The organism is Enterobacter sp. YSU, assembly GCF_016082135.1.
GTDB lineage: Bacteria > Pseudomonadota > Gammaproteobacteria > Enterobacterales > Enterobacteriaceae > Enterobacter > Enterobacter hormaechei_C.
Window position 1 is genome coordinate 4,422,734 of the sequence record NZ_CP059487.1, and the last position, 55,337, is coordinate 4,478,070.

The following is a 55,337-nucleotide window of genomic DNA, read 5'->3' on the forward strand; positions in this document are numbered from 1 at the left end:
TCGTGAGCGATCTTGACCGTTTCAAACGCATTAACGACTGCTACGGCCATTTGCAGGGGGATAAGGTTTTACAGTTTGTCTCAAACCTGTTGACCGATTCAGTGCGACCGCAGGATATCGCAGCGCGGATCGGCGGCGAAGAATTTGTGCTCATGCTGACAAATACCCCTTCCGATCTTGCGCAACAGGTTGCCGAACGCATACGTCTCAAATTGAGCGGTTTCGACAACGTCAGCAGCGGCGGTTATCTCCCGGAACCGATTACTATCAGTATGGGGGTATTCACCGCCACCTCGCCGGAGACCAGCGCTGAAACCTGTGTGGAAAGCGCGGATAAAGCCATGTACGAGGCAAAAGAGACGGGCCGCAACCGGGTGGTGGTGTTCAGAACATGACAAAGGCCTTGCACCAGCAAGGCCTGTGAATAACGTCAGTCGCGCGACTGTAAATCGTGGATGTTTTGCTCAAGACGGGCGATGAGTCCGATCAGCATCTCCAGCTCAGCGGGGGAAATACCGGCCAGGATCTCCCCTCGCGTTTTACTGATGACGGTCTCCATCTCAGTAATAATCGGGGCCGCTTTTTCCGTCAATTTGATCCGCTTGGCGCGACGATCGCTGGCGCAGGTTTGTCGGGAAATGAGTCCCTTCTCTTCCAGCTGGTCAAGGGTACGCACCAGAGAAGGCTGCTCAATACCAATCGCTTTTGCCAGTTGGATCTGTGACTGATCGGGCGGGAGCTGATGAATGTTATGCAGCGTAACCCAGTGCGTCTGCGTAAGTTCCAGAGGTTTCAGGCGATGGTCAATCAGAGCACGCCAGATGCGTACCAACCTTGCCAGATCAGAACCTAATGGCGATTCCAATTTCATCTCCTTATAATTAGCTTGCTAAGTGATTATAGTGATTTTAGAATAGTTTGCAGTATTTGTATTGCCAAAACAAATGCAATCACGGTATTCATCATTCCTTAAAGGATGATTTACACTGAATGGTAGTGCGCCATCGCATTGAAATCTGCCAATGTGGCCCTCATTCCACCGCAAAGGATCGCTGCTTGTGACGTTGTTTTCCTTCTCCGCAGGGTTGCCCCTCCAGGATTTGATTGTTGGCGCATCGGTCTACTTTCCGCCACTGTTTAAAGCCGTGATGGTCGGTTTTGTAATCTGGCTCATTGCGCATCGTCTGCTGCGCGACTGGATGTATTCCGGTGAAATCTGGCACCCGATGTTAATGGATCTCTCCCTGTTTACCCTCTCCGTCTGTCTTGGCCTTGCCGTGTTAACCGTGTGGTGAGAATAGCATTGAAAACGTTAAAATATTTTTCCACTCTTTTCGTTTTAGCGCTGGCGGTGATGGCCGGCTGGTGGCTCTGGAATTATTACATGCAGTCGCCCTGGACGCGTGACGGTAAGATCCGCGCGGAACAGGTCAGCATCACGCCACAGGTGTCCGGCAGTATCAGCGCGCTGCTGGTGAAGGACAACCAGTACGTTCATGCGGGCGATGTGCTATTCCGTATCGATGAGACCCCTTTCCACATTGCGGTGCTTAATGCCCAGGCGCAGCTCGCAAAAGCTCAATCAGATCTGGCAAAAGCCAATAACGAAGCCGAACGCCGCCGCCATCTGTCGAGAAATTACATCTCTGCGGAAGATCTCGATACCGCCAATATCAATGTAAAAGCCATGCAGGCCAGCCTGAAGGTTGCAGAGGCAACGCTGAAACAGGCCGAGTGGCAACTGACCCAGACCGTGGTCAAAGCCCCGGTGGATGGATGGATCACGAGCCTGTCTACCCGTGTGGGTGATTACGCCACCACAGGCCAGCCGGTCTTCGCCCTGGTCGATAGCCACTCTTTCTATGTTGTAGGTTATTTTGAAGAGACCAAGCTGCGCCATATCCGCGAGGGTGCGCCTGCCCGGATCACGCTTTACAGCGGCGCAGAAACGTTACAGGGTCACGTTAGCAGCATAGGTCGGGCAATATACGATCAGAGCGTGGAAACCGATTCTGGCCTGGTGCCTGACATCAAACCCAACGTCCCGTGGGTGCGCCTGGCTCAGCGGGTGCCTGTTCGCGTCGAGTTTGATCAACTGCCGAAAGACATTACCCTGGTCTCTGGCACAACCTGCACCGTCGCCATCGGATCGCGATGATGAACCTGGGGGCTTTCTCCTGGCGCAATACGCCGTGGATAAAAGCGACACGGCCGCAGTGGCGTTACGCGCTGCGCAACGGCATCGCCATGTGCCTTGCGCTTACGGTTGCCTATTATCTGAATCTGGATGAGCCTTACTGGGCGATGACCTCTGCGGCGGTCGTCAGCTTCCCTACCGTCGGGGGCGTTATCAGTAAAAGCCTCGGGCGCGTGGCGGGTAGCCTGCTGGGGGCAACCGCCGCACTGCTTCTTGCCGGCCATACCCTGAACGATCCCTGGCTCTTTCTGTTAAGCATGTCGGCATGGCTGGGGCTGTGTACCTGGGCCTGCGCCCATTTTACCAATAACGTTGCCTATGCGTTTCAGCTGGCGGGTTACACCGCGGCCATTATCGCCTTTCCGGTCGTCAACGTGCTGGATACCACCGAGCTGTGGGATATCGCCCAGGCACGCGTGTGTGAAGTGATGGTTGGCATTCTGTGCGGGGGCGTCATGATGATGATCCTGCCCAGTACCTCAGATGGCACTACGCTTATCACCGCCCTTAAAACGATGCACGCACGTTTGCTGGAACATGCCAGCCTGCTCTGGCAGCCTGACAGCAGCGATGATATCCGCCTCGCGCACGAAAAGGTCATCGGCCAGATCCTGACCATGAACCTGTTGCGCATCCAGGCTTTCTGGAGCCACTACCGTTTTCGTCGCCAGAACACGCTTCTGAACTATTTACTGCACCAGCAATTGCGGATGACGAGCGCGATCTCGAGCCTTCGCCGGATGTTGCTGAACTGGCCTGCACCGCCAGCCCATACCCGGGAGATTATCGAGGCGCTGCTCGCCGCTCTTGCGCGTCCGGATGCCGATATCTATACCGTGGCCCGCATTATCGCGCCGCTCGCCCCAACGGATGAATATGACTACAGGCACCGTGCCTTCTGGCAGCGTCTGAACTATTTCTGCCGCCTGTATCTGCGCAGCAGCCGCTGGTTAAAAGCCGTCGAAAATGCCACGCCCGTCACCGAATTTTCCGTTCCCGGTAGTCCTGCTCTGGCGCGGCATACCGACGCAATGGAGGCGCTGTGGAGCGGTTTTCGTACGTTTTGCGCGTTGACGGCCGTGGGCGCATGGGCCATCACCACGCAATGGGATGCGGGCAGTGCGGCCCTGACGCTTGCGGCAATCAGCTGCGTGCTCTATTCCGTCGCCGCTTCCCCCTTTAATTCCCTGACGCTTCTGCTGCGTACGCTGGTACTGCTGTCGCTATTCAGCTTCGTGGTGAAATTTGGTTTGATGGTGCAGATAACCGACCTCTGGCAATTTCTGCTGTTTCTCTTCCCGCTATTAACCACCATGCAGTTGCTCAAACTGCAAATGCCTAAACTGGCCGGTCTGTGGGGTCAGTTGATTGTTTTTATGGGCTCATTTATCTCTGTAACGAATCCACCGGTTTACGATTACGCTGATTTTCTCAACGACAACCTGGCGAAGATCCTCGGCGTGGGGCTGGCGTGGCTGGCTTTCGCTGTGCTACGCCCGGGCTCGGACGCGCGTAAAAGCCGCAGGCATATTCGGGAGTTGCGCAGGGGTTTTGTCGATCAGCTGAGCCGCAGGCCGCATCTGCGCGAAAGCGAGTATGAATCGCTGGTTTACCATCATGTCAGCCAGCTGAACAACAGCCAGGATTCACTCTCCCGTCGCTGGCTGCTGCGCTGGGGCGTGGTGCTGTTAAACTGTTCGCACGTGGTGTGGCAACTGCGCGCCTGGGAGACGCGTTCCGATCCGCTGTCGCAGGTCCGTGATAACTGTATTTCCATGCTCCGAGATGTAATGAGCGAGCGCGGGGTGCAGCAGCGCCCCCTGAGCGTCACGCTCGCCGAGCTTCAGCGTATTTGCGACGCGCTGGCGCACCATCATCAGCCTGCGGCCCGCGATCTGGCGTCCATTATCTGGCGGCTGCACTGCTCCCTGTCACAGCTTGAACAGGCGCCGCCACCCGGTACGATTGGCGATCAGATCACCCCGCAGGCATAGCGCGCCCCGCCGCCGCCAAGCGGTTTAGGCTGATCGGACATGTTATCGCCGCCCACGTGGACCATCAGCGCCTTGCCTTTGACCTCGTCAAGCTTTTTGAGTCGTGGCGCCACAACCGGATCGGTGGCTTTACCATCGTTATTTACCACCAGCACCGGCAAATCGCCGAGGTGCCCCATCCCTTCCGGGCCTTCATGCTTACCGGAGTTGTGCGGGTCGAGATGCCCCCCTGCGGCTTCCGCAGCTGTTGGTTTCCCCTCTTTCATCGCGGGTTGACAGCTGCCTTTGGCATGAACGTGAAAACCATGTTCGCCGGGTGGAAGAGCCTTGAGATCGGGAGCAAATTCCAGCCCTTTATCGGTTTCGGTGATTTTCACCGTCCCGATGGACTGGCCTACCCCCTGAGAAGTGACGAGATTCATTTCAACGTCCTCGCTGGCTGCATGCGCACCTGCGCAAACAACCAGCGTGACCATTGCCAGAGCAAAACGCTTCATAAGACCTCCACGGGTTATTTTTTGCACCTTAAGTCTATACCAGCGGCGCAGATTTCACCGGAAAGTCAGGTTCAGGCGTGCTCAGGGTACGTCGTAGCCCAGCGCCGCCTTGCGGATGCGGAACCACTGCTGACGCGTCATATCCAGCTCCTCAGCCACAAGCGCAGCGCGGACGCGCTCAATTTTGCCGGAGCCAATAATTGGCAGCGGTTTAGACGGCAGGCACAGGATCCAGGCGTAAACCACCTGCTCGATACTCTCCGCATTCAGTTCGCGCGCCACCGTTTCAAGCTCGTTACGCAGCGGCTGGAATGCCTCATCGTTAAACAGGCGGCCGCCTCCCAGACAGGACCATGCCATTGGACGGATGCGCAGCTGTTGCAGTTGGTCGAGCGTGCCATCCAGCAGCAGCGGCTGATGAACAGGCGAGATCTCCACCTGATTCGTCGCCAGCGTAAACGGCAGGCGAGACTGCAATAGCGCAAACTGTGCCGGGGTGAAGTTAGACACGCCAAAATGGCGCACTTTGCCGCTCTGGTGCAGCGTCAGGAAGGCTTCCGCGACCTCATCCGCATCCATCAACGGATCGGGTCGGTGGATCAGCAGCAGGTCGATACGATCGGTGGCCAGGTTAATCAGTGACTGCTCGGCGCTTTTAACGATATGCGCGCTGTCAGTGATGTAATGCCCAAGCGCATGCTCCGGTTTTGCTGTGGTGGCAATACCGCATTTGGTCACAATCTCCATACGTTCACGCAGCGCCGGCGCACGCTTCAGCGCTTCGCCAAAGGCAGCCTCGCACTGATAGCCGCCATAAATATCAGCGTGATCGACGGTGGTGATCCCGAGATCGAGATGCTCTTCTATAAAGTCCGCCAGCTGGACCGGAGACATATTCCAGTCCATAAGGCGCCAGTAGCCCATAACAAATCGGGAGAACTCCGGGCCCTGCGGGGCAAGGGTAATACGCTGAACCATAACATTTTCCTCAAGGAAGTCATGTCACCAGTATACGCAATTACCCTGCTAAAACAGTGAAGGTTGCTGAGGTTCTTCGCTTTCAACCGCTTTGTTTGCACGAATTTTACGCAGCAGACGCTGTCGACAGAGCCGTAAGACCTCCTGCTTTTGCGCGTCGCTGAAATTTTGCCAGTTAAAACGTTCATCGCGCGTGCGCATGCAGCCACGACAGTATCCTCGTTCATCTACCTGGCAAATACCCCGGCACGGGCTCTGGACAGGGAAAAACTCCAGTTGCTCTGCCACACCTACCTCCAGAACGTCATTATTCCCTACAGTGAAGACCCTAAATGGCTTGCATGCAAGGATGTCCGCCACAAACAGAGCATTAAGGTTTCGCTAATCTTCCCTTCTTATACTCGCCGCATTGATATAACGAATGGTCTGGTCATCATGTGGTTCACTAAAAAGTTACACTGTAACGATATAAAATTTACTCTGGGCTGTGCACTTTTCTTCACCGTACTGAATGCACTGTTTATCCAGCGCAGCTGGTCAATCATTGCGCCTGCGCATCTGCACGATCTCCTGTTTGCTGCCAGCGTGCCGCTGGTGCTGTTCTGCGGCTGGGTGATTGTCTTCAGCCTGCTGAATATTCCCTTTATTCGCAAGCCGCTCATGATTGTCCTGACCCTGGGATGCGCCGCCGCGACCTGGTTTATGTATACCTATGGCACGGTTATCGATCAGAACATGATTGTGAACGTGTTCGAAACTAATTCCCAGGAAGCGACTGCCCTGGTGACGCCGCAGATGATCCTGTGGCTGGCCGTTGCGGGTCTGGTTCCATCGATTATTTTAGCCCTGACGCGCATTCGCACCGGAAAATGGTGGTATGCCCTCCTGACGCGTGTCGCCGCTATGCTGGGCGCGTTGCTGGTGATCATCCTGGTCGCGGCGGTGTTTTATAAAGACTATGCTTCGCTGTTCCGCAATAACAAAAGCATCGTCAAAATGGTCACCCCGGCGAATTACGTGAGCGCCGTGGTGAAATACAGCAAAATGCGCTGGTTTGCCGGCGACCAGACGCTGGTCCGCATTGGCGAGGATGCTCATAAAGGCGCGCTGATTTCCAGCCAACGCAAGAAAACCGTGCTGATTGTGGTGGTGGGCGAAGCCTCCCGCGCCGCAAACTACTCGTTAAATGGTTACCCGCGTGAAACCAACCCCGAGCTGAAAAAGCAGGATGTCATCAACTTCCCCCAGGCCTCCTCCTGTGGCACGGAAACCGCCGTTTCCGTCCCCTGCATGTTCTCCGGCATGACGCGGAAAAAATATGACGCGGACCTCGCCCATCACCAGGAAGGTCTGCTCGATGTACTTAACCATGCCGGTTTCAACCTGCTGTGGCGCGACAACGACGGCGGGTGTAAAGGCGCCTGCGACCGCGTGCCGCACACGGACATGACCCAGTGGAAACTGGATCAGTTCTGTAAGGACAAATCCTGTATCGACGACGTCAACCTCTACCGTCTGGACAACGTACTGGATGGAATAAAGCAGGATACGGTTCTGGTTATTCATCTGATGGGCAGCCACGGTCCGGCCTACTACAACCGTTATCCGGACAGCTTTCGCAAGTTCACCCCAACCTGCGATACCAATGAAATTCAGGATTGCGATCATCAGTCGCTGATCAATACCTATGACAACTCGATTTTGTATACCGACAGCGTGGTCAGCCGAACCATCGACGCGCTAAAAGCCCGGCAGGCCAACATGAACACGGCGCTCATTTACCTCTCCGATCACGGTGAATCGCTGGGCGAAAGCGGAATTTACCTGCACGGTACGCCGTATATGCTGGCCCCGGAGCAGCAAACGCATATTCCGTTTATGTTCTGGCTCTCCCCGGATTATGCGAAAAACTTCGGCGTAAACACGGATTGCCTGCGTGACCATGCCGCAAAAGAGGCGGTTTCACAGGACAATTTATTCGCCACCGTTCTGGGCATGATGGACGTGAAATCAGCGGTTTATCAACCGCAGCTGGATATTCTGTCGCAATGTCGTCGCTAAGCGGGCTTGCATTAGACCGAACGGTCTATTAGAGTAAGGGCATGAGCAGACACACTGAACACGATACACGAGAACATTTGCTGGCTACCGGCGAGCGCCTTTGCATGCATCGCGGGTTTACCGGTATGGGGCTGAGCGAATTGTTAAAAACCGCTGAAGTACCTAAGGGATCGTTTTATCACTATTTTCGATCCAAAGAGGCGTTTGGCGTTGCCATGCTGGAGCGGCACTACGCCAGCTACCATCAGCGCCTGGCAACCCACTTCGCCAGCGGTGAAGGTGACTACCGGGATCGTGTTCTGAACTACTATCAGGAAACGCTGACGCAGTTCTGTCAGCAGGGCATCATCAGCGGCTGCCTGACGGTAAAACTGTCTGCCGAAGTGTGCGATCTCTCCGAAGATATGCGCACCGCAATGGATAAAGGGGCCAGCGGCGTGATTGCCCTGTTGGCTCAGGCGCTGGAGAGCGGGCGCAATGAAAAAACGCTCTCCTTCTCCGGCGATCCGCTCACGCAGGCACAGGTGCTCTATTCCCTCTGGTTAGGCGCCAACCTGCAAGCAAAAATGTCTCGCAGCGCCGTGCCGCTCGAAAGCGCGCTGGCGCATGTGAAAAACTGTATTACAGCGCCTGGCGTGTAGCCGGCGTTTTTATTTACCCTTTTACTAGTCGACTGGTCTACTCAGGAGCCGTTATGTCCGCTGAAAAGCTGTTTACCCCACTGAAAGTGGGTGCCGTTACTGCCCCAAACCGCGTGTTTATGGCCCCACTTACCCGTCTGCGCAGCATCGAGCCGGGCGATATCCCAACGCCATTGATGGGTGAGTATTACCGCCAGCGCGCCAGCGCGGGCCTGATTATCTCCGAAGCCACGCAGATTTCTGCTCAGGCAAAAGGCTACGCCGGTGCACCGGGTCTGCACAGCCCGGAACAGATCGCCGCATGGAAAAAAATCACCGCAGGCGTGCATGCTGAAGATGGCCGTATTGCGGTTCAGCTGTGGCACACCGGTCGTATCTCACACAGCAGCATCCAGCCTGGCGGTCAGGCGCCGGTTTCTGCCTCTGCCCTGAACGCCAATACCCGCACTTCCCTGCGCGATGAAAACGGTAATGCGATCCGCGTCGACACCACCACGCCACGCGCGCTGGAGCTGGACGAGATCCCGGGTATCGTGAATGATTTCCGTCAGGCCGTCGCCAACGCCCGGGAAGCGGGCTTCGACCTGGTTGAGCTTCACTCTGCGCACGGTTACCTGCTGCATCAGTTCCTGTCCCCGTCTTCCAACCAGCGTACCGACCAGTACGGCGGCAGCGTTGAAAACCGCGCGCGTCTGGTGCTTGAAGTGGTGGATGCTGTCTGTAATGAGTGGAGCGCAGACCGCATTGGTATTCGTGTCTCCCCGATCGGTACTTTCCAGAACGTCGACAACGGTCCGAACGAAGAAGCAGACGCGCTGTATCTGATTGAAGAGCTGGCGAAACGCGGTATCGCCTATCTGCACATGTCCGAGCCGGACTGGGCAGGCGGCAAGCCTTACAGTGAAGCCTTCCGTCAGAAAGTGCGCGAGCGCTTCCACGGCGTGATTATCGGGGCGGGTGCGTATACGGCAGAGAAAGCCGAGGATTTGATCGGTAAAGGCCTGATCGACGCCGTGGCCTTTGGCCGTGACTACATTGCTAACCCGGATCTGGTTGCCCGTTTGCAGAAGAAAGCCGAACTGAACCCGCAGCGTCCTGAAAGCTTCTATGGCGGCGGCGCGGAAGGTTATACCGACTACCCTTCACTGTAATCCCGCTTTGTACATTGATAGCGGCGACCTTTCGCCGCTATACTAAAACATCGTTTCTGTTCAAAAAGATAATCCATTCCACTGGTTAATGAGGAAATTATGCGCCTACTTCACACCATGCTGCGCGTTGGCGACCTGCAACGTTCCATCGATTTCTACACTAACGTTCTGGGCATGAAGCTGCTGCGCACCAGCGAAAATCCGGAATATAAATACTCCCTGGCGTTTGTCGGTTACGGCCCGGAATCTGATGAAGCGGTCATCGAGCTGACCTACAACTGGGGCGTGGACAGCTACGAGCTGGGTACGGCTTACGGCCACATCGCGCTGGAAGTGGATAACGCCGCCGAAGCCTGCGAACGTATCCGCAGCAATGGCGGTAACGTCACCCGTGAAGCCGGTCCGGTTAAAGGCGGTACCACCGTAATTGCGTTTGTGGAAGATCCGGACGGTTATAAAATCGAACTGATCGAAGCCAAAGACGCTGGTCGCGGCCTGGGCAATTGATCCCGCAGGGCGCACTTTGCGCCCGTTGTTTTGCTGCATCCCCTCTCAAAATTTGCCATAATGCGCACTGCTTTTTCCCCCTTGTAAGAGACCCTGATGTCCGATAACGCTCAATTTACCGGTCTGTGCGACCGTTTTCGTGGTTTTTATCCCGTTGTCATTGATGTTGAAACAGCCGGATTTAACGCTAAAACCGATGCGCTGCTTGAGATTGCCGCCATCACGCTGAAGATGGATGAACAGGGCTGGCTTGTACCGGACACCACGCTGCATTTCCACGTTGAACCCTTTGAAGGGGCAAACTTACAGCCAGAGGCGCTGGCCTTTAACGGTATCGATCCGACAAACCCGCTGCGCGGGGCGGTAAGCGAATACGAGGCGCTGCACGCCATTTTCAAAATGGTGCGCAAAGGCATGAAAGAGAATGACTGTAGCCGCGCCATCATGGTGGCCCACAATGCCACCTTTGATCACAGCTTCACTATGGCTGCCGCCGAGCGTGCCTCGCTCAAGCGTAATCCATTCCATCCGTTTGTGACCTTCGACACCGCCGCGCTGAGCGGCCTGGCGCTGGGGCAAACCGTGCTCTCTAAAGCCTGCATCACGGCGGGTATTGCGTTTGACGGCACCCAGGCGCATTCCGCGTTATACGACACCGAGCGTACGGCGGAGCTGTTCTGTGAGATCGTCAACCGCTGGAAACGTCTCGGCGGCTGGCCGCTGCCGATGGGCGACGAGGCCGATCTTCAATCGTAGGTTGGGTAATCAATAGCCCCACAGGACAAAAAAAAGCGACCAACATAATGTGGTCGCTTTTTTATATCCGCAGAAAACTTACTCTGCGTCCGGCTCTTCGGTTTTATACTTCGCCGCAGTCTCTTTGATCAGCTGTTGCAGTTCGCCGCGCTGATACATTTCAATCAGGATGTCGCATCCGCCGACCAGTTCACCATCAACCCACAGCTGTGGGAAGGTCGGCCAGTTGGCGTATTTTGGCAGTTCAGCGCGAATGTCCGGGTTTTGCAGGATATCAACGTAAGCAAAACGCTCACCACAGGCGGACAGTGCCTGAACCGCTTGCGCGGAGAAGCCGCAGCTTGGCAGCTTCGGAGAACCTTTCATGTACAGGAGAATCGGGTTTTCAGCGATCTGGCGCTGAATTTTTTCAATAGTGGTGCTCATGTCTTGCTTCCTTTAACTTCTGTTACGGCATCAGTCTGACATTGTAGCGGGTCAGGCCGACATCGGAAAATAACATTTTTGTCACGTCTAATTATTTTATCGCTTATCGCATAAAGTTGCATTGCTAATGTCGTTTATCCCCAGACGAGGTGCGGTTTTGCTTAAGGAGCGAACAGGAGTGCGACAGAATGGTGAATTTTTTTGCACTTGCTAACGAAACATAATTTTTGAATGAAAAATGCTATTAACTTCTTCTGAATTTATGGATTAGAATCGACAGGTTTTGTAAATCTCACGCGGGTATGCATTGTGGCCTGCATTTATCAGGGGACTGCCCAGTGGCGCGGATAACTAAAATCTCGATGACGCTCTGTGCTTTACTGTTTACCACACTCTCATTTACGCCAGCGGCGAACGCCTCTGAACAGGCGCGGCATTCTGCTGTACAAAAATCGCATCTGGCAAAAACCACAGAACGTAAGAAAAAAACCACCAGTAAAACAGTAAAGAAGAAAACCACCGCTCAGACCAAAAAGACCGCCTCCAGTAAAACTAAAACTCTCCGTTCCGGCACGCACAAAACCACCCGCACGACCGCCAGCCTGATGAATGAAAAATGCACCGTGCGCAAAGGCCATAAAACGAAATGCGCAAAAGTGACGAAACTGGCTGACGTGCATAAAGCGCGTATGCAGAAAGCGCAAAAAACGGCGATGAACAAACTGATGGGGCAAATAGGTAAACCGTATCGCTGGGGTGGCACCTCTCCGCGCACCGGTTTTGACTGTAGTGGGCTGGTTTATTATGCCTATAAAGATCTGGTGAAGTTTCGCATTCCACGCACCGCCAATGAGATGTACCATCTGCGCGACGCCGCGCCTGTAAACCGTGGCGAACTGCAAAATGGCGACCTGGTGTTCTTCCGCACCCAGGGACGCGGTACGGCCGATCACGTTGGGGTGTATGTGGGTAACGGTAAATTTATCCAGTCACCGCGCAGCGGTCAGGACATTCAGATCACCTCTCTCAGCGAAGATTATTGGGTGCGCCACTATGTGGGTGCGCGCCGCGTGATGACGCCAAAAACCATTCGCTAAACCCTGCCCTGCCGCCTCCATGGCAGGGTAAGTTCCTCTTTTGCATACCCTTTCAATTTGCTATTCTGTCCTTGTTGTCTGTAGGGTTATTGGCAACGTATAAAACTATAAGGAGAGAAGCAATGTCGTTCGAATTACCTGCACTACCGTATGCAAAAGACGCCCTGGCCCCGCACATTTCCGCGGAAACCCTGGAGTACCATTACGGCAAGCATCACCAGACCTATGTCACCAACCTGAACAATCTGATCAAGGGCACCGATTTTGAAGGCAAAACGCTGGAAGAGATCGTGCGCAGTTCAGACGGCGGCGTATTCAACAACGCCGCACAGGTGTGGAACCACACCTTCTACTGGCACTGCCTGGCCCCCAATGCAGGCGGAGAACCTACCGGTGAGCTGGCGGCAGCGATTAACGCCGCGTTCGGCAGTTTCGCGGATTTTAAAACGAAGTTTACTGACGCAGCCGTTAAAAACTTTGGCTCCGGCTGGACCTGGCTGGTAAAAGAGGCTGATGGCAAACTGGCTATCGTTTCCACTTCTAATGCGGGTACCCCTCTGACCACCAGCGCCACGCCGCTGATGACCGTGGACGTATGGGAACACGCCTATTACATTGATTACCGTAATGCGCGCCCGAACTACCTGGAACACTTCTGGGCACTGGTTAACTGGGAATTTGTTGCGAAGAACTTCGCCGCGTAAGAGACACGCAGAAGGGGCAGCCCTTCTGCGTTTTTGTTTATTCCGCCGTACACACCGCTTCAGGCTGTTTACGACCAGACATCATCACCAGCAGCAGGCCGAGTGCGGCAATGATCGCCCCCATCACCGGCACAAAGCTGTAACCCAAACCACCTGAGATCACCGCCCCGCCCGCTGCGGCCCCCAGCGCATTGCCCAGGTTAAACGCACCGATATTCACCGACGAAGAGAGCCCCGGCGCTTCGTGCGCAACGCGCATTACGCGCATCTGCAACGGTGGCACCACGGCAAAGGTTGCGGCGCCCCACACCACCATGGCAATCGCGGCACCCACTTCGTTACGCGCCAGCCACGGAATCGCCACCATGATGACAATCAGCAGCGTTAAAAAACCTTTCAGTGTTCCACTGACGGAGCGGTCGGCAAATTTCCCGCCGAGATAGTTGCCAATCGAGAACCCGACACCAATCAGCACCAGCATCGCGGTAACAAAGAGTGGCGTTGCGTGGGTAATGTCGTGCAGCACCGGGGAGATATAGGTGTAGAGCGTAAACATCGCCCCGGCCCCCAGTACCGTGGTAAGCAGCGCGGACAACACCTGAGGACGCATCAGCACCGCCAGCTCTTTACGTACTTCCGGACGTTCTCCCGCACTTCCTTTCGGCAGTGAGAAGAACAGCGCAACCATCGCGACCACGCCCAGTCCGGCGGTTGCGAGGAAAGACATACGCCAGCCGATGGCTTCTCCCAGCCAGGTGGCAGCGGGAACGCCGCCGATATTAGCGATGGTGAGGCCCATGAACATAGTGGCTACCGCGCTGGCCTGCTTATGTTTTGGCACCACGCTGGCGGCAACAACCGAGCCCAGTCCGAAGAAGGCGCCATGGTTGAGGCTGGTCAGAATGCGCGAAAGCATCAGAGTGGTGTAATCGGGCGAAATCGCGGAAAGCACATTTCCGAGGGTGAAAATCGCCATCAGGAAAATCAGCGCATTGCGGCGAGCGCGGTGCGAAAGCAGCAGCGTCATCAGCGGCGCGCCCACCATCACGCCAATCGCGTAGGCGCTAATTAACATACCAGCCGCAGGGATAGAGACATCCACACCCCGGGCGATAACAGGCAATAACCCCATCGGGGAGAATTCAGTGGTGCCAATCCCAAAGGCGCCAATCGCCAGGGCCAGCAGGGGAAAATTGATTTTCATGAAGAGACTCCGGATACCGTGCCATAACCCGGCACAGAACTAAGAAGTCAAAAGCATGACATCAATCACAAAAAATGAGAAGTTAACATTTTGGCAAAAGATTTTTGCCGGAGAGGTAACAATAGCGGCAAGAGAGGGAGAAGGTTCTCCCCCCTCCTGAATCAGTGCAGCGCAGCGGTTAAACCACCCGCAACAATCAGGGCAAGAACAACAATGGTGGTAAACAGCGAAAACTTCAGATCGGTACTCATCAATTTTTCTCCTTTTATTCACCCTACGAAAAGTGAGCTTGCTCATTTTTACACAGTTCAGGTCAAAAATCTTCCAGGATTTAAGCGGATATCCACTTTACCTCTTCCCCTTTTCATCAAGATAGGACAAAATTCCACGCTAAATTTATTAGCGTACCGGCCACTGACCCCCTCCTGACGTCCTGTGTCGTTTTCCCGGCGTGTCGCAACTCATGTTTGCGTGATAAGGGTGAGAGAAGGCAAACGTTTACCTTCAATTTTTTCAGGAGCTTAGGATATGGTCTGGAGTGACATTTAATGGCAACAATTAAAGACGTAGCAAAACGCGCAAACGTTTCCACTACAACCGTATCACATGTTATTAACAAAACGCGTTTCGTCGCTGAAGAGACGCGTAATGCCGTCTGGGCGGCAATCAAAGAACTGCACTACTCGCCAAGTGCCGTCGCCCGCAGCCTGAAGGTTAATCACACCAAATCGATTGGCCTGCTGGCCACCAGCAGTGAAGCGGCCTACTTTGCTGAAATCATCGAAGCCGTTGAAAAAAACTGCTTCCAGAAAGGCTATACCCTGATTCTGGGCAACGCGTGGAACAACATTGAAAAACAGCGCGCTTACCTGTCAATGATGGCGCAAAAGCGCGTCGACGGCCTGCTGGTAATGTGTTCTGAATACCCCGAGTCGGTCCTTTCTATGCTGGAAGAGTATCGCCACATTCCGATGGTGGTCATGGACTGGGGCGAAGCGCGCGCAGACTTTACCGACTCCGTTATTGATAACGCCTTTGAAGGCGGCTACATGGCGGGGCGTTATCTGGTAGAACGCGGTCATCGTGAAATTGGCGTGATCCCGGGTCCGCTGGAGCGTAACACCGGAGCTGGCCGTCTGGCCGGTTTCATGAAAGCGATGGAAGAGGCGCTGATCACCGTGCCGGAAAACTGGATTGTTCAGGGCGACTTCGAGCCGGAGTCGGGCTATCGCGCCATGCAGCAGATCGTCTCCCAGCCGCATCGCCCTACCGCGGTGTTCTGCGGCGGCGACATCATGGCGATGGGCGCGCTCTGCGCGGCGGATGAACTCGGCCTGCGCGTCCCGCAGGATATCTCGGTGATCGGCTATGACAACGTGCGCAACGCCCGCTTCTTTACCCCGGCGCTGACCACCATTCACCAGCCGAAAGATTCGCTGGGTGAAACGGCCTTCAATATGCTGCTGGACAGGATCGTCAACAAGCGTGAACAGTCCCAGTCCATTGAAGTCCACCCGCGCCTGATTGAACGCCGTTCCGTTGCGGACGGTCCGTTCCGCGACTACCGTCGTTAATATCATTACGGGGCCAGCTATGCTGGTTCCCGCAACCACTCCCGGTTCAGCGTTTCGCTGTCGCCCAGATAATCCAGCAGCCAGGCCATGGCGGGCGAGACGTCGTTTTGCTGCCACGTCAGACAGCACGCGGCATCCGGGAAGGGGTTTTCCAGCGTCAAGGCCACCCACTCTCCCGCATCGATGCGCGGGCGCGCAAAATGCACCGGCACCATGCCAACGCACAGCCCCGCGCTCAGACAGGTGGCCGACGACTCCCAGTCCGGCGCGACCACGCGGCGCTGATTATCCAGCAGCCAGGTAATGCGCTTGGGCAGCGAGCGGGAGGTATCTTCCAGCACCAGCGAGGGCCAGTTGCGTAAGGTGTCATCGCTCAGCGGACCTTCCAGCGCCGCCAGGGGGTGATCGCGCGCGACCACGCAGGTCCAGCTCAGCATGCCCATGTCGCGAAACGCGTAGCGCCCCCCAACCGGGATCGCCTGGGTTGCACCAATCGCCATCTCCGCCCTGCCGTCCGCCAGCGCATCCCAGACGCCGTTGAACACTTCCTGCGAAACACGCAGTTCGACGTCGGAAAAATGACGATAGAAATCGACGATCATCTGCCGGGTCCGCTCCGGCTTAACGATGTTATCCACCGCGATAGCGAGATGCCCGCGCCAGCCGTTGGCGATCTGCTGGCACTGCTCACGGGTGATCTGCATTTTTTTGATAACAGACCGCCCTTCCTTCAAAAACCACGCTCCGGCAGGCGTGAGCTCCACGTCGCGATGGCGCCGCTCGAACAGCGGGACCGCCAGCCACGCTTCCAGCTGGCGCACCGTATAGCTGATAGCCGAGGGAACGCGATGCAGCTCCTGGGCGGCACCGGTAAAGCTGCCGTTACGCGCCACGGCATCAACCACTTCAAGGGAATAATCTGACCACATCTTTAGCCTGCAAATTTTTTGAATGCACCCGCCAAATATTAGCGTTTCACAAGCCGCTTTGCACTCCCTACACTCTGCGCCAACGTACACCTGCCTCCTCAGGAGAAAAAAAGTGCAACCCAGGAAAGGATTTTTAGTCTGGCTCGGCGGCTTAAGCGTGCTGGGCTTTTTGGCGACCGATATGTATCTGCCCGCGTTTGCCGCGATGCAGGAAGATTTGCAAACCCCTGCCGCCGCCATCAGCGCCAGTTTAAGTTTGTTCCTCGCTGGCTTTGCTTTTGCGCAATTGCTGTGGGGGCCGCTCTCGGATCGTTTTGGCCGTAAGCCCGTCCTGTTGTTGGGGCTGGCGATTTTTGCCGTAGGCTGTCTGGGCATGCTGTGGGTCCGCGATGCCGCCTGGTTGCTGGCGCTGCGCTTTATTCAGGCGGTCGGTGTCTGCGCCGCAGCGGTGACCTGGCAGGCGCTGGTGACCGATTACTACCCCGCCTCGCGCACTAACCGCATATTCGCCACTATTATGCCGCTGGTCGGCCTGTCGCCGGCGCTTGCCCCGTTACTGGGCAGCTGGATCCTGGCGCATTTCGACTGGCAGGCCATTTTCGCCACGCTCTTTGCTATTACGCTGGTCCTGATGCTGCCTGCTTTCGGGCTTAAACCTGCGCATAAAAAAGAGACGCATCCGGACGCAAAGCCCATCACCTTTACCTCTTTACTGCGGTCGAAAGCCTATCGCGGTAACGTGCTGATTTATGCTGCCTGCTCTGCCAGCTTCTTTGCCTGGCTAACCGGTTCGCCGTTCATTCTGCATGACATGGGCTACAGCCCGGCGGCTATCGGCCTGAGTTATGTACCACAGACCATCGCCTTCCTGGTGGGTGGCTATGGCTGTCGCGCCGCGCTGCAAAAATGGGAAGGCCAACAGATGCTGCCCTGGCTGCTGGTGCTGTATGCGCTAAGCGTGATTGCGACCTGGGCTGTCGGCTTTATTCCCGGCGCCGGGCTTGCAGAAATTTTGATTCCGTTCTGCGTCATGGCGATCGCTAACGGGGCCATCTACCCTATTGTTGTAGCCCAGGCGTTGCGTCCATTTCCGCAGGCGACAGGCCGCGCTGCCGCGCTGCAAAATACCCTGCAACTTGGCCTGTGCTTCCTGGCAAGTCTCGTGGTCTCTGCGTTGATTGCAACCCCGCTGCTCACCACTACCAGCGTGATGCTGGTCACCGTTGCGCTGGCGGGTTTGGGCTATCGCATGCAGTCCTCAGCCCATCGCGAGCAGAGTGAAAACGCGCAGACAGAAACGTCGCACGCCTGATTGCGCGGGAAACTATGTTAAATACCAGTGATTAGGTTGCTAACAATTTTCTGTTGAATCACCAAATTTTGCGGCCTATACTAAATTTGGTTCGATTAAATACGATAAATATTAAGTGTTAACGGGAGCCGGAGCGCTCCCGTTTTACCATGGAAGGCATTTCGGCAAGGGTTATCTCCCTTCCTCTGTTCTACGTCGGATATTAGCCTCGCGGGCATTTACCGTGAGATTTCTCACAAACCAAAAAAGCGTCTACGCTGTTTTAAGGTTCTGATCACAGCAAGGTGATGGAGAAGCTATGAGTTCATCGTGTATAGAAGAAGTCAGCGTTCCGGACGATAACTGGTCCCGGATCGTCAGTGAACTGTTGGGACGTGCGGGCATTACGATTAATGGCTCATCCCCCTCCGATCCCCAGATAAAGCATCCCGATTTTTTCAAACGCGTGTTACAGGAGGGGTCGTTAGGGCTGGGTGAAAGCTATATGGACGGCTGGTGGGAGTGTGAGCGGCTGGATATGTTCTTCTCCAGCGTATTACGCGCCGGTCTTGAAAAACAGCTCCCTCGTCATTTCAAAGATACCTTACGTATCGCCTCCGCCCGCCTGTTCAATCTGCAAAGTAAAAAACGGGCGTGGATCGTCGGTAAAGAGCATTACGATCTTGGCAACGATCTGTTCAGCCGTATGCTCGATCCTTTCATGCAGTACTCCTGCGGATACTGGAAAAAAGCGACGACCCTGGAAGAGGCGCAGCAGGACAAGCTGCAACTGATCTGCGATAAATTGCAGTTACAGCCCGGTATGCGTGTGCTGGACATCGGCTGTGGCTGGGGTGGTCTTGCCTGGTTTATGGCGAAAAATTACGGCGTCAGCGTAGTCGGCGTCACGATTTCCGCTGAACAGCAGAAGATGGCGCAGGAACGCTGTCTGGGTCTGGATGTTGATATTCGGCTTCAGGACTACCGCGACCTGAACGAGCAGTTCGATCGCATTGTTTCCGTAGGTATGTTCGAGCACGTGGGGCCGAAGAACTACAAGACTTACTTCGAGGTCGCCGATCGTAACCTGAAGCCTGAGGGAATTTTCCTGCTACACACCATCGGCTCTAAACGCACCGATAACAATGTGGATCCCTGGATCAACAAATATATCTTCCCGAATGGCTGTTTACCCTCTGTTCGCCAGATTGCGAACGCCAGCGAACCGCATTTTATTGTGGAAGACTGGCATAACTTCGGCGCAGATTACGACACCACCCTGATGGCCTGGCATGAACGTTTCCAGGCTGCATGGCCTGAAATCGCCGACAACTATTCGGAACGATTCAAACGGATGTTTAGCTATTATCTGAATGCCTGTGCGGGCGCGTTCCGTGCGCGGGATATACAGCTGTGGCAGGTGGTGTTTAGTCGTGGGATTGAGCACGGTCTGCGTGTGGCTCGCTGAAAAAATAACCCCGGTTAACCGGGGTTATTTTTTATTCTTCTTCCATGGTTTTAATTATCGCCGCCTCTTTCGCCGCCAGTACGCGCTCAACGGTATCCACGACCGCCTGGGTCTGGGGATCAATTTCGATATTTACGCGCTGCCCCAGTTTTTTTGCGCCAAGCGTAGTACGTTGCAGCGTTTCAGGAATTAAATGCACGCAAAAACGCGTTGGCGTCACTTCACCGACGGTCAGACTAATCCCATCGATGCCAATAAATCCTTTATAAAGGATGTATTTCATTAATGACGGATCCTGCACCTTAAACCAGATTTGACGGTTATTTTCCGAGGTCACGATTTTCGCCACTTCTGCGGTGGTCATAATATGGCCCGACATCAGATGCCCGCCAATCTCATCGCTGAATTTCGCCGCGCGTTCCACGTTGACGATATCTCCCACCACCAGCTCACCCAGGTTAGTGATACGCAGCGTCTCTTTCATTAAATCAAAGCTAATCTGGTTACCGTTAATTTCGGTCACCGTCAGGCAGCAGCCGTTATGCGCTATCGACGCCCCGGTTTCAATGCCGTCGAGCATATATTCAGGCAGCTCAACTACGTGAGTGCGGAAATTCGGTTTTTCATCAATGGACACCACTTTGGCAGTGCCCTGCACAATACCAGTAAACATGCTTACAGCTCCTGTTCATTCCGAACGGCGATGACACCGTATAATCCCACCACAATAACAGTTGAAAAAACAGGTTGCCAGTGATGCGCAATTTCTGGCGATTTTTTCACTAGATAATTAGTTAAACCCCGCTACAATAGCTGGCATCCCTCTGTTTTTTCTTCTTGCTGCCAGTAACGGCGGCCTTTTTAGTCTCTCAAATAACTACAATACAAAGGTGTTCACGTGCAGAAGTATATGATCGAAGCGCGTCAGTTATTGGCACTGGCCATACCGGTGATCGTCGCGCAGGTAGCCCAAACCGCAATGGGATTTGTGGATACGGTAATGGCCGGTGGTTACAGCGCCACCGATATGGCCGCCGTGGCGATCGGAACCTCAATCTGGCTTCCGGCCATTCTTTTTGGTCACGGCCTGCTGCTGGCGCTGACGCCGGTTATCGCGCAGCTTAACGGCTCCGGTCGACGCGACCGCGTAGCGCATCAGGTGCGCCAGGGCTTCTGGCTGGCCGGGGGTGTCTCCGTCCTGATTATGATCGTCCTGTGGAACGCCGGGTATATTATTCGCGCCATGCATAATATCGACCCGGCGCTGGCGGATAAGGCGGTCGGTTATCTGCGCGCCCTGCTCTGGGGCGCCCCCGGCTATCTGTTCTTCCAGGTGGCACGTAACCAGTGTGAAGGGCTGGCAAAAACCAAGCCGGGCATGGTGATGGGCTTTATCGGCTTGCTGGTGAACATTCCCGTGAACTATATCTTCATTTACGGTCATTTTGGCATGCCGGAACTCGGCGGCGTGGGCTGCGGCGTGGCAACGGCTGCGGTGTACTGGGTGATGTTCGGCTGTATGCTCACCTACATTAAACTTGCGCGATCCATGCGTGACATTCGTAACGACACCTCGTTCAGCGCACCTGACTGGACGCTCATGACCCGTCTCATTCAGCTGGGGTTACCCATTGCGCTGGCGCTGTTCTTCGAAGTGACGCTGTTTGCCGTCGTCGCCCTGCTGGTCTCGCCGTTAGGGATTATTGATGTCGCAGGACACCAGATCGCCCTGAACTTCAGCTCTTTGATGTTCGTCCTGCCGATGTCCCTGGCCGCCGCGGTGACGATTCGCGTGGGCTTCCGTCTGGGGCAAGGCTCGACGCTGGACGCGCAAACGGCAGCCCGCACCGGCCTCGGCGTCGGCGTCTGCATGGCAGTCTGTACCGCGCTCTTTACCGTGCTGTTGCGTGAGCAAATTGCCCTGCTCTATAACGACAACCCGGAGGTAGTGACCCTGGCCTCGCATCTGATGCTGCTGGCGGCCATTTATCAGATCTCTGACTCCATCCAGGTGATTGGCAGCGGCGTGCTGCGTGGGTATAAAGATACGCGTTCCATCTTCTTCATCACCTTTATCGCTTACTGGGTGCTGGGTCTGCCGTGCGGGTACATTCTGGCGCTCACGGATCTGGTGGTGGATCGCATGGGGCCAGCCGGATTCTGGATGGGCTTTATCATCGGCTTAACGTCTGCGGCCATTATGATGATGCTGCGTATGCGCTTCCTGCAACGTCAGCCGTCTGCGGTAATTTTGCAGCGCGCTGCACGTTAATGACACAGTAGCCGCCGGCTGGCGGCTACTTTCTCTTCACTTTGCGCGGTAATGAAGCAATCGCGTGAAATCAGAGAGAAAAATGCATTTTCCCTCTTGCCACCTTGGGGCTGTGCCGCTAATATTCGTCCCCGTTGTCACCGACAACACAATGCGTTCATAGCTCAGTTGGTTAGAGCACCACCTTGACATGGTGGGGGTCGTTGGTTCGAGTCCAATTGAACGCACCATCTTGCGTCTGTAGCTCAGTTGGTTAGAGCACCACCTTGACATGGTGGGGGTCGATGGTTCGAGTCCATTCAGACGCACCAATCTTTTTTCCCGCACATTTCATTCCCGTTCAGCCTCATGCAGAGGCAGCAAACCTTTTAAGCACATCGAAAGTGACCTCCAGCCCGCGCGTACCGGGAAAAGCGGAATGGCATAAGCCCCATCAGGTTAGCAAAACGCCCGGCGTTTGCCGGGCGTGAAAACAACGTCAATCAATGATTACGGCTTATGTTCAATCGCCGGGTTGTTGTTGATGGCGATGCGCTGCGGTTTCTCTTCTTCCGGGATATCCTGGTGTAATTCAATCGCCAGCAAGCCGTTTTCCAGCGAAGCGCCGGTTACTTTCACATGCTCCGGCAGACTATAGCTGGCCCGGAAGTCGCTGCGGCTGATACCCCGATGGATCCACCCTTCTTCGCCGTTTTCGGTTTTCTCTTCTTCACGTTTACCGCTGATATTCAGCTGACCGCCAACGGTTTCAATTTCCAGTTCGCTCTCTTTCCAGCCCGGCACGCTCAGCGTCAGTTCATAGCGGTTATCACCCACCCGCCGGATATTGTAAGAAGGCGTGGAGGGCAACGGCGTACTGCCGGTTAGCTGGCTAAAAAGGCGATCGATACGGTTAAAACGGTCCGCAAACAGAGAGTCGGAGAGATCGTTCAACATGGGAAAAGCTCTCAGAGTCATCATGTACCTCCTGAACAGTAAAAAAGAATATTCAAAAAGTTCATGTCTTACGGGCAGGTATTCCTTACCCGCTTTCTATATGAGGTTACCGCACAATATTTCAACCTCAGGAGCCTGCAAAATGTAGCTGGAACCTAAAAAACGCAACGGGCCGTTAAGCCCGTTATTCGTTACATCATCGCAGTTCTATCACTCTCGCCCGCTCAGCCTGCTTTCGGTAGTGGTCATATCGCTCCCGGAACCATGCCTGCTGTTCATTACTCATATTGCCGGTCACGGCATCGATATCAACTGGCTGGCCCAGGGCGTACATACGGGCAAAACTGCGTGCCAGAAAATCAAAATTCTTTAATGCGTTTATATCTTGTCGCTTCATTAGCATATCCCTCCAGTCATTGTGATTACTGTTCAAGGTCATATGCTTTTCTGATCTCAGTATCCGCCTGAAAAAGATCGTTTTTTGAGCGATGCGTGCGCATCCATCTGCCAGTGTTCACATTTCAGGAACGACAAAACTCTTCAGCCCTGGTCATGATTTTCCCTCCCTTTTATCACTCATGCAGAAAGCATAAACGCCAGCCATGCAGTAAGTTCGCCATGTAGCCGGAAGGTGCGAACGGCATGCTTTAATGCCAGACGCTGTTACAGGTCGTCCAGCGCTTGCAGGTGGTTTTCCACCTGCAAGCGTCTTATCAGTGCGAATAACAGACAAAGAACGTTTACACTGGCGGAGGGGGAGGGTTTTACCTGCCGGGGCGGTTCGGAGGCACCATAACCTGAACAGAATCGCTTCGACTGGCTCAGACTTCCGTCATTGCAGACAAAACGACCATCCGATGTACAGTGTGCTATGCCACCTTTTGAGCCCGAGCAGGGCTGTCTTCCACGGGCGGCATCAGCCTGCATGTTAAAAAGTACACTGACCGTAAGATGGAGAATTCTCCTGATAAAATCAGCTGGTTCTCCTCACTGACGCTGTGCAGGTCAAGCCCGCCGGCGAAGTTACCGTACTTTTTAACCCCCATCACATACAGATAATCGTTAAACCTTGGACCAAACAGTCTTTCCTTTCAGAAATCAGGCAGAATCATATCTAATCAGCCAGGGTCAATTGAATTGACCTTCCCATAAGTTCAGGAAGAGGCGCAACATCCCCTCTTCAAAACGTCTTAATTTTTTCCTTCATTGAATGATTTAACCTTTCTCCTGCTACGCTTATTTTATGGTTCAGAAATGCAGGAACGCTTTCGATGAAAAAAATCGCCATTATCGGCTCAGGTCCAACAGGGATTTATACCTTTTACTCACTTCTTAACAACGCAGCACCGCTTTCGATCACCGTGTTCGAAAAGGCAGACCAACCCGGTGTCGGGATGCCCTACAGCGACGAGGATAATTCCCGGCTGATGCTGGCGAACATCGCCAGTATCGAAATCCCGCCCATTTTTATTACCTATCTCGACTGGCTCAAACAGCAGAGTGCGGCCCATCTTGCCCGCTATAACGTCGACAGTGAGAAACTGCACGACCGGCAATTCCTGCCGCGTATTCTGTTGGGTGAATATTTTCACGATCGGTTTCTTGCCGTCGTTGCTGAGGCGAAAAAGTCGGGCTTTCATGTCGAGGTGCACCCCAACGCAGAAGTCACGGATATTAAGGCTGATGCAGACGGCGTGGCCCTTTCAGTGAACGATGCCCCTTTCTCAAGGCGGTTTGATCTTGCGGTAGTCGCCACCGGCCACGTCTGGCCTGATGAAGATGAAACCACCCGCGCATATTTCCCAAGCCCATGGTCAGGGCTGATGGACGCGGAGATCCGAGCCTGTGAGGTGGGGATCATGGGTACTTCCCTCAGCGGCCTGGACGCTGCAATGGCGGTTGTGATGCAGCATGGCCGGTTTAGCGGGGAGCAGTTCGTTGTCAATAAAGGCAGCGAAGGGTTAAATATCACGCTGATGTCCCGCACGGGCGTTCTGCCGGAGGCCGACTTTTACTGCCCTATCCCTTATGAACCGCTGTCCGTGTTAACGGAGTCTGTGGCGGAAAGTGAAATCGCCAAAGGCCCGGACGGGCTGCTTGACCGCATCTTTGCGCTGATGGTGAAAGAGCTCGAGCTGGCCGATCCGCGCTGGTGCCAGGCGATATCGCTCGGTACGCTGAATGCCGACACGCTTCGTGATGTCTGGTTTGAGGATCGTAAAAAGCATGGCCCTTTCACCTGGGCCGAAGCGAATCTGAAAGAAGTGGAGCGCAACAAGCGCGAAAAACGCACCGTTGCCTGGCGCTATACCGTGCTTCGTCTGCATGAAGTGGTTCAGGCCATCGTCCCTTCACTCAGTGAGCATGACAGAGAGCGGTTTAAATCCGGGCTGGAGCGTGTGTTTATCGATAATTATGCCGCCATTCCACCGCAGTCTATCCGCCGTTTACTGGCGCTGCGCGAGGCAGGGATCATTAGCGTGGTCGCACTCGGTGATAATTACGACCTGGATATCGGCAGCGATCAGACCGTCATCACCACGGCAGAAAAGCGTTACCGCTTCGACGTGTTTATTGATGCGCGCGGGCAAAAGCCACTCAGAAACAAGGACATTCCCTTCCCCACCCTGCGTAAACAGCTTGCGGAAACCGGCGATGACGTCCCGGACGTGGGGGAAGACTATACGTTGCTGGCGCCTGCATCACTGCGGGGGCGCATCGCTTTTGGGGCGATCCCCTGGCTGATGCACGATCATCCCTTTGTTCAGGGTTTGTCTGAGTGCGCTGAAATTGGTAAAGCGATGGCGAAAGCGGCTGGAAAACCTGCGTCGGGCGTGCGAAGGAAGTTACCATTCATGGAATTTTAACAGAGCTTCCCTGCCCTGCGGGGTCGGGTTACTCGAAGAAGACGTCCGGGTTTTCCGACAGCGACACGAACGATTTAGTGTTCTTGTCCAGGGCAAGGATTTTGCCGCTTTCGATGTCATATACCCAGCCGTGCAGGCGAATGGCGTTGTTGCGCAGGCCTACCGCCACCGACGGATGGGTCTTGATGTTGCTCAGCTGCGCAAAGACATTCTCCTGCACCATCGCATTCACCTTATCGATTGGCTTATCCCATGTTTTCTTCTCAACCACCGCTTTTGCCGCATCAGAATAGCGCAGCCAGTGGGAAACGGCCGGCATCGGCTCCAGATCGGCATTGTCAGCAATCGCCTTCATTGCGCCGCAGTTGGAGTGGCCGCAAATAACGATATCGGTCACGCCCAGGGCAACAACAGCATATTCGATGGTCGCAGAGACACCGCCAGGCTCCGGCCCGAACGGAGGCACAATGTTGCCCGCGTTTCGAATGACAAAGAGCTGTCCTGGCTCCTGTTGCGTAACCAGTTCCGGAACCAGACGGCTGTCGGAGCAGGAGATGAACAGCGCTTTGGGATTCTGGCTGGACGCTAAACTACGAAAAAGCTCTTTACGTTGCGGGAAAATCTCTTTTTGAAAGCTGAGAAAACCTTCAATGATATGTTGCATAGCCATTTCTCTTTTATCTGTTTTAGTTTAGGTATGATCGCGATCACACTCGTAAAATTTAACCACCGCACCTTAGCGGAGACAAGCAATATATTTCTGGCCCGACCGCTGCACGATCTCATCCGCGTTCGCCGGGATGTTCTGCCCTTCAAAGGCCCCGTACAGGCGCTGGTACGTTTTCCCTGTCAGTCGACCAATCACCGACTCAACGGTGCGGGCAGGCAGCGGCAGCATATTCGGATAACTCCACATAAACGACACGGCGTCCTTACCGGGCGTAACCTGCAAAATATCACCGGCCAGCAGCACGCCGTCGCCTGACTGCCAGTGCAGCACCGTGCCGCCGGCAAAATGCCCGCCCAGCCGCAGCAGAGTCACCAAAGGCATAATCTCCAGGGCGTCCTCCTCCCAGAAGCGTATCGCCGGGCTGTCACGCATCACCCACTGCCGATCGCTGGCGTGCAGGTAGATCGGTGCGTTAAACGCCGCGGCCCACTCCTGCATGGTGGTGTAGTAATGCGGGTGCGAAATCGCGATCGCGCTGATCCCCCCGAGCGCGTCAACTAACGCTCTGGTCGCCGGGTCAAGATTGGCGATGCAGTCCCACAGAACATTGCCCTGTGGCGTACGCAGCAGAAGCGCCCGCTGGTTGATGGCAAAAGAGGGAACAGTTTTGATGCTGAACAGCTGCGGCTCCAGCTGTTGCCATTTGTTGGTGTGCGTGGTCGTAAGGCTGTCGAAGTCCGTCCATGTCTGGCCCGTCACCGGGACATACTGGCGCTCATCGTCGCAAATCGGGCAGTTTTTGGGCTGTTCATCGTAAGCGGTACCGCAGGTTTTACAGAGTGTAATCATCGGCTTTCCTCAGCAATAAATCACTGAGTATGGCAGGGATTATCCATATGTGCTGAGGGGTGCCTGGCCCGCTTTTTTTGACTTATACTATGCCAGTATCAAAAACTGAATAACGCAGGTGGCACATGGAAATTGATCTCGATAACTTAGTCTTTAACGGGCTGGATGAAGCAGAAGAGCGCAACGCGGAACGTCTCGACGATGCGGATAAAAAAGCTCAGGCGATTGTCGCCGATGACGACTGCGGCGATGCCTGCAAGATCTGAAGAAAAAGCACCGGGCTCCCCGGTGCTTTTTTTTTATGAATGCCTTTTGCTACCCGCTATCAGATCTCCGGCGTTTTGCTAAACCCGGTCAGCATCAGGATCAGGCTTTGGGGAGATGACCCCGTCTCAAACTGATAGTGATTTCCCTGACGATCGCCGCCGATATACCACGAAATGTCGGTTTTCCCTTCTGCCAGCGCCTTGCGCACCGCTTTATCCACGTCCACCATCCGGTATTCCCGGGAGTGGTTCAGGTACAGCACCGCATCCGAGCGATAGTTGCAGGACGGTCGTGACTGCCAGCTCACGGTGGCCGGTTCCCAGTCGTTACTCGCCGGATAGAAGAAGATTTGATCCGCACCGTCAGTTTCCACTTTCCCGCCATAAATTCTCACGCGGTATTTAAACTTGGCAGGATCCTGTCCGACAGGCAGCGGAGGGATGTTGAACTTCACCAGCGACAATGTTTCGCTGTTTTTCGTGCGTCCACCGTTCTTCCAGTTATCCTGCACCAGTAAGACCTGGGGATCGGGCTGTGAAAGTGCCGGTTCCATGCTGCTGAGCCAGACGTTAGCCTTCGCTTTTGAATAACCATACGGCACGGTGGTGCCGCAATCCATTCCCCGGTTCATGCACAGGTCGGTCATAAATTGCGCGGCATCTTCCGTCCAGCCGTTCATGAAGTCAGCATGCGCCGTATACAGGCTCCCCCACCGCTCTTCACGCTCACTGCCATGCATGATGGGGTCGAGGGAAAGCTGGACTTTACTGGTATCCAGAGAGCTAATTGTCGGGAGCACGTACGCAATATTCATGTTCACCGTCGGGATCTTCACCGGGAAGGCGGACGGACACTGTCCTTTCGTATCGTAGGTGGCGTTAGCCAGGCCGTGGGCGGGCTTCAGGTTGACCCCGTCCCAGCAGTTCGGGAACTGAATGCCGATATTAAACTGCACGGCATCCTTCGCCTTGCGTAAGCCGCAGACTTCACCCGTTCTGGTGGTATAGCCCTTACCATTGGCGCATAAAAAGGTGATATGCGGATTTGGCGCGGTGCCATGATGATCGCCCGCCAGCAGCGACAGCCCCGGCGGAAACGGATGAAGCGGCCAGGCGTCAACGTTCGATGCCTGATAATAGGTTTTTTGATAGGCGGGTTTGACTACCGTTCCGTCCGGCAATTTTAGCGACGGAGCCCAGTAGGCCGAGCTGTCTGCTTTGTTATCGCAGGTGGTCTTTTCCTGGGTACGCAGAGATTCACGGCTGGAGTAAGCATCCGCGTGCACGTTACCAAAAAAATCGTGCAGCATAGCCTCATTGGGCATGCCGAACATCATAATGGCATCATCGCCGAGGGTGTGGGAATAACTGCATACAACATGCGTCTGTGGACCAGCGTGTACCGCCTGCATGGTAAGCAGAAGTGCGGAGGCAGAAAGCGCGGGGGTTAATACTGTCCGTTTCATTATTATCTCCATCTGTGAAAGGAGATAGTGGTAACAAAACGGCCATCATTTACCGAGGATTTGCCTGGGTATTTTTCCCTTCATCCTCGCTTTACAGACACCACGCACAGCTCATTCCAGTACATTTCGCGCGTCCGGCGCAGTTCAGCGTGACGTTTTATCATGGAACCACTCCGGGTCGATGTTGGCTACGTCCACGCCATACAGGCTGGCGACAGGCAGTATTGACTCAAGAACACGTTGCGCGCTGTTCTCCGCATTCACTGGTCGGGGCGCAAAAAACCGCCGTAACGTGCTTATCCATTTTTTCATCGTCATTACCCTTCTCGCTTAACCTGTCCTCAGTTAAACACCCAAATTGCGCCCGGGGGAAATATCAAAATCCACTGTCGATGTGCAGGATCTGCAAATAGCGCCCCGCCGTCTGCTCTCTTCTTTAACACCTTGTTCACACATGCTTTTTTTCTCATAGCAAAGAACGATTTCTTATTTGGCGATAGCTTTCCCTTATGGGAGCGTAACGGGGTAAAACAAAAACAACGGGATGGCGTATGACTATGGCTGCAAAAATGAAAGGGTTTAAAAAACGGGCGCAGGTTCTGGGATTAGTGGCAGCCTGGGGCCTGGTTTCAGCGCAGGCGCAGGCCGATCGACTGGCGGATATCAAGGCAGCAGGCGTGGTGAAAGTGGCCACGTTTGATGCCAATCCACCCTTTGGCTCGATTGATGCCAAAACGCATGAGATCGTGGGTTACGACGTGGACTTCGCCAAAGCGCTGGCGAAATCGCTCGGCGTAAAGCTTGAACTGGTCGCCACTAATCCGGCTAACCGTATTCCGCTGCTACAGTCCGGAAAAGCGGATCTCATCGTGGCGGATATCACGATCACTCCGGAACGCGCACAGGTCATTGATTTCTCAACGCCTTACTTTGTCACCGGCCAGCAGTTCCTGGTTCCGGCAAAATCACCGGACAAGCTTGATGACTATAGCCGGGCACGCATTGGCGCCGTAAAAGGTACGACGGGTGAACAGGCGCTGCACCAGCGTTTTCCGCAGTCCCGCGTCCTCTCTTATGATGATATTCCGCTGGCGCTGACGGCACTGCGCAATGGCAACGTGCAGGCCATTACCCAGGACAGCACCATTCTGGCCGGTCTGCTGGCGCAGGCGCCGGATAAAGCCGACTTCAAAATCCTGCCCGACCTGCTCAGTAAAGAAGAGATTGGCGTGGGGGTGAAAAAGGGTGAAACGGCGCTGCTGAAAGCCGTTAACGATGAGCTGGTAACCCTGGAGAAAAACGGCCAGGCGGCAAAAATCTATGACGTCTGGTTCGGTCCAGGCACCCCAGCTCCACAGCCTCGTAACTTTAAAATAGAAGCCCGGTAATATGCTCTCAGGTTTATTTTCACGCTCCGCGGCCAATGCCGCGGATTTTTCACGTCTGGAACAGGCCAGCGTTGAGTTTCGCCATGTGGACAAACGCTACGGCGACCATCCGGTTTTAACCGACATTAACCTCACCATCATGCCGGGTGAAGTGGTTGCCATTCTCGGCCCTTCGGGTTCCGGAAAATCGACCCTGATTCGGCTTATCAACCAGCTTGAGAGCCTGAGCGGCGGGGAGATTCTGATCGACCACAAGCCGACCGGACAGCTTTCCGGCAGCAGGCTACGTCAGTTACGCAGCCGCGTCGGGTTTGTGTTCCAGCAGTTCAATCTCTATGCCCACCTTACCGCCAGTCAGAACATCACCCTGGCACTGGAGCACGTTCACGGCTGGAAACCCCTGCCCGCCCAGGAGCGCGCGCTGGCGCTGCTGGAGAAGGTCGGCATGCTGGAGAAGGCGCACCGCTTCCCCGCTGAACTTTCCGGCGGACAGCAGCAGCGCGTGGCGATTGCCCGTGCTCTGGCCTCGTCGCCGCAAATCATTCTCTTTGACGAGCCGACGTCGGCACTCGACCCGGAAATGATTGGCGAAGTGCTGTTTGTGATGAAAACCCTCGCCCACAGCGGGATCACCATGATTGTCGTCACCCATGAGATGCAGTTCGCCCGGGAAATTGCCGATCGAATCGTCTTTATCGACGGCGGAAAAATTCTGGAAACCGCGCCCCCGGCGCAATTTTTCAATCAACCGTCGCATCCCCGTGCGAGGCGTTTCCTGCAAAAAGTGCTGGATCCGCTGCATCAGGAGCAACTGTAATGCCCGCTCTGGACTGGCAGGGGGTGCTGGCCGGACAGCCCCTGCACTGGATCCTCTCCGGATTTCTCACCACTCTGTGGGTGACGCTGGCGGGGATTATGCTGGCCAGCCTGCTCGCCTTGTTCATTATGCTTTTGCGGCTTTCCGGGGGACGTTTCGGGACAGTGATCGTCAGCGGCTGGGTATCGCTGTTTCGCAATACGCCGCTGCTGGTACAGCTGCTGTTCTGGTATTTCGCCGCCTGGAACGGGTTGCCGCAGGGGCTGCGTGACGCGGTGAACGCAGACCACAGCTGGTCCATTCTGCCCGGTGACGTCTGGTGGTTTACGCCCGAGTTTTTATGCTCCGCCTGGGGGTTAGGCGTCTTTACCTCGGCGTTTTTAATCGAAGAAGTGGAATCGGGACTGCGTTCCGTGCCTGCCGGGCAACGGGAGGCGGCGCTCGCCCAGGGATTTTCCTCATGGCGTCTGTTTCGCTACATTCTTCTGCCACAGGGACTCGCTAACGCCTGGCAGCCCGTCGTTGGCCAGTACCTTAACCTGATGAAGCTCTCCTCGCTCGCGAGCGGGATTGGCTTCGCCGAACTGACCTACCAGGTCCGCCAGATAGAAAGTTACAACGCCCATGCACTGGAAGCCTTTACCGTCGGTACGGTGCTCTACTTGCTTACCGGGATAGTGACGGGAAGCGTGCTGGTGCGCCTCGGCCCCCATTCAGGAGGAAAAATCATGATCCCCGGATTTAACGTTATTGTCGAAAACCTGGACTATCTGCTTTGGGGACGTGCGGCTGCGGGAGAACCCGGCGGCGTACTGCTCTCACTGCTGATGGCCGCAGGCGCCGCCGCGCTTGCCCTGCCCGGCGGGATTGTGCTGGCTTGCGTCGCCTGGCGCTATCCCGGCGTGGTGCGCAGTGCGCTGTTTGCGTGGGCAGAGTTGATTCGCGGGATCCCCCTGATCTTCGTGATATTCTGGATGTGGTATCTGCTGCCACTGATAACCGGCAGGGATCTCCCGGGCGCGACGACCGTCACGCTGGCGCTGGCCTGGTTTACCGCGGCTGCGGTGATGCATTCGGTGTTAGCCGGACTGAGAGCCCTGCCGTCGGGCCAGAATGAGGCCGCGCTTTCTCAAGGGTTCAGTACGCAGCAAACGCTGTGGCGCGTGCTGCTGCCGCAGGCGCTGAGAAATATTCTGCCGTCGCTGGTGGGGATTTTTATCAGCCTGCTGAAGGATACGTCGCTGGCGTTTATCGTGAACGTTCCTGAACTGACCACGGTGGCGGGACAGATCAACAACCGGGTGCAAATTTACCCGGCGGCCATTTTTATCTTCACGGGTGTGATCTATTACCTGCTCTGCTGCTCGCTTGAGCTGCTCGCGAAGCGCTGGCGAGTTAGCCGGCCAGCGCCTTAACCACCGTTTCCATCGCTTTGGTGGTCAACTCACTGCGCTTAACGCGCTGGTTCGCCAGCGCGGTACGCAGAACGCCCGCAATGACAATATGTTTCGGCTCCTGCCCTAAATCACGCATTTCGAGAACGACCTTGCCTACCACCCGACACATCTCCTGGTAAAGCGCTTCGTCTTTGGTCACATTGCCCATTGCCATCACTCCGTTGCCCTAAACCGTCAGCTTAAATCATTCGTCGGCTGGATACAAAAAAGAAGCCCGGCGTGTAGTTCGCCGGGCTTCGTCTGGAAAATCAGGAGATTAGTTGTTTACCGGGATGACTGCGCCTTTGTATTTGGTGCGGATCCAGTCCTGAATTTCTTTGGAGTGCAGCACGTTCACCAGCGCGACGATATCCTTCTTCTTCTCGTCACCGCGATGAACGGTAATGATGTTGGCGTACGGGTTATTCTCACCGCTTTCAACCGCAATTGGATCGTGCACCGGATCCAGACCGGCATCAATTGCGTAGTTGGCGTTGATCACCACCGCAGCACCTTCGTCGTTGTTGTACATCTGCGGCAGCAGAGATGCCTCAACGTTAGGGGTGAATTGCAGCTTTTTCGGGTTCTCCACGATATCGCTGATGCGCGCGGTCACTTTATCGATGCCTGGCTTCAGCTTGATCACGCCCTCTTTTTCGAAGATGGAGAGAATACGCCCTTCCTCGGAAACCGCATCACGCATGATGATTTTGCCGCCTTCCGGCAGATCCTTCAGCGATTTGTATTTTTTCGAATAGATACCGATCGGCTCAATGTGGATTGCGCCCGCACTGACAAAGTCATAATCCTTATCGCCCGCATGATCTTTCAGGACGCTGTTCAGGTAAGGGATGTGCTGGAAATAGTTGGCGTCAATGTCATGCCCCGCCAGCGCCGTGTTTGGCAGAATGTAGTCCTGGAACGGTTTAATCTCCAGATCGATCCCCTTCTTCGCCAGAATCGGCTTAGCCTGCTCCAGAATTTCCGCGTGCGGGGTGTTGGACGCCCCCACGGTGAGCGTGTCCGCCCAGGAGGCAAAGCTCAGGGCACTCAGGGTTGCGGCGGCGATCAGTGTCAGTGTCTTTTTCATGATGTGGTTCCTGTGTGTATTTATTAGCGTTTATCAAACAGTGAAGTAATGGCATCGCCGCAGAACTGGATAATGAACACGATGATCAGAATGGTCACCGTTGCCACCAGCGTGACGTCACCATGGTTGCGCTGGAATCCTTCCAGATAAGCCAGATTTCCCAAACCGCCGGCACCTATCACCCCTGCCATTGCGCTGTAGCTCACCAGCGCAATCAGCGTCACCGTCATACCTGAAACCAGTGCGGGTGAAGATTCCGGCAATAAAACCCGAAACACTAACGTGCTCAGCCGCGCGCCCATCGAACGCGTGGCCTCAATGACTCCTTTGTCTACTTCTCGCAAGGCAATCTCGACCAGACGGGCGTAGAACGGCGCCGCGCCCACAATCAGGGCGGGCAGCGCAGCGTTAGCGCCGAGAATGGTCCCCACAACGGTCTTGGTGAACGGGATCAGCAGAACGATGAGAATGATGAACGGAATCGAGCGGAACACGTTCACCACAATCGACATCACGCTGTAGACCGTGCGGTTGTGGAATAACCCGCCGCGGGCGGTTAAAAACAGCGCCAGACCAAGCGCGATCCCCAGGACAAACGTCGCCACGCCGGAAAGCGCGGTCATGTAAAGCGTCTCCTGGGTTGCAGCCCAAAGCTGAGCCCACTTCAGGTGCGGAAAGAGTTCTTCAGCCATGCTTGATTACCTCGCCTTCAATATCGCTTTGCTTCAGGTCGGCGAGGATATTGTTCAGTTGTTCGTCCGATGCCACCACGTGCACCCAGAGCTGCCCGAAAACACCGTGGGCGGTTTGCGTCATTTTGCCGTGCAGGATGTTAAACGGCAGGCCGTAGCGCAGGGTCAGTTCACCGACGATCGGCCTGTGCGTGCTGTGCCCGGTGAAGGTCAGCCTGATCACCGTGCCTTCCAGATCGTTTGCCAGTTCGGTATTGAAGGTCTCTTCCTCCGCGTACTGGCTCACTTGGCGGACAAACTGCCGGGTGATCGGCTGCTGCGGATGCGTAAACACGCTCAGCACGTCCCCCTCTTCCACCACCTTGCCGTTTTCCATCACCGCCACGCGGTCGCAGATTTTGCGCACCACGTGCATCTCATGCGTAATGAGTACGATGGTCAGGTTAAAGCGACGGTTAATGTCCAGGAGCAGATCGAGGATCTGATCGGTGGTCTGCGGATCCAGCGCCGAGGTGGCTTCGTCACACAGCAGTACGTCCGGATGATTGGCCAGCGCGCGGGCAATGCCCACACGTTGTTTTTGCCCGCCGCTCAGCTGGGATGGGTAGGCATTCTCGCGCCCCTTCAGGCCGACCAGCTCCACCAGCTCGGCAACGCGAGCCTGAATTTGCGCTTTTGGCACACCGGCAATTTGCATTGAAAAGGCGATATTTTCCTTCACCGTGCGCGACCAGAGCAGGTTAAAGTGCTGGAACACCATGCTGATTTTCAGGCGTGCCTGACGCAGCGCTTCTCCCTTCGCGGCGGAGATATCCTGACCGTTAATGGTGACGCTGCCGGCGCTGGGCTTTTCCAGACCGTTCAGCAGACGGATCAGCGTACTTTTCCCGGCCCCGCTGTAACCGATGATCCCGTAAATCTGTCCCTGCTCTATCGTCAGGTTGACGTTATCTACGGCTGTCAGCGCCTGTTTCCCGTTGTCAAAAACCTTCGAAATATTGCTGAGTACAATCATTCTTATTCGTTATCCGTTTCGCATATAGCGGTTTAGCAGTATGGATGTCCAAAAGATAGTAAACAGCCGTTATCAGCTTTTAAATGACCAAAAAAGAATTTCTTATAATGCTCAGGAATAAGCAGCGAACTGGCGGGTGAAAAGCATTTAGATGAATATCAGCAATAATTATCTGCCATTTGCATATCAGGTCTTACTCACCCGACGAAATCGGCTAATTTTGCAGCACTTTATGCGGATATAGCCATCCTCACATCCGGACAACTTTACGTCTTGCTGTCTTTCCATCTGAAAACACAAGGATTATTCCTTTCCGTTCTAAAACTCAGTGAAAGGTTCTTTATTGAGAAAATTTCATGGTTCTATCATCCGGTCATCACCTCTTCACAGGACATGACCATGACGCTTTACCACTCCGTCACCGAACTGATTGGCCGTACGCCGCTCATCCAGCTGCACAAGCTGGACACCGGCCCCTGCTCGCTGTTTCTGAAGCTGGAAAACCAGAATCCCGGCGGCTCGATTAAAGACCGCGTCGCGCTGTCGATGATTAATGAAGCCGAGCGTACGGGCCAGCTACGGCCCGGCGGCACCATTATTGAAGCCACGGCGGGGAACACCGGCCTGGGGCTGGCGTTGATTGCGGCGCAGAAGGGCTACTCGCTGATCCTGGTGGTGCCGGACAAAATGAGCCGCGAGAAGATTTTCCACCTGCGCGCGTTAGGGGCGCAGGTCGTGCTGACCCGTTCAGATGTGAATAAAGGGCATCCGGCCTACTACCAGGATTATGCCCGGCGGCTGGCGAACGAACTGCCAGGCGCGTTTTATATTGATCAGTTCAATAACGCGGCCAATCCGCTGGCGCACCGCACCACTACCGCACCGGAACTGTTTGAACAGCTTGACGGCCAGATCGATGCCATCGTCGTCGGCGTGGGGTCCGGCGGTACGCTGGGCGGCTTACAGGCGTGGTTTGCAGAACATTCGCCGCAGACGGAATTTGTGCTTGCCGATCCGGCCGGGTCGGTGCTGGCGGACCAGGTTGAGACCGGACGCCATCACGATGCCGGATCGTGGCTGGTTGAGGGGATTGGCGAAGACTTTATCCCTCCGCTGGCGCACATCGAAGGGGTTAACCGCGCCTGGCGCATTACCGATGGCGAGGCGTTCACCACCGCCCGCGATCTGCTAAAAACGGAAGGGATCCTGGCGGGCTCTTCCACCGGCACGCTGCTGGCGGCGGCGCTGAAATATTGCCAGGCGCAGACTGCGCCAAAACGTGTGGTCACCTTCGCCTGCGACAGCGGCAATAAATACCTCTCGAAGATGTTCAACGACGACTGGATGCGCCAGCAGGGGCTGATTTCGCGTCCGCAGGCAGGCGATCTCTCGGACTATATTGCCCTGCGCCACGATGAAGGCGCGACGGTGACTGCCGCCCCGGACGACACGCTTTCCACCGTGCTGGCCCGCATGCGCCTGTACGACATCTCCCAGCTGCCGGTGCTCGATAACGACAAGGTCGTCGGCATCATCGACGAGTGGGACCTGCTGCGACACATCGGGGGAGATGCCGATCGCTTCTCTCTCCCCGTGACGGCAGCCATGACGCGTCAGGTCGAATATCTGGATAAGCAGGCCCCGGAGAGCGCCCTGTACGCCATCTTTGACCGTGGCCTGGTGGCGATTATTTATGACGAAGATCGCTTTCTGGGTCTGATCACACGCAGTGACGTACTCACCGCCTGGCGTAACCGCCTGACAAAATAAAAGGAGCAAAAGATGAAAAACCTGGCCACCCTCAGCGTTCACAGCGGTGAGTATCACGACCCGCACGGCGCCGTGATGCCGCCAATTTACGCCACGTCGACGTTTGCGCAACCGGCACCGGGTGAACATACCGGCTACGAATACTCCCGGAGCGGCAATCCAACCCGCCACGCGCTGGAGACCGCCATCGCCGAACTGGAAGTCGGCACGCGCGGGTACGCTTTCGCGTCAGGGCTGGCAGCCATTTCCACCGTGCTCGAACTGCTGGATAAAGACAGCCATATCGTCGCCATTGACGACGTGTATGGCGGTACGTATCGCCTGATCGAAAACGTGCGCAAGCGCAGCACCGGGTTACAGGTGAGCTGGGTTAAGCCGGACGATGTAGCCGGGCTTGAGGCCGCCATTCGCCCGGACACCCGCATGATCTGGGTGGAAACGCCAACGAACCCGCTGCTGAAACTGGCCGACCTGGAGGCCATCGCGGACATTGCCCGGCGCCATAATGCGATCAGCGTGGCGGATAATACCTTCGCCTCCCCGGTCATTCACCGGCCGCTGGAGGCGGGGTTCGATATAGTGGTCCACTCCGCCACTAAATATCTCAACGGTCATTCAGACGTGGTTGCCGGGCTGGCTGTTGTCGGGGCAAATAAGGATCTCGCGGAGCGTCTGGGCTATCTGCAAAACGCGGTTGGCGGCGTTCTGGATCCGTTCAGCAGTTTCCTGACGCTGCGGGGGATTCGCACCCTCTCTCTGCGCGTTGAGAAGCACAGCGCCAACGCACTGGCAATTGCGCAATGGCTGGAGCAGCATCCGCAGGTAGACCGCGTGTTCTATCCCGGGCTGGCGTCACATCCCCAGTATGCGCTGGCACGCAGACAAATGGCGCTGCCGGGCGGCATGATCTCCGTTGTGATTAAAGGCGATGTGCAACGCGCGGCAGAGGTGATCCGTCATCTTACGCTCTTTACCCTGGCGGAAAGTCTGGGCGGTGTGGAGAGTCTGGTGAGCCAGCCCTACAGCATGACCCACGCCTCCATACCTCTGGCGCAGCGTCTTGCAAACGGCATTGTGCCGCAGCTTATCCGCCTGTCGGTGGGGATTGAGGATGCGAAGGATCTGATCGCCGACCTTCAGCAGGCGCTGGAAAAGTGAGCAAAAAACGGCGGGCGTTGCGCCTGCCGTCATAAGATGACATTAGACCTTAACGCCTTGATAACAAACTTATGTGAATCTGCACAGATTGTTTTGAAACGCTGTTTCCATTTTCCTTTTTACTGTAAATCAGCGTATAATGTGCGCCAAATCCCTGGTGAATGGTTTCAGCGCTTGGAATACAAAAAACAACGTACAACTTCTCCTCTCCTTCGTTGGGCTGGCACTCAGGCACACTTTCTTCTGCACGCTCATTTGATGTCACCTATTCTTAGTGCGTGTCATATACTCTTTCGCAACACAGGTTTGACTCCGCGGCGGTGCGCCCCCGGAGCGAGATTTCCATATCCTTCCCAACTTAAAGACTAAGACTGTCATGAAAAAGACGAAAATTGTTTGTACTATCGGCCCGAAAACCGAATCCGAAGAGATGCTGAGCAAAATGCTGGATGCCGGCATGAACGTGATGCGTCTGAACTTCTCCCACGGCGACTATGCTGAACACGGTCAGCGTATCCAGAACTTGCGCAACGTGATGAGCAAGACCGGGAAAAAAGCGGCAATCCTGCTCGACACCAAAGGTCCTGAAATCCGCACCATCAAACTAGAAGGCGGTAACGACGTTTCCCTGAAAGCGGGCCAGACCTTCACCTTCACCACCGACAAATCCGTTGTGGGTAACAACGAAATCGTTGCCGTGACCTACGAAGGCTTCACCAGCGATCTGTCTGTTGGCAACACCGTGCTGGTAGATGACGGCCTGATCGGCATGGAAGTGACCGCGATCGAAGGCAACAAGGTTATCTGTAAAGTGCTGAACAACGGCGATCTGGGCGAAAACAAAGGCGTTAACCTGCCGGGTGTGTCCATTGCGCTGCCAGCGCTGGCTGAAAAAGACAAACAAGACCTGATCTTCGGCTGCGAACAAGGCGTGGACTTCGTTGCTGCCTCCTTTATCCGAAAACGTTCTGACGTGGTTGAGATCCGTGAGCACCTGAAAGCGCACGGCGGCGAAAACATCCAGATCATCTCCAAGATCGAAAACCAGGAAGGCCTGAACAACTTCGACGAAATCCTCGAAGCGTCTGACGGTATCATGGTTGCGCGTGGCGACCTGGGCGTTGAAATCCCGGTTGAAGAAGTGATCTTCGCGCAGAAGATGATGATCGAGAAATGTGTTCGCGCGCGTAAAGTGGTTATCACCGCAACGCAGATGCTGGACTCCATGATCAAAAACCCACGCCCTACTCGCGCTGAAGCAGGCGACGTGGCGAACGCCATCCTCGACGGTACCGATGCCGTTATGCTGTCTGGCGAATCTGCAAAAGGGAAATACCCTCTGGAAGCGGTCAGCATCATGGCGACCATCTGTGAACGTACCGACCGCGTGATGAAAAGCCGTCTGGATTACAACAACGACAGCCGTAAACTGCGCATCACCGAAGCCGTGTGCCGTGGTGCGGTAGAAACCGCTGAAAAACTGGAAGCCCCACTGATTGTCGTGGCGACCCAGGGCGGTAAATCTGCGCGTGCCGTGCGTAAATACTTCCCGGATGCGACCATTCTGGCGCTGACCACCAACGAAACTACCGCGCGTCAGCTGGTGCTGAGCAAAGGTGTGATCCCACACCTGGTGAAAGAGATTGCCTCTACCGATGATTTCTATCGTCTGGGTAAAGAAGTGGCGCTGGAACTGGTTGATTGTGGCCTGGCTCAGAAAGGCGACGTGGTGGTTATGGTTTCTGGCGCGCTGGTTCCAAGCGGCACAACCAACACGGCATCTGTCCACGTGCTGTAATATTTCACGAACAAATTATTGTTTTGTTAAAAAGCGTCCTTCGGGGCGCTTTTTTTATTCCCGCCTTTAACCAGAACTATTCAAAAAGCAAATCGGGTTTTTCTATTTAATCGCGATTTATCTAAGATGAATCCGATGAAAAATGCCTTTTTTAACATAGCTTTTTCGTCAAAATTGCCGATTTCGTTGCTTCTTTGAGCGAACGATCAAAAATAGGCGTAATCCCATCAAAAAAATATTCTCAACCCAAAAAACTTTGTGTAATACTTGTAACGCTACATGGAGATTAACTCAATCTAGAGGGTATTAATAATGAATCGTACTAAACTGGTACTGGGCGCGGTAATCCTGGGTTCTACTCTGCTGGCAGGTTGCTCCAGCAACGCTAAAATCGATCAGCTGTCTTCTGACGTTCAGACTCTGAACGCTAAAGTTGACCAGCTGAGCAACGACGTGAACGCAATGCGTTCCGACGTTCAGGCTGCTAAAGACGACGCAGCTCGCGCTAACCAGCGTCTGGACAACCAGGCTACTAAATACCGTAAGTAATAGTACCTGTTAATAAAATGGCGCACATTGTGCGCCATTTTTTTTGCCTTCGTCAAACCTCTACTGAAGCGCTTTCTCTCCCTCGCCTTCCGCCACCGCCGCTGAGACACGACTGTTCTGCACCGACAGGACAGAATTGCTGGCTGACGAACCATTGCCTGCTGAAACGGCCACCGGGATCCCCGCTCTGCGCGCCAGGGCTTTATCGATAAGCGTTTTATCGCTACCTGATTCCGCTGCAAAGGCGGTAAACGCCGCCGAGTGCGTGAACGGCACCGTCTGTGGGTTTTCACCCTCAGCCTGCGCCAGCGGCCTGTGCACTTCGATATAACGTTTGCCGTCCGGCTCGACGGAGAACTTCACCGGCTCATTGATGATCTGCACCCGCGTGCCGACGCGCACTTGCTCAAACAACGCTTTGATATCCGGCGCGTTCATCCGCATACAGCCCGAGCTGACCCGCAGCCCTACGCTGTCCGGCGCGCTGGTGCCGTGAATAAGATATTCCCCATTCCCGATGCCCAGACGCAGCGCAAAGCGCCCCAGCGGGTTATTTGGCCCTGCGGGTACCACAGGCGGCAGTTTAATGCCCTGGGCCAGTGAGCGCGCTCTGATGCCCGCTGTGGGGGTCCAGGTAGGGTTAGGGATTTTCTGACTCACACGGGTGGTGCTGACCGGTGTTTCCAGCCCAAGCTGACCAATACCCAGCGGATAGACCTGCACGATATTTTCGCCTGGCGGATAGAAGTAAAGACGCAGCTCCGCCAGATTCACCACAATGCCCTCGCGCTCGGTGTCTGGCAGTAGCATCTGGGAAGGGATCGTAATGACCGTTCCTGGCGCAGGGTTCACCGGTGCAATGGTATTATTGGTTTCAAGGATGAGCTGTGCGGCGGTATTAAAGCGACGAGCGATAGACTGAAGTTTATTGTCACCTTCCTGAATGGTGTATGTCTGGTTTTGCCCAATCAGGCGGCTGCCTGCGGGCGGTAAAGGATAATCAACCGCCCTGGCTGAATTAACAGCACTGAGCGAACCAAGGAGTAATAGAGTTATTAGAGGCGCGCGCTTCATGCTGAGATTCCTTATTCACTGACCAAACGTCAGAAAGCTGAAAAACCAGCGAGGTGGAAACCACCCCGCGAAACAGAATGAATGCTGTTCTGTCAGTTTAGCTAAGGATTGCGGCTTTGGCGCGTATGGCGCGGATCATCGCTTCCAGCCCCTGGGATCGGGACGGGGTGAGGTGCTGGGTTAAGGCCATTTTTTCAAACCACGGGCGAACGTCAAAGGCGACAATATCCTGCGCCGACATCTGGTGATAAAGAATAAATACGACGGCAATAAGCCCCTTCACAATGGCGGCATCGCTGTCACCCTGTAATTCAATTACGCCTTCATCCGTCTGCTGCATCAGGATCCAGACCTGACTCTGGCAGCCCTGAATGATGTTGTCCGGGTTATGCGCCTCTTCGCTGAGCGGCGGCAGGCGCTGACCCAGCTCGATGATATAAAGGTATTTCTCTTCCCAGTTTGCGCAACGCCCAAAGTTGCGCAGCAATTTATCTCTGTCCGGCAAATCTGCCATCTCTCGCCTCTCCGTTAGCCAAGCAGCTGGTGAATACGTTTTAGTCCCGCCACCAGTCTGTCGACCTCTTCCGTTGTGTTGTACATCACCAGCGATGCGCGGCACATGGCCGGTACCTGATAATACGCCATCAGCGGCATCGCGCAGTGATGCCCGGTACGCACAGCGACGCCGTAATTATCAAGGAAACTGCCCACATCATAGGCGTGATGCTTGCCGAGGTTGAAGGCTATCACACCCAGACGGTCAGCAGGACCATATAAGGTCAGATCCGGGACGCTGGCCAGCTCCTGCAAGGCATAATGCATCAGCAGCTGTTCGTACTCCTGAATCGCCGCCAGCCCCGTTTCAGTGACGTAGCTAATGGCCGCGCCCAGCCCGATGATCCCGCCCGTGTTGGGCGTACCCGCCTCGAAGCGCCAGGGCGCACGGGCGTAGGTTGTGCCGTCCGTCAGGCTGACGGTGGCGATCATTGACCCGCCCCCTTCCCACGGCGGCATGGCCTGGAGAATGTCCTCTTTCACATACAACACGCCGATGCCCGTCGGGCCATACAGCTTGTGCCCGGAGAAGACGTAGAAATCGCAGTCCAGGGCCTGAACGTCAACCGCATGGTGCATCACCGCCTGGGCGCCATCAATCAACACTTTCGCACCAACCTGATGGGCTTTGTCGACGATCAGCGCCACCGGATTTTCCGTCCCCAGCACGTTTGAAACGTGGGTCACCGCCACCAGCCGCGTTCTGTCGTCCAGCAGGGCGTCCAGCTTTTCCAGCTGGAGCGTGCCGTCTTCATTCAGGGGGATCACCCGCAGTTGCGCCCCCACACGCTCACAGAGCATCTGCCAGGGCACGATGTTGGCGTGGTGCTCCATCTGGGTGATGATGATGTTATCCCCCGCGTGCACCTGCGCATTACCCCAGCTGTTAGCCACCAGGTTGATCCCTTCGGTGGTGCCGCGCACGAATACCAGCTCTTCCGGCGAACGCGCGTTGAGGAAGGCCGCAACCTGAGTGCGCACGTTTTCCATGCGCTGGGTCGCCTCGGCGCTCAGGGTGTGGATCCCGCGATGTACCGCCGCATAACCGTGGCGGTAAAACTCGGCTTCCGCATCCACCACCTGATTTGGTTTTTGCGCGCTGGCCGCACTGTCGAGATAGGCCAGCGGCAGACCGTTCACTTCACGGGTCAGTACCGGAAAATCTGCCCGGACTTTCTCTACGGGAAATGTCATGCTTCGCCTCCAGGCAGACGCTGACCGATACGGGCCAGCACCTGCTGTTTAAGTCCGCCATCGGGCAGCGCTTCCGTCAGCTCAGCCGCAAAGGCGTAAATAATCATCTTTTGCGCGGCCTGCTGGTCTATCCCGCGCGAGCGCAGGTAGAACATCTGCTCATCGTCAATACGCCCGACCGTCGCGCCGTGGCTGCATTTCACGTCGTCCGCATAGATTTCCAGCTGTGGTTTGGTGTCCACCTCTGCCAGACGTCCCAGCAAGAGGTTGTTGTTGGTCATCTGCCCGTCAGTTTTGATGGCGTGCTGCGCCACGTTGATCAGGCCGTTAAACACCGCACGTCCTTTGTCGCTGACGATGGTTTTGTGCAGCTGACGGCTGTTGCAGTAGCCTTTGTTATGCTCAAGCCAGGTGCGCGTGTCGCACACTTCTGACTTCACCGGCATCGCCAGGCTGTTAATACGCAGCGTAGTGTTTTCACCGTTCAGCTGGGTGCTGGTATTGTGGCGCAGCACCGCGCCGCCAAGCAGGAAGCTGTGGCTGTACGCCGCGGCATCCTGGCCCAGCAGAATATCGTTGTGGGCGAAGTGGTGACTGAGCGGATTCTCAAACGCCAGCTTGATGTGGTGCAGCTGGGCATTGGCCGCCACGTTCATCGTCAGACGCGAACCGGTAAAATGACGGGTGTCGTTAAGGCTGACGTAATGCTCGATCACCGTCGCCTCCGCCCCTTCTGCCAGCTCAAGATGGTGGCGATAGTGGGCGGTGTTAATCTCATCACCCTCAACGCCCTGGGTGATATGCATCAGCAGCAGCGGTTTCGCCGGGCGCTGGTTACGCTTAACGCGAATATGGGTGACAGATTGCGACAGGCTCTCTGTCAGGTGCAGGAAGACTTCAGGCTGAACGGGCGCGTTCAGCGACTGACGTTCATCGTTAATGACGATATCGAACCCGCTCTCCTGCACGCTGTCGCTCAGCTCCGCACGGAACAGACCGTCGACAAACACCAGACGCACGGCATCCACGGTCAGCGCCAGCATGTCGCGCTGATCGGGGCTGACCTGCGCCAGACGGGTGACAAACTCGCCGTTCAGCAGGCCATCCAGCGGGGTATATTTCCAGTTCTCATGTTTACGCGTCGGTAAACCGAGACGCAGCATCTGCTGGAGATGGTGCTGAGCCTGTTCAGAGCGCGCTCCACCCTGCGCTTCAAACAGCCGGTGCCACTGCTGAAGTGCATTACTGCTGTTCGGTAAGCCAGCCATAACCCTGCTCCTCCAGTTGTTTAACCAGCGTAAAGTCACCGGATTTCACAATGCGTCCCTGGTAAAGCACGTGGACATAGTCCGGTTTGATGTAGTCCAGAATTCGCTGATAGTGAGTCACGATGATAAATGAGCGGTTGCCGTCACGCAGGGAGTTCACCCCATCGGCAACGATCTTCAGGGCATCGATATCCAGCCCTGAATCGGTCTCATCGAGAATGCACAGCGCCGGTTCCAGAACCGCCATTTGCAGAATATCGTTACGTTTCTTCTCACCGCCGGAGAAACCCACGTTTACCGAGCGGGTCAACAGATCTTCCGGCATTTTCAGCAGCTTAATCTTTTCTTCCATCAGATCCTGGAAGTCAAAGCGATCCAGCGCCTCAAGGCCGCGATACTTGCGCACCGCGTTCAGCGCGGTTTGCAGGAAGAACTGGTTGCTGACGCCCGGAATTTCCACCGGATACTGGAAGGCCATAAAGATGCCCTCGCCGGCACGCTCTTCCGGCGACATCTCCAGCAGATCTTTGCCGTTAAACTCAACGGAGCCGCTGGTAACTTCATAATCTTCGCGTCCTGCCAGCGTCGCTGAAAGCGTACTTTTCCCGGAGCCGTTTGGCCCCATGATGGCGTGAACTTCACCCGGTTTGACGTCAAAATTGAGGCCACGCAGGATCTCTTTCTCTTCCACGCTAACCTGTAAATCTTTAATGCTTAACATGTGCTTTCCTTAACCGACGCTGTGTTCAAGACTAATGGCGAGGAGTTTCTGGGCTTCAACGGCAAATTCCAGCGGCAGTTCAGAGAACACGTCCTTACAGAAGCCGTTAACGATCATTGAAATCGCATCTTCTTCACTGATCCCGCGTTGCAGGCAGTAGAAAAGCTGATCTTCACCAATACGTGACGTAGTTGCCTCATGCTCAAGCTGGGCGCTGTTATTGCGGCATTCGACATACGGGAAGGTATGCGCCCCGCAGTCCGCGCCAATCAGCATGGAGTCACACTGGGTGAAGTTACGCGCGTTGGTTGCCGTCGGCATGATTTTCACCAGCCCGCGATAGCTGTTCTGGCTGTGACCGGCAGAGATCCCTTTGGAGATGATGGTCGATTTGGTGTTTTTACCGATGTGGATCATCTTGGTGCCGGTATCGGCCTGCTGATGACCGCTGGTCAGCGCCACGGAGTAAAACTCACCGATGGAGTTGTCGCCGCGCAGAATACAGCTCGGGTATTTCCAGGTAATGGCGGAGCCGGTTTCTGACTGCGTCCAGGACATTTTGCTGTTTTCGCCTTCGCACAGCGCGCGTTTGGTGACGAAGTTCAGAATACCACCGGTGTTGCCGTCGCCCGGGAACCAGTTCTGTACCGTAGAGTACTTCACTTCCGCATCTTTATGGATGATCACCTCCACCACCGCCGCGTGCAGCTGGTAGCTGTCACGCACAGGAGCGGAGCACCCTTCGATATAGCTGACGTAGCTGCCTTCATCGGCCACCAGGATGGTGCGTTCAAACTGACCGGTTTTTTCCGCGTTGATGCGGAAATAGGTCGAGAGCTCCATCGGGCAGCGCACGCCTTTCGGCACGTAGATAAAGGTGCCGTCTGACGCCACCGCCGCATTCAGTGCCGCGAAGAAGTTATCGTTACTCGGCACCACGGTACCAATATACTTTTTCACCAGCTCGGGGTGATCGTGAATGGCTTCACCAAAGGAACAGAAAATGATCCCCTGCTCCGCCAGTTTTTCACGGTAGGTGGTTGCCACCGAGACGGAGTCAAAAATGGCGTCTACCGCCACCTCTTTGCCTTCGCGCACGGGCACGCCGAGCTGATTAAACGCTTCTTCAACTTCTTTGCTCAGGAAACTGTTCTCCGCGCCGGTTTGCTGAACCGCGCCGGGTTGCGAGGCACAGGTATCATCACAGCTGCCGCAGGAGGGCGCGGAGTAGTAGCTATAATCCTGATAGTTCAGCTTATCGTAATGCGCTTTCAGCCAGTGGGGTTCTTCCATCTCCAGCCACGCGCGGAATGCGCTCAGACGAAACTCCAGCATCCACTCCGGCTCGTTACGTTTCGCCGAAATGGCGCGCACGACCTCTTCGTTGATGCCTTTCGCCAGCTCATCGGTTTGCAGCTGCGTGAAGAAACCCTCTTTATAGTTGAGGTGTCCGCCGCTCCAGGTGTTTACATCACTCGTTGCTTCAGTATTACGAGACATAGTACCGCCTATACCCCAAAGCTTTCGCCGCAGCCGCATTCGTTCTGGGCTTTCGGGTTATGAAATTTGAATAACTGGTTTAAACCTTCCCGAACGTAGTCGACTTCGGTTCCATCGATAAACGGCATCGCCTGTAGCGCGACGTATAACTTTGCACCGTCAGTTTCAAAGACCAGATCGTCCTTTTCAGGTTCGGTTACGGTATCCAGCACGTAGCCAAATCCCGCGCAGCCAGTCTGCTTAACGCCTAAGCGTACGCCGAGGATGTCGGGATTTTTTGCCACCAGCTCATGAATATGCGCCGCCGCCGCGGGCGTCAGCGTTAAACCACGCCAGGCAAAATCGGCCGGATTGAAGGTTTCTGAATGCAGTTCCATAGGTCCACCTCATCTGATAAGCCACCAGGGCATAACACCATGTTAGTGATAACGATTATCACTTCAACCCCCTGCGAGCAGGGGCTTTGGGCTAAACCGCCCTTTTTGGCTACTTTCATTAAGCATAGACCCTGTGACGGGATGCGGATGGGATGGTTAGATTTGTTCAATGCATTGATAAATAATGCATTTCATAAGAAAGGCGGTAAGTTGGCGGGCAATGAGAAAAATTGTATTGGAAATACCTATTTTTGAGATAGCTATCTTCCAATAAGAAAGCTGACTCGAAAAGACAAAAAGGCCCTGACGGACCCCTTAACATCAGTGATGGAACGAAACGGCGAAACCCTGTTCACGCCAGTGGTCGAGCTGCTCCTGTTGACGAGGCGTAGGCGCTTTACCGGTCCAGACGAAGATTTTTTGCCCGGGGAAGAGTTCAGGACGTGGAGAGTCAATCGGCTCAGCCAGCACGTCGATATGCCAGCCTTTGTAGGCAAGACGGGCCGCTTCCAGCCACAAATGCGTACGGTCGTCGCACTCCCACCCAATCAGCAGCGCATCCTTACCTGCTTTTTTTCGCGACTCACCCAGGCTTGCAACGGCAAACTCAATCAGGACACCGTCCAGCAGGCTCGCCATGTGGCGCACCGTATTCTGGTCCTGGTTCATTCGCTGACGCACAGGGGTGATGATGTTATCTATCAGAACATCCATCGCATGGTCACGGCGGAATTCGCCGATTTTGGCACGCAGTTTTGCCGGGTTGGCATAGCGCAGAACGGTTAACATCTCTTCCTGAAACGATGCCCAGTTACCCTGAGTCATCACTTCTGTATTTTCAAGAAGCGCTTTTACTTTACCGACCGAAACACCCGTTTTCATCAGGCGCTTGATCTCTTCGATACGCAGGATATCTTCATCGTCAAACTGACGATGACCCCCTTCGCTTCGCTGCGGCTTCAACAATCCATAACGGCGCTGCCAGGCACGCAGCGTAACGGGGTTGATACCGCATCGTTCGGCCACTTCGCCGATACTGTAATAGGCCATTAACTCCCTCACGCACATTACTTCCATACCTAACCAAACCAACCTTATCAGATTGTACAAATCATTTGTATAACTAACTCCTCGTTCTGAGACAAGTGAATGGCTCAATGAACCACTCACTCGTTAATGTATTGTTGTATAAATTTCGCCGTACGTACAGGTTACTCTTAACAGTTACGTACAGGTTTTTATAAATCGTACTTTTTATCAGGCCAGGCAATCGCCGGAACGCCCCCCAGACGCGGGCTGGCGAAAAGGTGTCCCTGGAACTGAGAAACCCCGGCAGATTCCAGCCACATCCACTCTTCAGCCAGCTCTACGCCTACCGCACAGAACAGAATTTCCAGAGACGCACAGCATTTAATGATCGCCTGAATAATAGCCTGACGCGGGCCGCTCTTGTGTACGTTGGCAATCAAATCACGGCTGATCTTGATTCTGTCCGGCTGGAACTGGGCCAGCAGTTGCAGACCGGCGAATCCCGCGCCAAAGTGATCGATGGCCACGCTGATCCCGGCGCTTTTAAGCTGTCTGACTGCGCTGGTGAACTCTTCGAAGCGCGAGATCGCCTCGCTCTCGGTGAACTCGACCACAATTTGCTCCGGCACAAAACCGTTCGCCTCAATTGCCGTCAGTAAAAAATCGACGGCGCCAGGAACATTGACCAGCGTCATCGGCAGCAGATTGATGGACAACGTTTGAGTCTGTAGGCCCAGCGCGCTGGCCATCGACAAAGCCACCTGCTTACTCTTCAGATCCGATTCGTACAGTGCCTCACGCGACAGGTTGGCAAAATAGCTTTCCGGCGACTCTCCGGACGGCGTGCGGATCAGGGCTTCCCAGGAAACCACCTGCTGCATAAACGGATCGACAATAGGTTGAAACGCAAAACTACAGTCCGCGCCCTTTGCCACTACCGTCGGCTGGGTGGATAACGGCGTGTTTTCGGTGACAAATTCCCAGGCGTCAGCCGGAGGCAGCTCAAAGTAGTTGGCTTTTTCAGTAGACTCAACGAAGGTGCGGAAAAATTGCAGGGCGCGATCGTTATAGGTCAGCTGATAGCGGGTTGTGCCTTTATCAAGAACCTGTTGCAGCACTTCGTCGGTATCGTACTGACGAAGGTCAAAGAGCTCCATACCCACGTTGCCAAAACGTCTTGAAGGCCCGTGATCGCTTAATAACTCGACCACGTTGTGATGCCGTGGGTCACGGCAGATGAGCTCATAGATCTCCTTAACGTTATCAGCGGGCCCTTCAAGTAACTGAAAAAAGTGTGTGCCGTTAAACAGCAAAATCCCCGTAACATCGAACTGGCGATTTCTACAATTTGCAGCAGCGACCATGTCTTCCAGCGCTTTAACTGGAACGTCCTCGCAGATATGACTGCGGTAAATGATGGTTGTGAGCATGCTAATCCTGAAGATTGAGGGGGTGACCACGAAAACACGTGGGGAGAACTCTGTTATAGCACATTAATTGCCCAACAAATAATTTACATCTCAACGATTTACACGGCTTTTTTGCGTCATTTACGGGCTTGTACAACTCTGCAACGCCGCTTCGGATTGTACAATATATCTTGTGAATCCCGCAGTAAATCGTATAAGAATAAACACTTGATAAATAATGATTTTATAAAATATATAATAAAATCTTTAAAAAATTGTACATTTTAAATGTACAGATTTGAAAATTATGTATACCTTAAATGTAACGTTACTGATTACGAAAATTTACAGGAGCGAAACATGCAGCAGAACGGACACCTCGCAGACTCGGCAACAGCGATTGCGCAGTATTTCGAAAAAGCCGCGCTTCCAACCCAACAGGAAACATTGGGTCAGGTTGTTGTTGAAATTCTTAGCGACGGGCGAAATCTGAATCGCAAATCGCTCTGCACAAAACTGTTGAGTCGCCTTGAAAAGGCCAATGGCCCGGAAGAGGAACATCATTATCACATGCTTCTTGGCCTGCTCTTCGAACGTTAATGTCATGAACAGCAGTGATGCGGACAGACTGATCGACCAGCTTATTGGAGAAGCCGCTCTTTCACTTTTGAAGGAGCGCGGTCCCGTGACGACCGAGGGATTGGTTCAGCGTATGCGTAACATGCAAGCATATGAAACGGATCCCCAGCGGCGGGAGACATTAGCGCGAGTGATAGCTGAAATCAGCTCTGGTACGCTCGCTTTTAAAGGTCGCAGAACCGCACAAGGACGAATACAGAGAGAGGGATCTCTCAAAAATAACCGAGACAATGTAGTGCCGTTATTTGGAAATGGAAAACCGTCCGATCCTAAAAAGATACATTGACTACAACTTTACAGCTACGGTGAGAACAAATGAGACAAAATATTCAGCTTCAACCCGAATACCACTCGGCCTTTTTAGATAGCGCGTTGTCGGAGTATTTCCGTCACGCAGGCGATCGCTTTGCTGAAGAGTCTGCCATTTTTTCGACTGCGGTTCGTTGTGTTCTCGCTTCCGAAGGTCATTTGACCAACAAAGCGATCATTCTCTGGCTAATCCAGGCGCTGGAATCCACCGACGATGTCGTTAAGGCGGATGTGATCCGCAAGACGCTGGAAATTGTCGTCGGTTACACCATGGACGATCTTTAACGCCTCCCCCATCCCTACGGATAGCGTGTCATCGTCAATTCTGACGAACAGACTGACGATGACACACCCTCTCTCCTCTAACGCCCTGTTAATCAAGAACGCTGAATGTGGCATGGATCCTGCTTAGTCCGCTAAGGGACTGGGCTTTCCAGTAAACATTGCTTCATTTCTTAACAGGTCTGTTATTGATGAAAAAAATCGCCAGCGTCTGCCCCTACTGCGGTGCAGGCTGCAAACTAAACCTCGTCGTAAAAAATAACCGGATTATCCGTGCCGAAGCCGCTGATGGCGTAACCAATCAGGGCACGCTTTGCCTGAAAGGGTTCTACGGCTGGGACTTTCTTAACGACACACGGCTGCTTACCCCCCGTCTGACGCAGCCCATGATCCGCTACAGCAAAGGCGAGGCCTTTACCCCTGTTACCTGGGAAGAGGCCATTCGCTATACCGCTCACAGGCTTAAAAGCATCAAAGAACAGTATGGCCCTCGGTCCATTATGACCACGGGTTCCTCACGGGGAACGGGCAATGAGACCAACTATGTGATGCAAAAATTTGCCCGAGCGGTGCTGAATACTAACAACGTCGACTGCTGCGCCCGCGTCTGTCACGGTCCGTCCGTTGCCGGTTTACAGGAGACCCTCGGCAACGGCGCCATGAGCAATTCCATTAACGATATTGAAAACTCAAAATGCCTGCTGGTATTCGGCTATAACTGCGCCGACTCTCACCCCATCGTCGCCCGACGTGTGCTTAAAGCACGTGAAAATGGCGCTAAAATCATCGTCTGCGATCCGCGTCATATTGAAACGGCACGCATTGCCGATCTTCATCTTCAGCTAATAAATGGCAGTAACATGGCGCTGGTCAATGCCTTTGGCTATGTCCTGCTGGAAGAGGAACTGTACGACAAAAACTACGTTGCCCGCTTTACAGAAGGGCTTGAGGCGTACCGGCTGACGGTAAAAGATTACGCACCCGAGCAGGTTGAACATCTGACGGGGATCCGCGCGCGGGATGTTCGTCAGGCAATGCGCATGTTCGCAGCGGCGCCTTCAGCAACGGTGATGTGGGGGATGGGCGTCACGCAGTTTGGTCAGGCGGTCGATGTGGTGAAAGGTCTCTCCAGCCTGGCGCTGCTGACCGGCAACCTGGGCCGCCCTGCCGTCGGCGTGGGTCCGGTTCGCGGGCAAAATAACGTTCAGGGTGCCTGCGATATGGGCGTTCTGCCCAATATGTTCCCCGGCTACCAGGACGTCACTGACCCGGCGGTCAGACTGAAATTTGCCGATGCGTGGAAAATCAATGTCAACCGGATGGACGATCGCGTCGGGACGCGTATCACCGAAGTGCCACATCTCGCGCTGGAAGGAAAGATTAAAGCGTATTACATCATGGGGGAAGATCCGCTTCAGACAGAAGCCGATCTGGGACTGGTCCGCCGCGGCTTTGAGGCGCTCGATTTTGTGGTGGTTCAGGACATCTTTATGACCAAAACGGCAGAGGTGGCTGACGTGCTGCTCCCTGCCACCTCATGGGGAGAGCACGCCGGCGTGTTCACCTGTGCCGATCGCGGCTTCCAGCGTTTCGGCAAAGCCATTGAGGCCAGCGGCAACGTGAAGCGCGACTGGGAGATCATCAGCCTGCTGGCCACGGAGATGGGTTATCCCATGCATTACGAGGATAACCAGCAGATCTGGGACGAAATGCGCGAGCTGTGCCCCCTCTTCTACGGCGTGACCTACGAAAAAATGGGCGAGATGGGCCATGTGCAGTGGCCTTGCCCATCCCTCGATCATCCCGGCACCCCCTACCTGTACAAGGATAACCAGTTCGACACCCCTACTGGCAAAGGACAGCTATTTGCCGCCCCCTGGCGCGCCCCGGCGGAGACACCGGATGCGGATTACCCGCTGGTACTGTGCACGGTGCGCGAAGTGGGTCACTACTCCTGTCGCTCAATGACCGGGAACTGCGCGGCGCTGCAAAGCCTGGCCGACGAGCCGGGCCGGGTGCAAATGAACCCGGCCGATGCGGATGAACGGGGGATTGCCGAGGGCCAGCTGGTCTGGGTACGTTCACGCCGGGGTAAAGTGATCACGCGCGCCAGCATTAGCGAGCGCATCAATGCGGGAGCAATCTATATGACCTACCAGTGGTGGATTGGCGCCTGTAATGAGCTGACGCAGGATAATCTCGACCCGATCTCCAGAACGCCGGAAACGAAATATTGCGCCATGCAGCTGGAGGCGATCGAGGACCAGCGCTGGGCGGAGGATTTTGCGGCTTGCGCGTACCAGACCATGAAGACGCGTTTGATCGCTGCGGTTAACGTTTAAATGCATTGCCGGGTGGCGGCTTTCGCTGCCCGGCCCGCTATCCGCTGCTGTTTTACGTTATCTGTTGTGCATAATTATTTTCCAGGTAATCGCGAAGCAGGTTCGGACGGCTCTTTTTCTCCATCAGCCTTCTCAATAGTACGATCAGCTCGTAATCGCTTCGCAGATTAAATTTCTGCATCATCATATATTTATGGGTAAAGACCGTTTTTTCGCTCATCTTCAACGCGTTCGCGGTCTGCACCACCGACAGCCCCCGGTAAAAATTGACCATAATACGAATCTGTTGCCGGGATAAACCTTTATGCTGGCAGTCGAAACAGGTCTTTTTATTCAACGTGTAACCTGGTAATTGCGTCCTGAACCACGCGATAAACAGAACGCCGCTAATACGGTCAAGCGACGCCCGGCGCGGAAGAAAAATAATGTCCTGAAAGCAGGAAGGCAGCGCCGAAAAGCGCAGCTCATCGTCGACGAGACCTATCACAATTCCTTTTTGCCGGGCCAGTAACTCCGGAAAACAGGTCAGCGTTTCCCCCTGACATAATGAAAGAACAATAATATCGGCCTGGCTGACGTTTTCATTTGTCAGCGCCAGGTGAAATGTGATGGAGCGATGAAAGTTATGCTTAAAAAAATCTTCGAAAAAGCTCTGTAGCCCAGCCTGAAAAAACAGATCCGTTTCCTGAATCAGAATATTTAACATAGTTCACACCAACGTCTTTAAAAAAGGCTTATCAACGGCATTCAGTTGTACTGCATCGTCATCACCACAACCGCACTGATGCTCCCCGGCGTGGCGCCTCCCGGCATAGATTTTACCGAGGCCAGCATAGCCATTGTCGCGGTTCTGTCCGCGGCAATGGTCTGGTTCAAGCTGGTGCCTGTTCCTTTAAGCGCGCCGGTTTGGGCATCGCGCATGGCTATCGCCACGTGCGTGGCCGAACCGCTGTTCATAAAATAGTCCGCGCCCGCCTCGGGATCGGGGCTGCCGGTGAAAGCGACGGTCACACTCTGCGTTCCGGTTGGGCACTGGGTAAACAGGAGACTGAAAGGCACCGGATCCGATGTTGAGCCCGGCGTCGCCATATTGGTTGCCTGAATATTGCCCAGGTTGACATCAAGGCTGTTACTGCCGCCATTAAATATGCACGGCGACGCAACGATATTTCCCGTCACACCGATGTTGACGCTATCAGCGGAGCATACCTTCCCGCTGAGTAAGGCAAGTAAAAGCAGTGTCCTGCATCTTATTTTCATCTTCTTACCTGCTACTGGTAGGTCAAATTAAGGGTGGCGGAGGCATTCGCTGAACCTGACTCCACGCGGGTTAACGTCTGGTAATATCGGGCCGTTAATGGCAACGTCTCTTGCCCCCCGGCAGACTGCCGCAAGAATAGTCTGCTGTTCATCACCAGCGGTGCACCGTTATAGATAAGCTGCACCCCCACCCCTTTCGCAGTGCCGGCATTTCCCTGCCCGGTTAAGGCCATCACGCTGGTATTGGCGCTGTCCGGGTTCTGTATTCCACTGAGCGAGACCGTAATATTGGTTCCGGCGGCGCAGGTCAGGCCCAGGTTTTGCGTGTTCTGTGCTCCCGCTGGCGTGGTGCCCACCGTGGAGCCGAACGCCGAGGCGGGAATATCCCCTATCGGAAACGTCAGCTGGGCCGTATTCACCGTGCACGCCAGCGCATTGATGGTGCCGGAGGTGAGCTGCGTGGTCAGACCGTCACGGTAGAGGCCATCGCTTCCCTGAAGGGTCACGACACCGATCGTCCCGGGGGTTAATGCCCCCGATGAGACCGGCCCCGTCACCACCAGCTCAATCCTCCCGCCGTACCAGTCCACATAGGAGGTCTGCGCATTGTAGGAAAATGTATTGCTCGGGTTTTCAAAATAGCCGTTGGAAGAAAAGCGTATCCCTATCCCGCTGACGTTCGTGTTGTAAACATGGTTGCCGTAGCTGCTCAACGTGGCGCCGTTGTAGCGCAGGCTGAATCCCAGCATCAGCGGATTCGTACACCCGGTAAGATAGGAGCCTGTGGCTGACGCCGCGCCAGAAAATACCACCGTGCCGACAGGCGCATCGCGCTGCACGTTGATCGTCCCCACGGACAGGGTG

59 protein-coding genes, 2 tRNA genes and 2 pseudogenes (2 of these 63 running past the window's edge) are annotated in these 55,337 nt (G+C 54.8%); 31 read left to right on the forward strand and 32 right to left on the reverse strand.

Annotation, left to right across the window (positions count from 1 at the left end):
- A protein-coding gene (locus tag H2Z33_RS21170; protein ID WP_063135088.1) for a GGDEF domain-containing protein crosses the window boundary here: on the forward strand, positions 1-395 show its 3' portion. 970 nt of this gene lie to the left of the window's left edge; only the last 395 of its 1,365 coding nucleotides appear in the window; the start codon falls outside the window, past its left edge; its stop codon occupies positions 393-395.
- A gap of 35 nt (positions 396-430) precedes the next feature.
- On the opposite strand, the gene slyA is transcribed toward H2Z33_RS21170, so the two are convergent.
- Positions 431-871, reverse strand: a complete 441-nt coding sequence (gene slyA, locus H2Z33_RS21175; protein ID WP_006808997.1) for a transcriptional regulator SlyA — start codon at positions 869-871, stop codon at positions 431-433.
- A gap of 187 nt (positions 872-1,058) precedes the next feature.
- On the opposite strand from slyA, the gene H2Z33_RS21180 reads away from it, so the two are divergent.
- From H2Z33_RS21180 to H2Z33_RS21190, 3 genes are read left to right on the forward strand one after another with little or no spacing between them, the layout of a single operon-like run.
- Entirely contained in the window at positions 1,059-1,295 is a 237-nt protein-coding gene (locus H2Z33_RS21180; RefSeq protein WP_003857607.1) for a DUF1656 domain-containing protein, read from the forward strand.
- A gap of 2 nt (positions 1,296-1,297) precedes the next feature.
- The gene (locus H2Z33_RS21185; protein WP_026080710.1) at positions 1,298-2,158 is read left to right on the forward strand and encodes an HlyD family secretion protein; all 861 of its coding nucleotides are present in this window, start codon (positions 1,298-1,300) and stop codon (positions 2,156-2,158) included.
- On the forward strand, positions 2,158-4,191 hold the full coding sequence (locus tag H2Z33_RS21190) for an FUSC family protein (protein ID WP_026080711.1): 2,034 nt from the start codon (positions 2,158-2,160) through the stop codon (positions 4,189-4,191). Before H2Z33_RS21185 ends, H2Z33_RS21190 begins: the two co-directional genes overlap by 1 nt.
- Here H2Z33_RS21190 and sodC read toward each other — a convergent pair.
- From sodC to H2Z33_RS21205, 3 genes are all read right to left on the reverse strand, one after another.
- Positions 4,170-4,688, reverse strand: a complete 519-nt coding sequence (sodC, locus tag H2Z33_RS21195) for a superoxide dismutase [Cu-Zn] SodC (RefSeq protein ID WP_015570677.1) — start codon at positions 4,686-4,688, stop codon at positions 4,170-4,172. The two genes, H2Z33_RS21190 and sodC, sit on opposite strands and share 22 nt — an antisense overlap.
- 81 nt (positions 4,689-4,769) lie before the next feature.
- On the reverse strand, positions 4,770-5,666 hold the full coding sequence (locus tag H2Z33_RS21200) for an aldo/keto reductase (RefSeq protein ID WP_017693550.1): 897 nt from the start codon (positions 5,664-5,666) through the stop codon (positions 4,770-4,772).
- A 48-nt stretch (positions 5,667-5,714) separates the two neighbouring features.
- Positions 5,715-5,954 (reverse strand): DUF1289 domain-containing protein, encoded by a 240-nt coding sequence (locus H2Z33_RS21205; protein WP_017384600.1) that lies wholly within the window; start codon positions 5,952-5,954, stop codon positions 5,715-5,717.
- Between the two features lie 147 nt (positions 5,955-6,101).
- On the opposite strand from H2Z33_RS21205, the gene eptA reads away from it, so the two are divergent.
- The 5 genes from eptA (at position 6,102) to rnt (ending at position 10,782) form a co-directional block, all read left to right on the forward strand.
- Entirely contained in the window at positions 6,102-7,727 is a 1,626-nt protein-coding gene (gene eptA, locus H2Z33_RS21210; RefSeq protein ID WP_026094312.1) for a phosphoethanolamine transferase EptA, read from the forward strand.
- Positions 7,728-7,768: 41 nt separating this feature from the next.
- Complete coding sequence (locus tag H2Z33_RS21215) at positions 7,769-8,368, forward strand: TetR/AcrR family transcriptional regulator (RefSeq protein WP_017384602.1); 600 nt, start codon at positions 7,769-7,771, stop codon at positions 8,366-8,368.
- Between the two features lie 53 nt (positions 8,369-8,421).
- A complete protein-coding gene (locus H2Z33_RS21220; RefSeq protein WP_015570682.1) occupies positions 8,422-9,519 on the forward strand; it encodes an alkene reductase in 1,098 nt (365 codons plus the stop codon).
- 99 nt (positions 9,520-9,618) lie between these two features.
- The gene (gene gloA / locus H2Z33_RS21225; RefSeq protein ID WP_003857623.1) at positions 9,619-10,026 is read left to right on the forward strand and encodes a lactoylglutathione lyase; all 408 of its coding nucleotides are present in this window, start codon (positions 9,619-9,621) and stop codon (positions 10,024-10,026) included.
- A 96-nt stretch (positions 10,027-10,122) separates the two neighbouring features.
- On the forward strand, positions 10,123-10,782 hold the full coding sequence (gene rnt / locus H2Z33_RS21230; RefSeq protein WP_003857625.1) for a ribonuclease T: 660 nt from the start codon (positions 10,123-10,125) through the stop codon (positions 10,780-10,782).
- A 78-nt stretch (positions 10,783-10,860) separates the two neighbouring features.
- Here the strand turns inward: rnt and grxD are convergent, their stop codons facing one another.
- Complete coding sequence (grxD, locus tag H2Z33_RS21235) at positions 10,861-11,208, reverse strand: monothiol glutaredoxin 4 (protein ID WP_003832760.1); 348 nt, start codon at positions 11,206-11,208, stop codon at positions 10,861-10,863.
- A 338-nt stretch (positions 11,209-11,546) separates the two neighbouring features.
- Here grxD and H2Z33_RS21240 point away from each other — a divergent pair, with 338 nt between their 5' ends.
- Both H2Z33_RS21240 and sodB read left to right on the forward strand, forming a co-directional pair.
- Positions 11,547-12,305, forward strand: coding sequence for a C40 family peptidase (locus H2Z33_RS21240; RefSeq protein ID WP_063135087.1), 759 nt, complete (start codon positions 11,547-11,549; stop codon positions 12,303-12,305).
- Between the two features lie 122 nt (positions 12,306-12,427).
- A complete protein-coding gene (sodB, locus tag H2Z33_RS21245; protein WP_023296387.1) occupies positions 12,428-13,009 on the forward strand; it encodes a superoxide dismutase [Fe] in 582 nt (193 codons plus the stop codon).
- A 37-nt stretch (positions 13,010-13,046) separates the two neighbouring features.
- On the opposite strand, the gene H2Z33_RS21250 is transcribed toward sodB, so the two are convergent.
- Both H2Z33_RS21250 and H2Z33_RS21255 read right to left on the reverse strand, forming a co-directional pair.
- A complete protein-coding gene (locus H2Z33_RS21250; RefSeq protein ID WP_017384607.1) occupies positions 13,047-14,213 on the reverse strand; it encodes an MFS transporter in 1,167 nt (388 codons plus the stop codon).
- 161 nt (positions 14,214-14,374) lie between these two features.
- Positions 14,375-14,464: a YnhF family membrane protein gene (locus H2Z33_RS21255; RefSeq protein WP_003857632.1), complete on the reverse strand. Its 90-nt coding sequence runs from the start codon at positions 14,462-14,464 to the stop codon at positions 14,375-14,377.
- Between the two features lie 297 nt (positions 14,465-14,761).
- Between H2Z33_RS21255 and purR the strand changes: the two genes are divergently transcribed.
- The gene (purR, locus tag H2Z33_RS21260; protein ID WP_003857634.1) at positions 14,762-15,787 is read left to right on the forward strand and encodes an HTH-type transcriptional repressor PurR; all 1,026 of its coding nucleotides are present in this window, start codon (positions 14,762-14,764) and stop codon (positions 15,785-15,787) included.
- 17 nt (positions 15,788-15,804) lie between these two features.
- Here purR and punR read toward each other — a convergent pair whose 3' ends face one another.
- Positions 15,805-16,716 (reverse strand): DNA-binding transcriptional activator PunR, encoded by a 912-nt coding sequence (gene punR, locus H2Z33_RS21265; protein WP_003857638.1) that lies wholly within the window; start codon positions 16,714-16,716, stop codon positions 15,805-15,807.
- Between the two features lie 112 nt (positions 16,717-16,828).
- On the opposite strand from punR, the gene punC reads away from it, so the two are divergent.
- Together punC and cfa are read left to right on the forward strand one after the other, a co-directional pair.
- Positions 16,829-18,028, forward strand: coding sequence for a purine nucleoside transporter PunC (gene punC / locus H2Z33_RS21270; protein ID WP_023296385.1), 1,200 nt, complete (start codon positions 16,829-16,831; stop codon positions 18,026-18,028).
- 298 nt (positions 18,029-18,326) lie between these two features.
- On the forward strand, positions 18,327-19,475 hold the full coding sequence (gene cfa, locus H2Z33_RS21275) for a cyclopropane fatty acyl phospholipid synthase (RefSeq protein WP_032653339.1): 1,149 nt from the start codon (positions 18,327-18,329) through the stop codon (positions 19,473-19,475).
- Positions 19,476-19,506: 31 nt separating this feature from the next.
- Here the strand turns inward: cfa and H2Z33_RS21280 are convergent, their stop codons facing one another.
- The gene (locus H2Z33_RS21280) at positions 19,507-20,148 is read right to left on the reverse strand and encodes a riboflavin synthase (protein WP_015570688.1); all 642 of its coding nucleotides are present in this window, start codon (positions 20,146-20,148) and stop codon (positions 19,507-19,509) included.
- A gap of 225 nt (positions 20,149-20,373) precedes the next feature.
- On the opposite strand from H2Z33_RS21280, the gene mdtK reads away from it, so the two are divergent.
- From mdtK to H2Z33_RS21295, 3 genes are all read left to right on the forward strand, one after another.
- Positions 20,374-21,747: an MdtK family multidrug efflux MATE transporter gene (gene mdtK, locus H2Z33_RS21285; RefSeq protein WP_063866935.1), complete on the forward strand. Its 1,374-nt coding sequence runs from the start codon at positions 20,374-20,376 to the stop codon at positions 21,745-21,747.
- A gap of 153 nt (positions 21,748-21,900) precedes the next feature.
- A tRNA-Val gene (locus tag H2Z33_RS21290) sits at positions 21,901-21,977 on the forward strand.
- Positions 21,978-21,981: 4 nt separating this feature from the next.
- A tRNA-Val gene (locus H2Z33_RS21295) sits at positions 21,982-22,058 on the forward strand.
- A 178-nt stretch (positions 22,059-22,236) separates the two neighbouring features.
- On the opposite strand, the gene H2Z33_RS21300 is transcribed toward H2Z33_RS21295, so the two are convergent.
- The 3 genes and pseudogenes from H2Z33_RS21300 to H2Z33_RS23505 all read right to left on the reverse strand — a co-directional run.
- Positions 22,237-22,707, reverse strand: coding sequence for an Hsp20 family protein (locus H2Z33_RS21300; RefSeq protein WP_026080712.1), 471 nt, complete (start codon positions 22,705-22,707; stop codon positions 22,237-22,239).
- A 172-nt stretch (positions 22,708-22,879) separates the two neighbouring features.
- Entirely contained in the window at positions 22,880-23,080 is a 201-nt protein-coding gene (glgS, locus tag H2Z33_RS21305) for a cell surface composition regulator GlgS (RefSeq protein WP_026080713.1), read from the reverse strand.
- Positions 23,081-23,481: 401 nt separating this feature from the next.
- Positions 23,482-23,610 (reverse strand): annotated as a pseudogene (locus H2Z33_RS23505) (hypothetical protein); the annotation flags it as partial.
- Between the two features lie 344 nt (positions 23,611-23,954).
- Here H2Z33_RS23505 and H2Z33_RS21310 point away from each other — a divergent pair.
- Positions 23,955-25,550 (forward strand): FAD-NAD(P)-binding protein, encoded by a 1,596-nt coding sequence (locus H2Z33_RS21310; protein ID WP_058689427.1) that lies wholly within the window; start codon positions 23,955-23,957, stop codon positions 25,548-25,550.
- Between the two features lie 28 nt (positions 25,551-25,578).
- On the opposite strand, the gene H2Z33_RS21315 is transcribed toward H2Z33_RS21310, so the two are convergent.
- Both H2Z33_RS21315 and H2Z33_RS21320 read right to left on the reverse strand, forming a co-directional pair.
- The gene (locus tag H2Z33_RS21315; protein WP_015570694.1) at positions 25,579-26,214 is read right to left on the reverse strand and encodes a carbonic anhydrase; all 636 of its coding nucleotides are present in this window, start codon (positions 26,212-26,214) and stop codon (positions 25,579-25,581) included.
- Between the two features lie 72 nt (positions 26,215-26,286).
- A complete protein-coding gene (locus H2Z33_RS21320; RefSeq protein WP_063135085.1) occupies positions 26,287-27,069 on the reverse strand; it encodes an MBL fold metallo-hydrolase in 783 nt (260 codons plus the stop codon).
- 125 nt (positions 27,070-27,194) lie between these two features.
- On the opposite strand from H2Z33_RS21320, the gene H2Z33_RS21325 reads away from it, so the two are divergent.
- Complete coding sequence (locus H2Z33_RS21325) at positions 27,195-27,335, forward strand: hypothetical protein (protein WP_003857665.1); 141 nt, start codon at positions 27,195-27,197, stop codon at positions 27,333-27,335.
- Positions 27,336-27,394: 59 nt separating this feature from the next.
- On the opposite strand, the gene H2Z33_RS21330 is transcribed toward H2Z33_RS21325, so the two are convergent.
- Together H2Z33_RS21330 and H2Z33_RS21335 are read right to left on the reverse strand one after the other, a co-directional pair.
- On the reverse strand, positions 27,395-28,801 hold the full coding sequence (locus H2Z33_RS21330) for a DUF1996 domain-containing protein (protein WP_063135084.1): 1,407 nt from the start codon (positions 28,799-28,801) through the stop codon (positions 27,395-27,397).
- A 144-nt stretch (positions 28,802-28,945) separates the two neighbouring features.
- Positions 28,946-29,113, reverse strand: coding sequence for a hypothetical protein (locus H2Z33_RS21335; RefSeq protein WP_032653328.1), 168 nt, complete (start codon positions 29,111-29,113; stop codon positions 28,946-28,948).
- A gap of 245 nt (positions 29,114-29,358) precedes the next feature.
- Here H2Z33_RS21335 and H2Z33_RS21340 point away from each other — a divergent pair, with 245 nt between their 5' ends.
- From H2Z33_RS21340 to H2Z33_RS21355, 4 genes and pseudogenes are all read left to right on the forward strand, one after another.
- Positions 29,359-30,189 carry an ABC transporter substrate-binding protein gene (locus tag H2Z33_RS21340; protein ID WP_044488997.1) on the forward strand — a complete coding sequence of 277 codons (831 nt, stop codon included), beginning with the start codon at positions 29,359-29,361 and terminating at the stop codon, positions 30,187-30,189.
- A 1-nt stretch (position 30,190) separates the two neighbouring features.
- On the forward strand, positions 30,191-31,006 hold the full coding sequence (locus H2Z33_RS21345; protein ID WP_015570698.1) for an amino acid ABC transporter ATP-binding protein: 816 nt from the start codon (positions 30,191-30,193) through the stop codon (positions 31,004-31,006).
- Positions 31,006-31,751, forward strand: a pseudogene (locus tag H2Z33_RS21350) (amino acid ABC transporter permease). The gene H2Z33_RS21345 and the pseudogene H2Z33_RS21350 overlap by 1 nt, the downstream one beginning before the upstream one ends.
- Complete coding sequence (locus H2Z33_RS21355) at positions 31,735-32,421, forward strand: amino acid ABC transporter permease (RefSeq protein ID WP_063135082.1); 687 nt, start codon at positions 31,735-31,737, stop codon at positions 32,419-32,421. The pseudogene H2Z33_RS21350 and the gene H2Z33_RS21355 overlap by 17 nt, the downstream one beginning before the upstream one ends.
- On the opposite strand, the gene fumD is transcribed toward H2Z33_RS21355, so the two are convergent.
- The 4 genes from fumD to H2Z33_RS21375 form a co-directional block, all read right to left on the reverse strand.
- Entirely contained in the window at positions 32,402-32,611 is a 210-nt protein-coding gene (fumD, locus tag H2Z33_RS21360; RefSeq protein WP_003857676.1) for a fumarate hydratase FumD, read from the reverse strand. The genes H2Z33_RS21355 and fumD overlap by 20 nt on opposite strands.
- Before the next feature lie 108 nt (positions 32,612-32,719).
- Entirely contained in the window at positions 32,720-33,532 is an 813-nt protein-coding gene (locus H2Z33_RS21365; protein ID WP_063135081.1) for a MetQ/NlpA family ABC transporter substrate-binding protein, read from the reverse strand.
- Between the two features lie 23 nt (positions 33,533-33,555).
- On the reverse strand, positions 33,556-34,224 hold the full coding sequence (locus H2Z33_RS21370; protein ID WP_063135080.1) for a methionine ABC transporter permease: 669 nt from the start codon (positions 34,222-34,224) through the stop codon (positions 33,556-33,558).
- Positions 34,217-35,239, reverse strand: coding sequence for a methionine ABC transporter ATP-binding protein (locus H2Z33_RS21375; protein ID WP_017384622.1), 1,023 nt, complete (start codon positions 35,237-35,239; stop codon positions 34,217-34,219). Before H2Z33_RS21375 ends, H2Z33_RS21370 begins: the two co-directional genes overlap by 8 nt.
- 399 nt (positions 35,240-35,638) lie before the next feature.
- On the opposite strand from H2Z33_RS21375, the gene H2Z33_RS21380 reads away from it, so the two are divergent.
- The 4 genes from H2Z33_RS21380 (at position 35,639) to lpp (ending at position 40,514) form a co-directional block, all read left to right on the forward strand.
- Entirely contained in the window at positions 35,639-37,009 is a 1,371-nt protein-coding gene (locus tag H2Z33_RS21380) for a pyridoxal-phosphate dependent enzyme (protein WP_063135079.1), read from the forward strand.
- A gap of 12 nt (positions 37,010-37,021) precedes the next feature.
- The gene (locus H2Z33_RS21385) at positions 37,022-38,167 is read left to right on the forward strand and encodes a trans-sulfuration enzyme family protein (protein WP_063135078.1); all 1,146 of its coding nucleotides are present in this window, start codon (positions 37,022-37,024) and stop codon (positions 38,165-38,167) included.
- Positions 38,168-38,543: 376 nt separating this feature from the next.
- Positions 38,544-39,965: a pyruvate kinase PykF gene (gene pykF, locus H2Z33_RS21390; RefSeq protein ID WP_003857687.1), complete on the forward strand. Its 1,422-nt coding sequence runs from the start codon at positions 38,544-38,546 to the stop codon at positions 39,963-39,965.
- Between the two features lie 312 nt (positions 39,966-40,277).
- Positions 40,278-40,514, forward strand: coding sequence for a murein lipoprotein Lpp (lpp, locus tag H2Z33_RS21395; protein WP_001082307.1), 237 nt, complete (start codon positions 40,278-40,280; stop codon positions 40,512-40,514).
- Between the two features lie 60 nt (positions 40,515-40,574).
- Here lpp and ldtE read toward each other — a convergent pair whose 3' ends face one another.
- The 9 genes from ldtE to H2Z33_RS21440 form a co-directional block, all read right to left on the reverse strand.
- Positions 40,575-41,588 (reverse strand): L,D-transpeptidase LdtE, encoded by a 1,014-nt coding sequence (gene ldtE / locus H2Z33_RS21400; protein WP_063135077.1) that lies wholly within the window; start codon positions 41,586-41,588, stop codon positions 40,575-40,577.
- A gap of 97 nt (positions 41,589-41,685) precedes the next feature.
- Complete coding sequence (gene sufE / locus H2Z33_RS21405) at positions 41,686-42,102, reverse strand: cysteine desulfuration protein SufE (RefSeq protein ID WP_017693566.1); 417 nt, start codon at positions 42,100-42,102, stop codon at positions 41,686-41,688.
- 14 nt (positions 42,103-42,116) lie between these two features.
- Entirely contained in the window at positions 42,117-43,337 is a 1,221-nt protein-coding gene (gene sufS / locus H2Z33_RS21410) for a cysteine desulfurase SufS (RefSeq protein WP_063135076.1), read from the reverse strand.
- Positions 43,334-44,605: a Fe-S cluster assembly protein SufD gene (gene sufD / locus H2Z33_RS21415; RefSeq protein ID WP_023303546.1), complete on the reverse strand. Its 1,272-nt coding sequence runs from the start codon at positions 44,603-44,605 to the stop codon at positions 43,334-43,336. Before sufD ends, sufS begins: the two co-directional genes overlap by 4 nt.
- Positions 44,580-45,326 carry a Fe-S cluster assembly ATPase SufC gene (gene sufC, locus H2Z33_RS21420; protein ID WP_003857736.1) on the reverse strand — a complete coding sequence of 249 codons (747 nt, stop codon included), beginning with the start codon at positions 45,324-45,326 and terminating at the stop codon, positions 44,580-44,582. Before sufC ends, sufD begins: the two co-directional genes overlap by 26 nt.
- A gap of 9 nt (positions 45,327-45,335) precedes the next feature.
- Positions 45,336-46,826 (reverse strand): Fe-S cluster assembly protein SufB, encoded by a 1,491-nt coding sequence (gene sufB, locus H2Z33_RS21425; protein WP_003857739.1) that lies wholly within the window; start codon positions 46,824-46,826, stop codon positions 45,336-45,338.
- Positions 46,827-46,834: 8 nt separating this feature from the next.
- Positions 46,835-47,203: a Fe-S cluster assembly scaffold SufA gene (sufA, locus tag H2Z33_RS21430; protein ID WP_003857741.1), complete on the reverse strand. Its 369-nt coding sequence runs from the start codon at positions 47,201-47,203 to the stop codon at positions 46,835-46,837.
- Positions 47,204-47,524: 321 nt separating this feature from the next.
- Positions 47,525-48,253, reverse strand: a complete 729-nt coding sequence (locus tag H2Z33_RS21435; protein WP_017384631.1) for a MerR family transcriptional regulator — start codon at positions 48,251-48,253, stop codon at positions 47,525-47,527.
- A 188-nt stretch (positions 48,254-48,441) separates the two neighbouring features.
- Complete coding sequence (locus H2Z33_RS21440) at positions 48,442-49,662, reverse strand: diguanylate phosphodiesterase (protein WP_032670065.1); 1,221 nt, start codon at positions 49,660-49,662, stop codon at positions 48,442-48,444.
- 339 nt (positions 49,663-50,001) lie between these two features.
- Here H2Z33_RS21440 and ycgZ point away from each other — a divergent pair, with 339 nt between their 5' ends.
- The 4 genes from ycgZ (at position 50,002) to fdhF (ending at position 53,213) form a co-directional block, all read left to right on the forward strand.
- Complete coding sequence (gene ycgZ, locus H2Z33_RS21445; RefSeq protein ID WP_017384632.1) at positions 50,002-50,241, forward strand: regulatory protein YcgZ; 240 nt, start codon at positions 50,002-50,004, stop codon at positions 50,239-50,241.
- Positions 50,242-50,245: 4 nt separating this feature from the next.
- Positions 50,246-50,566, forward strand: coding sequence for a hypothetical protein (locus H2Z33_RS21450; RefSeq protein ID WP_198091810.1), 321 nt, complete (start codon positions 50,246-50,248; stop codon positions 50,564-50,566).
- Positions 50,567-50,595: 29 nt separating this feature from the next.
- Positions 50,596-50,874, forward strand: a complete 279-nt coding sequence (locus tag H2Z33_RS21455; protein WP_032653318.1) for a biofilm/acid-resistance regulator YmgB/AriR — start codon at positions 50,596-50,598, stop codon at positions 50,872-50,874.
- A gap of 188 nt (positions 50,875-51,062) precedes the next feature.
- Entirely contained in the window at positions 51,063-53,213 is a 2,151-nt protein-coding gene (gene fdhF / locus H2Z33_RS21460; protein ID WP_063135074.1) for a formate dehydrogenase subunit alpha, read from the forward strand.
- A 52-nt stretch (positions 53,214-53,265) separates the two neighbouring features.
- Here the strand turns inward: fdhF and H2Z33_RS21465 are convergent, their stop codons facing one another.
- The 3 genes in view from H2Z33_RS21465 to H2Z33_RS21475 are tightly spaced (at most 41 nt apart) and all read right to left on the reverse strand, a layout consistent with a single transcriptional unit that may run on beyond the window.
- Positions 53,266-53,919 carry a helix-turn-helix transcriptional regulator gene (locus tag H2Z33_RS21465; RefSeq protein WP_032670990.1) on the reverse strand — a complete coding sequence of 218 codons (654 nt, stop codon included), beginning with the start codon at positions 53,917-53,919 and terminating at the stop codon, positions 53,266-53,268.
- A gap of 41 nt (positions 53,920-53,960) precedes the next feature.
- A complete protein-coding gene (locus H2Z33_RS21470; protein ID WP_062937681.1) occupies positions 53,961-54,473 on the reverse strand; it encodes a fimbrial protein in 513 nt (170 codons plus the stop codon).
- Positions 54,474-54,484: 11 nt separating this feature from the next.
- On the reverse strand, positions 54,485-55,337 hold the 3' portion of the coding sequence (locus tag H2Z33_RS21475) for a fimbrial protein (protein ID WP_023296361.1). The gene runs 95 nt beyond the window's last position; the window shows 853 of its 948 coding nt (coding positions 96-948); its start codon lies beyond the right edge, outside the window; its stop codon occupies positions 54,485-54,487.

Bases quoted from the DNA above. Each gene is read 5' to 3' on its own strand.
- slyA (WP_006808997.1), bottom strand. From the start codon at position 871: ATGAAATTGGAATCGCCATTAGGTTCTGATCTGGCAAGGTTGGTACGC.
- H2Z33_RS21190 (WP_026080711.1), top strand. From the start codon at position 2,158: ATGAACCTGGGGGCTTTCTCCTGGCGCAATACGCCGTGGATAAAAGCG.
- sodC (WP_015570677.1), bottom strand. From the start codon at position 4,688: ATGAAGCGTTTTGCTCTGGCAATGGTCACGCTGGTTGTTTGCGCAGGT.
- H2Z33_RS21200 (WP_017693550.1), bottom strand. From the start codon at position 5,666: ATGGTTCAGCGTATTACCCTTGCCCCGCAGGGCCCGGAGTTCTCCCGA.
- eptA (WP_026094312.1), top strand. From the start codon at position 6,102: ATGTGGTTCACTAAAAAGTTACACTGTAACGATATAAAATTTACTCTG.
- H2Z33_RS21215 (WP_017384602.1), top strand. From the start codon at position 7,769: ATGAGCAGACACACTGAACACGATACACGAGAACATTTGCTGGCTACC.
- H2Z33_RS21220 (WP_015570682.1), top strand. From the start codon at position 8,422: ATGTCCGCTGAAAAGCTGTTTACCCCACTGAAAGTGGGTGCCGTTACT.
- gloA (WP_003857623.1), top strand. From the start codon at position 9,619: ATGCGCCTACTTCACACCATGCTGCGCGTTGGCGACCTGCAACGTTCC.
- rnt (WP_003857625.1), top strand. From the start codon at position 10,123: ATGTCCGATAACGCTCAATTTACCGGTCTGTGCGACCGTTTTCGTGGT.
- grxD (WP_003832760.1), bottom strand. From the start codon at position 11,208: ATGAGCACCACTATTGAAAAAATTCAGCGCCAGATCGCTGAAAACCCG.
- sodB (WP_023296387.1), top strand. From the start codon at position 12,428: ATGTCGTTCGAATTACCTGCACTACCGTATGCAAAAGACGCCCTGGCC.
- H2Z33_RS21250 (WP_017384607.1), bottom strand. From the start codon at position 14,213: ATGAAAATCAATTTTCCCCTGCTGGCCCTGGCGATTGGCGCCTTTGGG.
- H2Z33_RS21255 (WP_003857632.1), bottom strand. From the start codon at position 14,464: ATGAGTACCGATCTGAAGTTTTCGCTGTTTACCACCATTGTTGTTCTT.
- purR (WP_003857634.1), top strand. From the start codon at position 14,762: ATGGCAACAATTAAAGACGTAGCAAAACGCGCAAACGTTTCCACTACA.
- punR (WP_003857638.1), bottom strand. From the start codon at position 16,716: ATGTGGTCAGATTATTCCCTTGAAGTGGTTGATGCCGTGGCGCGTAAC.
- cfa (WP_032653339.1), top strand. From the start codon at position 18,327: ATGAGTTCATCGTGTATAGAAGAAGTCAGCGTTCCGGACGATAACTGG.
- H2Z33_RS21280 (WP_015570688.1), bottom strand. From the start codon at position 20,148: ATGTTTACTGGTATTGTGCAGGGCACTGCCAAAGTGGTGTCCATTGAT.
- H2Z33_RS21300 (WP_026080712.1), bottom strand. From the start codon at position 22,707: ATGATGACTCTGAGAGCTTTTCCCATGTTGAACGATCTCTCCGACTCT.
- glgS (WP_026080713.1), bottom strand. From the start codon at position 23,080: ATGAAGCGACAAGATATAAACGCATTAAAGAATTTTGATTTTCTGGCA.
- H2Z33_RS21310 (WP_058689427.1), top strand. From the start codon at position 23,955: ATGAAAAAAATCGCCATTATCGGCTCAGGTCCAACAGGGATTTATACC.
- H2Z33_RS21315 (WP_015570694.1), bottom strand. From the start codon at position 26,214: ATGCAACATATCATTGAAGGTTTTCTCAGCTTTCAAAAAGAGATTTTC.
- H2Z33_RS21320 (WP_063135085.1), bottom strand. From the start codon at position 27,069: ATGATTACACTCTGTAAAACCTGCGGTACCGCTTACGATGAACAGCCC.
- H2Z33_RS21325 (WP_003857665.1), top strand. From the start codon at position 27,195: ATGGAAATTGATCTCGATAACTTAGTCTTTAACGGGCTGGATGAAGCA.
- H2Z33_RS21330 (WP_063135084.1), bottom strand. From the start codon at position 28,801: ATGAAACGGACAGTATTAACCCCCGCGCTTTCTGCCTCCGCACTTCTG.
- H2Z33_RS21335 (WP_032653328.1), bottom strand. From the start codon at position 29,113: ATGAAAAAATGGATAAGCACGTTACGGCGGTTTTTTGCGCCCCGACCA.
- H2Z33_RS21340 (WP_044488997.1), top strand. From the start codon at position 29,359: ATGGCTGCAAAAATGAAAGGGTTTAAAAAACGGGCGCAGGTTCTGGGA.
- H2Z33_RS21345 (WP_015570698.1), top strand. From the start codon at position 30,191: ATGCTCTCAGGTTTATTTTCACGCTCCGCGGCCAATGCCGCGGATTTT.
- H2Z33_RS21355 (WP_063135082.1), top strand. From the start codon at position 31,735: ATGATCCCCGGATTTAACGTTATTGTCGAAAACCTGGACTATCTGCTT.
- fumD (WP_003857676.1), bottom strand. From the start codon at position 32,611: ATGGGCAATGTGACCAAAGACGAAGCGCTTTACCAGGAGATGTGTCGG.
- H2Z33_RS21365 (WP_063135081.1), bottom strand. From the start codon at position 33,532: ATGAAAAAGACACTGACACTGATCGCCGCCGCAACCCTGAGTGCCCTG.
- H2Z33_RS21370 (WP_063135080.1), bottom strand. From the start codon at position 34,224: ATGGCTGAAGAACTCTTTCCGCACCTGAAGTGGGCTCAGCTTTGGGCT.
- H2Z33_RS21375 (WP_017384622.1), bottom strand. From the start codon at position 35,239: ATGATTGTACTCAGCAATATTTCGAAGGTTTTTGACAACGGGAAACAG.
- H2Z33_RS21380 (WP_063135079.1), top strand. From the start codon at position 35,639: ATGACGCTTTACCACTCCGTCACCGAACTGATTGGCCGTACGCCGCTC.
- H2Z33_RS21385 (WP_063135078.1), top strand. From the start codon at position 37,022: ATGAAAAACCTGGCCACCCTCAGCGTTCACAGCGGTGAGTATCACGAC.
- pykF (WP_003857687.1), top strand. From the start codon at position 38,544: ATGAAAAAGACGAAAATTGTTTGTACTATCGGCCCGAAAACCGAATCC.
- lpp (WP_001082307.1), top strand. From the start codon at position 40,278: ATGAATCGTACTAAACTGGTACTGGGCGCGGTAATCCTGGGTTCTACT.
- ldtE (WP_063135077.1), bottom strand. From the start codon at position 41,588: ATGAAGCGCGCGCCTCTAATAACTCTATTACTCCTTGGTTCGCTCAGT.
- sufE (WP_017693566.1), bottom strand. From the start codon at position 42,102: ATGGCAGATTTGCCGGACAGAGATAAATTGCTGCGCAACTTTGGGCGT.
- sufS (WP_063135076.1), bottom strand. From the start codon at position 43,337: ATGACATTTCCCGTAGAGAAAGTCCGGGCAGATTTTCCGGTACTGACC.
- sufD (WP_023303546.1), bottom strand. From the start codon at position 44,605: ATGGCTGGCTTACCGAACAGCAGTAATGCACTTCAGCAGTGGCACCGG.
- sufC (WP_003857736.1), bottom strand. From the start codon at position 45,326: ATGTTAAGCATTAAAGATTTACAGGTTAGCGTGGAAGAGAAAGAGATC.
- sufB (WP_003857739.1), bottom strand. From the start codon at position 46,826: ATGTCTCGTAATACTGAAGCAACGAGTGATGTAAACACCTGGAGCGGC.
- sufA (WP_003857741.1), bottom strand. From the start codon at position 47,203: ATGGAACTGCATTCAGAAACCTTCAATCCGGCCGATTTTGCCTGGCGT.
- H2Z33_RS21435 (WP_017384631.1), bottom strand. From the start codon at position 48,253: ATGGCCTATTACAGTATCGGCGAAGTGGCCGAACGATGCGGTATCAAC.
- H2Z33_RS21440 (WP_032670065.1), bottom strand. From the start codon at position 49,662: ATGCTCACAACCATCATTTACCGCAGTCATATCTGCGAGGACGTTCCA.
- ycgZ (WP_017384632.1), top strand. From the start codon at position 50,002: ATGCAGCAGAACGGACACCTCGCAGACTCGGCAACAGCGATTGCGCAG.
- H2Z33_RS21450 (WP_198091810.1), top strand. From the start codon at position 50,246: ATGAACAGCAGTGATGCGGACAGACTGATCGACCAGCTTATTGGAGAA.
- H2Z33_RS21455 (WP_032653318.1), top strand. From the start codon at position 50,596: ATGAGACAAAATATTCAGCTTCAACCCGAATACCACTCGGCCTTTTTA.
- fdhF (WP_063135074.1), top strand. From the start codon at position 51,063: ATGAAAAAAATCGCCAGCGTCTGCCCCTACTGCGGTGCAGGCTGCAAA.
- H2Z33_RS21465 (WP_032670990.1), bottom strand. From the start codon at position 53,919: ATGTTAAATATTCTGATTCAGGAAACGGATCTGTTTTTTCAGGCTGGG.
- H2Z33_RS21470 (WP_062937681.1), bottom strand. From the start codon at position 54,473: ATGAAAATAAGATGCAGGACACTGCTTTTACTTGCCTTACTCAGCGGG.